Source organism: Vibrio sp. 1457 (assembly GCF_033340195.1).
In the GTDB taxonomy this organism is placed as follows: domain Bacteria; phylum Pseudomonadota; class Gammaproteobacteria; order Enterobacterales; family Vibrionaceae; genus Vibrio; species Vibrio alginolyticus.
Genome location: NZ_JAWOWA010000008.1, coordinates 115,344 through 173,014 on the forward strand (window position 1 = coordinate 115,344; position 57,671 = coordinate 173,014).

General features: G+C 44.8%; 45 protein-coding genes and 1 riboswitch (2 of these 46 cut by a window edge). Of the genes, 25 read left to right on the forward strand and 20 right to left on the reverse strand.

The window, feature by feature from the left end:
- Both argA and R7Z41_RS10850 read left to right on the forward strand, forming a co-directional pair.
- Positions 1-1,243: the 3' portion of an amino-acid N-acetyltransferase gene (gene argA, locus R7Z41_RS10845; protein ID WP_005391719.1), read on the forward strand. It extends 95 nt beyond the left edge of the window; 1,243 of the gene's 1,338 nt are visible here — the last part of the coding sequence; its start codon lies beyond the left edge, outside the window; it ends in the stop codon at positions 1,241-1,243.
- Positions 1,244-1,658: 415 nt separating this feature from the next.
- Complete coding sequence (locus R7Z41_RS10850) at positions 1,659-1,847, forward strand: hypothetical protein (RefSeq protein ID WP_005380230.1); 189 nt, start codon at positions 1,659-1,661, stop codon at positions 1,845-1,847.
- Between the two features lie 34 nt (positions 1,848-1,881).
- Here the strand turns inward: R7Z41_RS10850 and recD are convergent, their stop codons facing one another.
- The 3 genes from recD to recC form a co-directional block, all read right to left on the reverse strand.
- Positions 1,882-4,029 carry an exodeoxyribonuclease V subunit alpha gene (recD, locus tag R7Z41_RS10855; RefSeq protein WP_005391718.1) on the reverse strand — a complete coding sequence of 716 codons (2,148 nt, stop codon included), beginning with the start codon at positions 4,027-4,029 and terminating at the stop codon, positions 1,882-1,884.
- A complete protein-coding gene (gene recB, locus R7Z41_RS10860; protein WP_005391717.1) occupies positions 4,029-7,703 on the reverse strand; it encodes an exodeoxyribonuclease V subunit beta in 3,675 nt (1,224 codons plus the stop codon). Before recB ends, recD begins: the two co-directional genes overlap by 1 nt.
- Positions 7,704-8,030: 327 nt before the next feature.
- Positions 8,031-11,522, reverse strand: coding sequence for an exodeoxyribonuclease V subunit gamma (gene recC, locus R7Z41_RS10865; protein WP_206970644.1), 3,492 nt, complete (start codon positions 11,520-11,522; stop codon positions 8,031-8,033).
- A gap of 252 nt (positions 11,523-11,774) precedes the next feature.
- Between recC and R7Z41_RS10870 the strand changes: the two genes are divergently transcribed.
- Positions 11,775-13,598 (forward strand): DUF3413 domain-containing protein, encoded by a 1,824-nt coding sequence (locus tag R7Z41_RS10870; RefSeq protein WP_031780218.1) that lies wholly within the window; start codon positions 11,775-11,777, stop codon positions 13,596-13,598.
- 75 nt (positions 13,599-13,673) lie between these two features.
- Here the strand turns inward: R7Z41_RS10870 and R7Z41_RS10875 are convergent, their stop codons facing one another.
- Entirely contained in the window at positions 13,674-14,648 is a 975-nt protein-coding gene (locus R7Z41_RS10875) for a TDT family transporter (protein WP_005391714.1), read from the reverse strand.
- Positions 14,649-14,757: 109 nt separating this feature from the next.
- Here R7Z41_RS10875 and R7Z41_RS10880 point away from each other — a divergent pair, with 109 nt between their 5' ends.
- The 5 genes from R7Z41_RS10880 (at position 14,758) to dapD (ending at position 19,660) form a co-directional block, all read left to right on the forward strand.
- Positions 14,758-15,684, forward strand: coding sequence for a LysR substrate-binding domain-containing protein (locus R7Z41_RS10880; protein WP_005391712.1), 927 nt, complete (start codon positions 14,758-14,760; stop codon positions 15,682-15,684).
- A 128-nt stretch (positions 15,685-15,812) separates the two neighbouring features.
- Positions 15,813-16,112 carry a YebG family protein gene (locus tag R7Z41_RS10885; RefSeq protein WP_005380208.1) on the forward strand — a complete coding sequence of 100 codons (300 nt, stop codon included), beginning with the start codon at positions 15,813-15,815 and terminating at the stop codon, positions 16,110-16,112.
- 156 nt (positions 16,113-16,268) lie between these two features.
- A riboswitch (Fluoride riboswitch) is annotated at positions 16,269-16,344 on the forward strand.
- A gap of 259 nt (positions 16,345-16,603) precedes the next feature.
- Positions 16,604-17,296 carry an iron-sulfur cluster assembly scaffold protein gene (locus tag R7Z41_RS10890; protein ID WP_005391710.1) on the forward strand — a complete coding sequence of 231 codons (693 nt, stop codon included), beginning with the start codon at positions 16,604-16,606 and terminating at the stop codon, positions 17,294-17,296.
- 23 nt (positions 17,297-17,319) lie between these two features.
- Complete coding sequence (locus R7Z41_RS10895) at positions 17,320-18,303, forward strand: GGGtGRT protein (RefSeq protein WP_005391709.1); 984 nt, start codon at positions 17,320-17,322, stop codon at positions 18,301-18,303.
- A gap of 325 nt (positions 18,304-18,628) precedes the next feature.
- A complete protein-coding gene (gene dapD / locus R7Z41_RS10900) occupies positions 18,629-19,660 on the forward strand; it encodes a 2,3,4,5-tetrahydropyridine-2,6-dicarboxylate N-succinyltransferase (RefSeq protein ID WP_005391708.1) in 1,032 nt (343 codons plus the stop codon).
- An 81-nt stretch (positions 19,661-19,741) separates the two neighbouring features.
- Here dapD and glpQ read toward each other — a convergent pair whose 3' ends face one another.
- The gene (gene glpQ, locus R7Z41_RS10905; RefSeq protein WP_005380201.1) at positions 19,742-20,797 is read right to left on the reverse strand and encodes a glycerophosphodiester phosphodiesterase; all 1,056 of its coding nucleotides are present in this window, start codon (positions 20,795-20,797) and stop codon (positions 19,742-19,744) included.
- A 56-nt stretch (positions 20,798-20,853) separates the two neighbouring features.
- Positions 20,854-22,218, reverse strand: coding sequence for a glycerol-3-phosphate transporter (gene glpT, locus R7Z41_RS10910; RefSeq protein WP_005380199.1), 1,365 nt, complete (start codon positions 22,216-22,218; stop codon positions 20,854-20,856).
- A gap of 897 nt (positions 22,219-23,115) precedes the next feature.
- Here glpT and R7Z41_RS10915 point away from each other — a divergent pair.
- The 5 genes from R7Z41_RS10915 (at position 23,116) to R7Z41_RS10935 (ending at position 29,465) form a co-directional block, all read left to right on the forward strand.
- Positions 23,116-23,970, forward strand: coding sequence for an MIP/aquaporin family protein (locus R7Z41_RS10915; RefSeq protein WP_005380195.1), 855 nt, complete (start codon positions 23,116-23,118; stop codon positions 23,968-23,970).
- A gap of 59 nt (positions 23,971-24,029) precedes the next feature.
- Complete coding sequence (gene glpK, locus R7Z41_RS10920) at positions 24,030-25,547, forward strand: glycerol kinase GlpK (protein WP_005380193.1); 1,518 nt, start codon at positions 24,030-24,032, stop codon at positions 25,545-25,547.
- Positions 25,548-25,706: 159 nt separating this feature from the next.
- The gene (locus tag R7Z41_RS10925) at positions 25,707-26,498 is read left to right on the forward strand and encodes a DeoR/GlpR family transcriptional regulator (RefSeq protein WP_005380192.1); all 792 of its coding nucleotides are present in this window, start codon (positions 25,707-25,709) and stop codon (positions 26,496-26,498) included.
- Between the two features lie 177 nt (positions 26,499-26,675).
- The gene (gene glpD / locus R7Z41_RS10930; protein ID WP_005391703.1) at positions 26,676-28,235 is read left to right on the forward strand and encodes a glycerol-3-phosphate dehydrogenase; all 1,560 of its coding nucleotides are present in this window, start codon (positions 26,676-26,678) and stop codon (positions 28,233-28,235) included.
- 276 nt (positions 28,236-28,511) lie between these two features.
- Positions 28,512-29,465, forward strand: coding sequence for a CorA family divalent cation transporter (locus tag R7Z41_RS10935; RefSeq protein WP_005391702.1), 954 nt, complete (start codon positions 28,512-28,514; stop codon positions 29,463-29,465).
- Between the two features lie 73 nt (positions 29,466-29,538).
- On the opposite strand, the gene R7Z41_RS10940 is transcribed toward R7Z41_RS10935, so the two are convergent.
- Positions 29,539-30,723 (reverse strand): NnrS family protein, encoded by a 1,185-nt coding sequence (locus R7Z41_RS10940; RefSeq protein ID WP_005391701.1) that lies wholly within the window; start codon positions 30,721-30,723, stop codon positions 29,539-29,541.
- 183 nt (positions 30,724-30,906) lie between these two features.
- Between R7Z41_RS10940 and R7Z41_RS10945 the strand changes: the two genes are divergently transcribed.
- Entirely contained in the window at positions 30,907-31,458 is a 552-nt protein-coding gene (locus tag R7Z41_RS10945; RefSeq protein ID WP_025768214.1) for a gamma-glutamylcyclotransferase family protein, read from the forward strand.
- A 38-nt stretch (positions 31,459-31,496) separates the two neighbouring features.
- On the opposite strand, the gene R7Z41_RS10950 is transcribed toward R7Z41_RS10945, so the two are convergent.
- On the reverse strand, positions 31,497-32,084 hold the full coding sequence (locus R7Z41_RS10950; protein ID WP_017820436.1) for an outer membrane beta-barrel protein: 588 nt from the start codon (positions 32,082-32,084) through the stop codon (positions 31,497-31,499).
- Between the two features lie 420 nt (positions 32,085-32,504).
- Between R7Z41_RS10950 and ebgR the strand changes: the two genes are divergently transcribed.
- Positions 32,505-33,491, forward strand: a complete 987-nt coding sequence (ebgR, locus tag R7Z41_RS10955; protein WP_225477695.1) for a transcriptional regulator EbgR — start codon at positions 32,505-32,507, stop codon at positions 33,489-33,491.
- A 169-nt stretch (positions 33,492-33,660) separates the two neighbouring features.
- Here ebgR and R7Z41_RS10960 read toward each other — a convergent pair whose 3' ends face one another.
- Complete coding sequence (locus R7Z41_RS10960; RefSeq protein ID WP_115386440.1) at positions 33,661-34,578, reverse strand: LysR family transcriptional regulator; 918 nt, start codon at positions 34,576-34,578, stop codon at positions 33,661-33,663.
- 112 nt (positions 34,579-34,690) lie between these two features.
- On the opposite strand from R7Z41_RS10960, the gene chrA reads away from it, so the two are divergent.
- Positions 34,691-35,830, forward strand: coding sequence for a chromate efflux transporter (gene chrA, locus R7Z41_RS10965; RefSeq protein ID WP_225477697.1), 1,140 nt, complete (start codon positions 34,691-34,693; stop codon positions 35,828-35,830).
- Positions 35,831-35,958: 128 nt separating this feature from the next.
- Here the strand turns inward: chrA and R7Z41_RS10970 are convergent, their stop codons facing one another.
- Positions 35,959-36,603 carry a helix-turn-helix transcriptional regulator gene (locus R7Z41_RS10970; RefSeq protein ID WP_005380169.1) on the reverse strand — a complete coding sequence of 215 codons (645 nt, stop codon included), beginning with the start codon at positions 36,601-36,603 and terminating at the stop codon, positions 35,959-35,961.
- A 568-nt stretch (positions 36,604-37,171) separates the two neighbouring features.
- On the opposite strand from R7Z41_RS10970, the gene R7Z41_RS10975 reads away from it, so the two are divergent.
- Genes R7Z41_RS10975 through R7Z41_RS10990 form a run of 4 tightly spaced genes read left to right on the forward strand, consistent with a single transcriptional unit; the run spans position 37,172 to position 39,749 of the window.
- Complete coding sequence (locus R7Z41_RS10975) at positions 37,172-38,101, forward strand: hypothetical protein (protein ID WP_005391691.1); 930 nt, start codon at positions 37,172-37,174, stop codon at positions 38,099-38,101.
- A 20-nt stretch (positions 38,102-38,121) separates the two neighbouring features.
- Positions 38,122-38,445, forward strand: a complete 324-nt coding sequence (locus tag R7Z41_RS10980) for a hypothetical protein (protein ID WP_005380167.1) — start codon at positions 38,122-38,124, stop codon at positions 38,443-38,445.
- A gap of 5 nt (positions 38,446-38,450) precedes the next feature.
- On the forward strand, positions 38,451-39,128 hold the full coding sequence (locus R7Z41_RS10985) for a C39 family peptidase (protein ID WP_005380165.1): 678 nt from the start codon (positions 38,451-38,453) through the stop codon (positions 39,126-39,128).
- Between the two features lie 54 nt (positions 39,129-39,182).
- The gene (locus tag R7Z41_RS10990; RefSeq protein WP_005391689.1) at positions 39,183-39,749 is read left to right on the forward strand and encodes a hypothetical protein; all 567 of its coding nucleotides are present in this window, start codon (positions 39,183-39,185) and stop codon (positions 39,747-39,749) included.
- A gap of 224 nt (positions 39,750-39,973) precedes the next feature.
- On the opposite strand, the gene R7Z41_RS10995 is transcribed toward R7Z41_RS10990, so the two are convergent.
- Entirely contained in the window at positions 39,974-40,969 is a 996-nt protein-coding gene (locus R7Z41_RS10995) for a transporter (protein ID WP_005380160.1), read from the reverse strand.
- A gap of 476 nt (positions 40,970-41,445) precedes the next feature.
- On the opposite strand from R7Z41_RS10995, the gene R7Z41_RS11000 reads away from it, so the two are divergent.
- Positions 41,446-43,137, forward strand: a complete 1,692-nt coding sequence (locus R7Z41_RS11000; protein ID WP_005391687.1) for an AMP-binding protein — start codon at positions 41,446-41,448, stop codon at positions 43,135-43,137.
- A 68-nt stretch (positions 43,138-43,205) separates the two neighbouring features.
- Here the strand turns inward: R7Z41_RS11000 and R7Z41_RS11005 are convergent, their stop codons facing one another.
- Positions 43,206-43,415: a DUF1127 domain-containing protein gene (locus R7Z41_RS11005; RefSeq protein WP_005380156.1), complete on the reverse strand. Its 210-nt coding sequence runs from the start codon at positions 43,413-43,415 to the stop codon at positions 43,206-43,208.
- A 97-nt stretch (positions 43,416-43,512) separates the two neighbouring features.
- Between R7Z41_RS11005 and R7Z41_RS11010 the strand changes: the two genes are divergently transcribed.
- Complete coding sequence (locus R7Z41_RS11010; RefSeq protein WP_005391685.1) at positions 43,513-44,460, forward strand: LysR substrate-binding domain-containing protein; 948 nt, start codon at positions 43,513-43,515, stop codon at positions 44,458-44,460.
- Positions 44,461-44,578: 118 nt separating this feature from the next.
- Here the strand turns inward: R7Z41_RS11010 and fusA are convergent, their stop codons facing one another.
- Positions 44,579-46,669: an elongation factor G gene (gene fusA / locus R7Z41_RS11015; RefSeq protein ID WP_005386444.1), complete on the reverse strand. Its 2,091-nt coding sequence runs from the start codon at positions 46,667-46,669 to the stop codon at positions 44,579-44,581.
- A gap of 215 nt (positions 46,670-46,884) precedes the next feature.
- Positions 46,885-48,264 carry a DNA repair protein RadA gene (radA, locus tag R7Z41_RS11020; RefSeq protein ID WP_005386443.1) on the reverse strand — a complete coding sequence of 460 codons (1,380 nt, stop codon included), beginning with the start codon at positions 48,262-48,264 and terminating at the stop codon, positions 46,885-46,887.
- Positions 48,265-48,400: 136 nt separating this feature from the next.
- Between radA and R7Z41_RS11025 the strand changes: the two genes are divergently transcribed.
- Positions 48,401-50,749: a PilZ domain-containing protein gene (locus R7Z41_RS11025; protein ID WP_005380143.1), complete on the forward strand. Its 2,349-nt coding sequence runs from the start codon at positions 48,401-48,403 to the stop codon at positions 50,747-50,749.
- Between the two features lie 63 nt (positions 50,750-50,812).
- On the opposite strand, the gene serB is transcribed toward R7Z41_RS11025, so the two are convergent.
- Positions 50,813-51,793: a phosphoserine phosphatase gene (serB, locus tag R7Z41_RS11030; RefSeq protein WP_005391681.1), complete on the reverse strand. Its 981-nt coding sequence runs from the start codon at positions 51,791-51,793 to the stop codon at positions 50,813-50,815.
- Between the two features lie 91 nt (positions 51,794-51,884).
- Between serB and R7Z41_RS11035 the strand changes: the two genes are divergently transcribed.
- The gene (locus R7Z41_RS11035; RefSeq protein ID WP_005391677.1) at positions 51,885-52,490 is read left to right on the forward strand and encodes a YtjB family periplasmic protein; all 606 of its coding nucleotides are present in this window, start codon (positions 51,885-51,887) and stop codon (positions 52,488-52,490) included.
- A 94-nt stretch (positions 52,491-52,584) separates the two neighbouring features.
- Here the strand turns inward: R7Z41_RS11035 and deoD are convergent, their stop codons facing one another.
- The 4 genes from deoD to deoC form a co-directional block, all read right to left on the reverse strand.
- Positions 52,585-53,304: a purine-nucleoside phosphorylase gene (gene deoD, locus R7Z41_RS11040; protein WP_005380140.1), complete on the reverse strand. Its 720-nt coding sequence runs from the start codon at positions 53,302-53,304 to the stop codon at positions 52,585-52,587.
- A gap of 143 nt (positions 53,305-53,447) precedes the next feature.
- Positions 53,448-54,668 (reverse strand): phosphopentomutase, encoded by a 1,221-nt coding sequence (locus R7Z41_RS11045; RefSeq protein ID WP_005380135.1) that lies wholly within the window; start codon positions 54,666-54,668, stop codon positions 53,448-53,450.
- A gap of 68 nt (positions 54,669-54,736) precedes the next feature.
- The gene (gene deoA, locus R7Z41_RS11050) at positions 54,737-56,065 is read right to left on the reverse strand and encodes a thymidine phosphorylase (protein ID WP_005380134.1); all 1,329 of its coding nucleotides are present in this window, start codon (positions 56,063-56,065) and stop codon (positions 54,737-54,739) included.
- Positions 56,066-56,162: 97 nt separating this feature from the next.
- On the reverse strand, positions 56,163-56,939 hold the full coding sequence (gene deoC / locus R7Z41_RS11055; RefSeq protein WP_005380133.1) for a deoxyribose-phosphate aldolase: 777 nt from the start codon (positions 56,937-56,939) through the stop codon (positions 56,163-56,165).
- A gap of 90 nt (positions 56,940-57,029) precedes the next feature.
- Between deoC and R7Z41_RS11060 the strand changes: the two genes are divergently transcribed.
- A complete protein-coding gene (locus R7Z41_RS11060) occupies positions 57,030-57,164 on the forward strand; it encodes a hypothetical protein (protein ID WP_005391675.1) in 135 nt (44 codons plus the stop codon).
- A 358-nt stretch (positions 57,165-57,522) separates the two neighbouring features.
- Here R7Z41_RS11060 and R7Z41_RS11065 read toward each other — a convergent pair whose 3' ends face one another.
- Positions 57,523-57,671, reverse strand: the 3' end of a protein-coding gene (locus R7Z41_RS11065; protein WP_005380131.1) for a NupC/NupG family nucleoside CNT transporter. Its footprint extends 1,135 nt past the window's final position; 149 of the gene's 1,284 nt are visible here — the last part of the coding sequence; its start codon lies off the right edge, out of view; the stop codon is at positions 57,523-57,525.

Consider the following 57,671-nt stretch of genomic DNA (forward strand, 5'->3'; position numbering starts at 1 on the left):
CGGAGAAGCCGTCGCACACAAAAATTTTGGCAATATTATTAATGATATCGCACTCATGCACAGCCTCGGAATCAAAGTAGTGGTGGTGTATGGTGCACGTCCTCAAATTAATCAGCTGCTAGAAAAACAAGACCTCACTACGCCTTACCACAAAAATATCCGCATTACGGATGAATCAGCTTTATCTGTTGTTATGCAAGCTGCCGGACAACTTCAGCTTGCGATTACTGCGCGCCTATCAATGAGCCTCAACAACACTCCGATGGCAGGTACCCAGCTCAATGTTGTTAGCGGAAACTACATCATTGCTCAACCACTCGGCGTTGATGATGGTGTGGACTATTGCCATAGTGGACGCATTCGCCGCATTGACACCGATGCTATCAACCGCACTCTTGATCAAGGTTCAATTGTTCTGCTAGGTCCCATTGCTAGCTCTGTGACTGGCGAGTGCTTCAATTTATTATCGGAAGAAGTCGCCACCCAACTAGCGATAAAGCTGGGTGCGGATAAGCTGATTGGTTTTTGCTCCGAACAAGGTGTCATTGATGACAACGGCAATGCTGTCGCCGAGTTACTACCAATTGAGGCGGAGCATGTCATCAAAACGCTTTCTGAAAATACGTATCCTGACCTAGATTGCAACACTGGGACACTGCGCTTTCTTAAAGGCTCTATTGCCGCTTGCCGTGCCGGAGTACCTCGTAGCCACTTGATCAGTTATAAAGTAGATGGCGCCTTAATTCAGGAGTTGTTCTCTTTCGATGGCATCGGAACCCAAGTTGTTATGGCGAGTGCTGAACAAGTGAGGCAAGCTAATATTGACGATATTGGCGGTATCTTAGACCTCATTCGTCCTTTAGAAGAACAAGGTGTACTCGTTAGGCGCTCTCGAGAGCAGCTAGAGCAAGAGATTGGAAAATTTACCATCATCGAAAAAGACGGCTTGATTATTGGCTGTGCTGCCCTTTATCCATACCCAGAAGAGCGCAAAGCTGAGATGGCTTGCGTAGCGATTCACCCTGACTATCGTGATGGAAACCGAGGTTTGTTACTGCTCAACTACATGAAACATCGTTCTAAATCCGAAACCATTGATCAGATTTTTGTCCTCACGACACATAGTTTGCATTGGTTTAGAGAGCAAGGTTTTTACGAAGTCAGTGTCGACTATTTGCCTGGAGCCAAACAAGGGTTATATAACTTCCAGCGTAAGTCAAAAATCTTAGCGTTAGATTTATAGCTTAACCTTAAATCAGGGAGCGAAACTTAACGTTCCGCTATACCAAAACCTCAAGGTGCGGGATTCAGCTCATTAACGCTCAACCCTGCACATCGAGCTTGTTTAGGAACGAGTTTGTTTAGGAGTAAGGCCACACATAAACCCTACTCCGGACTAGCGGGTCATCATGTAAACCCAACTTAGAAATGCGCAAACCATTGCTTGATTTTTGTTCCAATTTTATCTTTTAAATATACATTTGGTTGGCTATACTCTGCTCGCTAGTGATTGGTTTTTAACCAATACGAATGGATCTAGGTGATGTAATGTAGCCTTCACCCTAAAATACTGGGCAATTGAAAAACTAGTTAGCTCCGTATTGCACACCAAGGACAGTTGTTAATCTGACTTTAAATAAGCCGAGACGAGCACTGTTATGAGAACAATCATTTGTAATTCGCTTCAAAGCTTCTGGGATATGGCTGACAATCAGTTTTTAGAAGGCCTAGACGTCCACTGTGTTTTCCCCGTAAATGACGCTATCCGAGATTTTATTCTTGCTTATCAACAGCAATACAAAATACGCAGCGTGTCTTTTACCAACGCGTTTGCAAAACATGCATAAAAGAAGACCGAGCCATAAGCTCGGTCTTCTTGTTTTAGTTAGTAAGCCGCTGTACTAACCCACTCGCACGAGTGGTTTTCACCTTAATGCCTCGCTTCAGAACATTAAGTTCGGCGTAAAGAGCTAAACGCTTTTTCGCGCGGGTAATGCCTGTGTAAATCAACTCACGGGTTAATATCGTGCTAAAGTCTGGTGGCAAAATCATCAGGGTGTAATCAAATTCACTGCCTTGCGATTTATGGATGGTCATAGCGTAAGCCGTTTCATGTTCAGGTACTCGGCTTGGCAAGACCGATTTCACACTGCCGTCAGGTAACTCGAAAAAGACTTTCAAACGCGGTTCTTCTTCACTGTCATCTCGCATGCAAATACCAATATCACCGTTATACAAACCTAAACCGTGATCATTACGCGTAACCATGACGGGTCTGCCGTGATACCAAATTTCATCCTGAACTTGAATGAACTTGCGCGCCGCGAGCGCTTTCTCGATGCGTTGGTTTAGCCCAGCCACACCGAAGTCACCTTCACGGATCGCGCACAGCAATCGGCATTGGTTGAAGGTATCTAACACTGCTTTGGCTTTGTGCGTTAGCGACTCTAGCTCTCCGGTTTTAGGATCGGTTTCCTGTTGTCCAATGCGTTTGAGGTAACGACCGTATTCCTGCACCAACGTCTGCATCATTTGGTTGTAATGTTGACTACTTAGCGCGAAATGTTCGATGTCAGAAAAGTCACGCGCCCAGACGTTATCTACGCTCGCAGCAGAACCTGAGTTAACCGCTTTTGCCAACTGACCAATGCCTGAGCGAGCGTCAAATCGGTAGCTCTTTTGCAGCATACATAAACTATCGGCAATGCTAGATGCACTGTTACCCGTATGGGCTAAAGTATCGAAACCCGTCAGTTTTGCGATGGCTGACGCCTGCTCTTTGCCATAACCCAATGCATGGAACGAACAGATATCACCCAACACAGCCCCAGCTTCAACTGAGGCAAGTTGATCTTTATCACCTAACAAAATCAGCCGCGCATGTTTCGGTAAGGCATCGACCACTTTGTACATCATTGGTAAATCGACCATCGACGCTTCGTCGATAACTAAAATATCCAAATGCAGTGGATTTTGCTTGTTGTGACGAAATTCTGCACTATTAGGAATCGCGCCCAGCAACCGATGTAAAGTGCTCGATTCAGTCGGAATTTTGGCTTTTAGCTCCGGAGAAACTGGCAGTTCTTGCACCGCTTTACCAATGGACTCGGTTAATCGCGCCGCCGCTTTCCCCGTCGGGGCCACCAGCTTGATGGTTAGATTTTTCTCTTGCGTCGCCTGTTCAATCAAAGCAGCAAGCAATTTGGTTACTGTCGTCGTTTTACCCGTACCAGGGCCACCAGAAATCACAGCAAATCGACGAGTTAACGCAACCGCCGCCGCGACTTTTTGCCAGTTCACACAAGCTGAGAGTGGCACGAGTTCATCCAGTGTTTGCAAATCTTGAACCTTGCGCGCATTGCTAAGCACGGAATCAATCGCGTGCCAATCCAACGATTCGCTTGCGACCACATCAAGGTGATCACACACCAATTGTTGACGCAACACTTGGTTGCTGCTTCCCGCTTCTACTGCTTTGCCCAACGCGTTAAACAGAAAATGGTATTGGCGTGCGAACAGATGGTTGAGCAACTCCGATAATCGCGCAAACTCTTGTGGTTGCAAGTTAACTGCGGCGCCCAGCTGATTGAGCTTTTCCGCCAGTGTCACTTCATAATGCCAATAGCGATGCAGATACAGACGCTCACCATCGAACATTAAAGGCAAGGCTTCTCCTTGCGCGCCGACCACGCTGGAATTTTGTAATACTTGAATCCAGTCTATGCCTTGCAACTGTGTGTTAAGCGCCAATGCCGACTCACCAAACAGCCCTAGCTTACTGGCTAAATCCGTAGTTTGCCCTTGTGCATCGCACAGAGACAGACAGATATGTCCTTTACCAAGCTCACTACTGACAACACCAGCGATAAACGCCAGTGCTTGGCTGTCCGACTGTTCATCATGCGTTTGAGAATCAATAAAACAGGCGAATTGGTAGTCGAGCTGACGAATAGCACCTTTGTGCGCCAAGCGTTCCAACACTACCAATAGGCTATCTTGGTCAGAATGAAGATTGTGATTTGTCGTCATTAAAGTAGCTCCATCTGCCCGGCTTGAGTTGAGCGCGTTTCGAGTGCTTGACCATCAATCAAACGATCCATCTCTTGTAAGAACTCGAAAGTTGGTTTCGCGGCAAAAATGCCGTGGTCACTCTGCCCATCCATGCCGCGCAAGAACAAGTAATACACGCCACCGAAGTGCTGCTCATATTGATAATTCGCCAATCGGCTGCGTAGGAAACGATGCAGTGCTAACGCATAAATCTGGTACTGCAAATCGTAGCGGTGATCCGCCATCGCCGATTTCAGAGCCTCACCATGGTATCTCGTCACATCGTCGCCAAGATGATTCGATTTCCAGTCAAGCACGTAGTATTTACCTTGATGTTCAAACACCAAGTCGATAAAACCTTTGAGCATGCCTTGCACGGTTTGGAAACCTAAATCCCCCGCTTTCGCCGACAACGGATCGTGACGTTGAATGACTCGGTTTAACGCCGGTGCAGACAAAACTTCAATCGGCAGCAAAAACTCCATCTCCACCAAACGTTGCGACGGTGCTTTTTGATTCAGCAGCAAAGACTTACCATCCAACGGCGTTGCGAGTACGGTATCAATCAATTGCTGTAAAATGGGCAACCACTCTTCATCGAGCTGTTCGCTTTCCATCAAGCCAAGGATGATTTGTGTATTCTCTTCCGTCGTGGCTGGCTGAGTAAATTCAATTTCCTCAAACAGGCTGTGCAGGAACGTACCCGGACGCGCACCACGAGGGAAGGTAAAAATCGAACGCTCTGGCTCCACCAAATCCGCTTCGTCTTGTTCTTCAGATGAGTCGATATCAAAACCTGTAATCTCAATCGTGGCATCATGCTCGGCGTGATGAGAGCCTTGCTTGACCAAGCCAGAATAACTGGTGATGCGCCAGTTTCTGTCGATAGGGTTTTGCAGTTCTTTCGCACTAAGATCGTGTATTTCTTCTTGTGGCGCTACGTACTTATCTTCGAGTTGCTGCGGCGGATCGGCCACAACGACACAATCAAGCTCGTCTTGTTGCTTTGTTAAACCTTGGTGCAAATCGTTAATGCCACCTTCTTGACCATTTTGAATCAAATAGCCAATCGCACTGCGGTGTACACCAGTTGGCTCTTTGGTCGAACGGCCATTGCGCAACGGTGAGGCACCGATAAAACACGCATAAACAGCACGCGTTAGTGCCACGTATATCAAGCGTAAGTCTTCCGCCAAACGCTCTTTGTCCGCTTGCTTCATGGACGCATCGTTGCCAGTGATATCCAGTACCGTGCGGTCATTGGCTGCATCGTAATATTTGGCTTCACTGGCTTCTCGATAGCTGAACACAAACGGCAGAAATACGAGGTCATACTCCAAGCCTTTTGATTTGTGAATAGTTACGATCTGCACTAAGTTACGTTCCGATTCTAAACGTTGGATTTGGTCATCACTGCCACCCAAACCGTTTTCCGCATCACTGATAGACTGAGCGAGCCAACGCAGCAGACCGTGGTCGCTATCCAGTTCATTACTGGCTTGTTGAAGCAGTTCACCGATGTGCATTAAATCGGTAAGCACTCGCTCACCATTCTCACCTTGTGAACTCGCACCTTCTTCTAGTAATCGCTCGGCAATATGGCGTTTGCTGATCACCGCGCGTAACATCGGCAGCACACCACGCTGAACCCAAAGTTTGCGATATTCTTTGAATTCGTTTACGACATTTTCCCACACTACTTCATCGTTATTAAGCGCATCCAAACTTGCTGCATCGAGGGCAAATAGCTCAGAGGCAAGACTTGCACGCAGCGCACGATCATTTTCTGGAGTCAGCACCGCTTGCAGCAAACGCTGTAAATCCTGCGCCACTGAACTGGTAAACACACTGTCTCGGTTAGACAGGTACACGCTGGCAATGCCTTGATCAGCCAACGCTTGTTTGATCATGCGACCTTCGCTACCTGTTCGAACCAACACCGCAATATCGCCCGCTTGAACCGCTTTCTGTTTTTCGCCATTCACCAGACACGCTTGCCCCTGTTGAGCCTGCGTCAAAATAGTTTGGATTTGGCTTGCGGTCGCCTCTGCCATTCGAGTCAAATACTCGCCTTTTGGTAGCGGTTTATCGTCCGCTTCTTGCAACCAATAAGTCAGCGCCGGTTGCTTTTGGCCACCCATAGTCCAAATGCGTTTTTCGGCATTGGGACTGTACCTAACGGGTAAGAACGGAATATCCGAATCATAGATAAATGGACTGTCTGGCAAAGCAAATACTTGGTTTACCGCCTGCACCATATCTGCGCTAGAACGCCAGTTGGTTCCTAACGTGTAGTGGGCACTTACTTGGTTACGCGCTTTGATATAAGTGAAAATGTCTGCGCCACGAAAGCCATAAATCGCCTGCTTGGGGTCCCCGATCATAAACAAACCACATTCCGGGTTGTTCAGATAAATACGGCTGAAAATACTGTATTGAAGCGGGTCGGTATCTTGGAATTCGTCAATCATTGCGACGGGATACAAAGTACGAATACGCGCCGCTAAAAGCTCGCTTTCGTCCGTATCGATAGAAGCAGAAAGTTGCGTCAGCAAATCATCGAAAGAGAGCCACTGTTTTTGATTTTTCGCGTTAGCCAGCATCACTCGACAATGTTCAATTGCATGAGCAAGCAGTGGCGCTTTTAAGCTGATTGGGTTGGCAAGAAATGTTTCAATGACTTCAAATACTGCATGCTGCGGCGCACTGCCTTTCGGTGTTTTTTCCAACAAGACGTTTTGCGCGAATTTCTCCAGCTTGTCTGGATAATCGTAACCTGTAGTTTCCGTTGCCGCCCAAGCGTTTACCGCCTCCAACCACGTCGGCAGAGACTTTTTGGTATAGCTACGTTTGTTAATATCTGAATCTGAAATTAGCGTTAAGAAGTCATCTTGGCTTTCTCGCCACTGTGCTTTTAATCCATCAATTTTTTTCAGATTTTCAGTATGAAGATCAGCCAAACTGCCTTTCATTGCTGGAACAGAAAGGCTTAACGGCGCACCGGTTAAGTAATTGCTGATGTCAGACAACAACGCAGATGGAGAGCCCCATAGCTGGCGGATTTCTCCCGCCAAAGTAAATGGCAATGGGTAGAAATTGCGGCGCCAGTAATCGGCTACAACTTGCGCTTTTAGGTGGCTTTCATCGGTCACAAACTCGTTATTAAATCGGCTGCCAGATTCAAACGCATTTTGCGTTAGCATACGTTGGCAAAAACCGTGAATGGTGTAGACCGCCGCCTCGTCCATCTGACGCTCTGCCTGCAATAAAATTTCTGCGGCTTGCTTGTGATCGTCAAACTCATTAAGCAAAGGTTGGATCACCGGATCGGAACTCTGTCCACGCGCAAACGCGATTCGCGCATCATGGATTCTTGCCCTGATACGATCGCGTAATTCCGCAGTTGCCGCTTCGGTAAAGGTTACGACCAGAATTTGGTCGACCGTAAGCGGTACGCGATGTCGAGTTTCCGCGCTGCCATGACCAAGCAAAAGACGCAGATATAAACCTGCAATAGTGAAGGTTTTACCTGTACCTGCTGATGCCTCGATTAACCTCGCACCATGCAGAGGAAACGTCATCGGTTCTAGTGGCGTTGGTTGAGGCTGCTCTGTACGGTCTAACGTATGTAGAGGGCACTCTACACCTGACATTTGATCCATAACGCTGAATCTCTCCGGATTATTTACTAGGACGTATCACCTAATAAATGTGATCTATAGTTAAAAATTCTATTAATATGTTTAACAAGTTGGATAATTTAGAGCTTTGTGAGATCTTTCTCACGGTTATCCATAAGACGTACCGTTAGTATGCGCCCCACGAGATAAGCCAAACCCTTTTGGCGGCACAACTCAAATGAATTAAACAAAAGTATCATGGTCCCTCTGACCTTGTGGCCGTACAGCGAACGCCCTACAAAAAATAATGATTTTCTGGCGGCCACCCTACTCTTCCTTCTCTTTATCCAACTGTCTTTATTACGCTTTTACGTCATCAGCGTCTTGAACCGCTAAGCGCGCACCTTGCAGAACTAATGCTGTCAGCAAACGAACTTCTGAGGCCAACTCATCATTCCAAGCAGGCCAAATTCGAGAGATGTACGCATTACTGCCTTCGCCCGGGCTCATGAAGCCATCATTGAATGCGTCAGCCATTTTCTTCAAAGATTTCTCTTCGTCATCTACCCACTGACCGCGGCTAAAGCCCGCTTCAACACAAGCCAACGCCGTTTTCGGGAAATAAGGCAAAGGCTTAGTCATGCCTTCGAAGAACAAGCGAACCAATTCAGTCAGTAGCTGTTTGGCATACTGCACATCGGCAATTTCTGGGTAGATCAAATGCAGCGCGCCTTCTTTACGATCGTAACCAATGATGTGAGTTTTCTTAGCATGACCCGACGCCGACATGGCAAGGTGATCGATCCACGCTGCAAGGTAATCCTGCGATCGAATCTTACCGCTTCGATAGCGAATCAAACCGGATTGGTAGCATTGAGTTAGCCAACCTGTTAGGCGAACGTTTTTCTCTTCGCCTTCATTTCGCTCAAACAAGGAATCAAACGTCAGGTCGATTTCCAAATCGTCTTGAGGCGCACCAGATAAAAACGCCAGTTTATCCACCAGCTCTTCCGCCTGAACTCGGTTGGTTTCAAATTCGATATCACCAAACGCCCCCACCGGCAGTTTGCCTTGCGCGCGCTGTTGACTCATAAAGTGTTTAAGCACCTCTGTTTTTTTCTCTGGCTGCATCAATGTCGCTTCAAGCAAGGTTTCTAACAGCTCATCACGCATTTGATAGCTTTCCAAACCACCTAAAACAAAGGGTTCGTCGTCTTCCATCACCGGTAGTGGCGGTTCAAAGGTTACTTTTAAACGACGATTGAAAAAATACTGCACAGGTAAGCGCCAGAAACGTTGCAACTCGACTAAGTCGAGCTCAAGTGGGAACGTCGCTCCTAACAGATAGTCGTCTAATGCCCGATTAAAATCACGACGAACATAGCCTTGCGATTGACTACTTTGAGTCAATGCCGCTGGAATCCACTCTTTCGCGTAGCTGGCGTGCATGCCTTGGAACGCACTTGGGCTAAACGGCACCATGGCGTGGGTATTCACCAACGCATTTAATAAGTTGTCGCCAGACTCATCAACGGGCAACGCTTCATCACCACTTAAACAATAGTTTTGGTGGCAGTATTCCATCAGCTCAGAAACCAGAACCGAAGGCACTCGCTCGGTATTGTCTTGGATTGAACGGCCAACATAACTGATGTAGAGCGTTTGTTGTGCAGACAACATCGCTTCGAGGAATAGGTAACGGTCATCATCTCGGCGCGAACGGTCGCCCGGTTTGGTTCTTCCTGTCATCAAGTCAAAGCCTTCTGGCGGCATGGAGCGTGGGTACACGCCGTCATTCATCCCCAGTAGACAAACGGTTCTAAACGGAATAGAGCGCATCGGCATCAGGGTACAAAAGTTCACTTGACCAGCAAGGAAGCGCTGGCTGACTCGTGTGCCAGATAATTTGTTTTGAAGGTATTGGCTGATGATCGACGGCGATAACGCATCATCAAATGCGGCATCAGCTAATTGCTCTTTGAGTTGGCTGAGCGTATCGCGAATGGACTTGAGCGCCATTTCGCCTTCTAACTCAACTGAGAAGAAGTCATCCAGCAGTGAAACCAAAGTCTCTCGCCAACCATCGATAGTTTGAACATGAGAAAGTTTGCTTCGATAAGTGCTAATTTGTTGGATAAAGTGTGCCAACTTGCCCGCCAGCTCTGCGCCCATGCCTTGCACTTCGTTGTACGGAGACAAACTGCCTTGCTCGGTTTCAAACAAACCTGCGGATTCTGGCATCGCGTAGCCAAGCAACATGCGTTGAATACCAAATTGCCATGTGTTTTGACGGGTTTCCGGCAGTTCAAATTCGCGTCCGGTATTGGCATCCAATCCCCAGCGAATCCCCGATTCCTCAACCCATTGTTTGGCTTGTAAAAAATCATCTTCGCTGAGTTCAAAACGCTTTAATATCGCCGGAGTTTCCAGAAGTTCGAGTAGTTCTGATGCCAAACAGCGCGTATTGGGTAAGTTCACCAACTGCATAAATGCGGCCAGAATTGGGCTCTCTTGATCGGCGGTTCGGTCAGAAATCGAATATGGAATAAAACGCTCACCCGGCGCGTTACCAAAGACCGCCTGAATCGCAGGGCTGTAAGCGTTGATGTCCGCGACCATCACGATAATATCGCGCGGTTTTAACGTTGGGTCAGCATCGAACATCGCCAATAGTTGATCATGCAGCACTTCTACTTCGCGCATCGGGCTGTGACAAGCGTGTAGGCTCAGTGATTTATCACCCAAGCTAACCACTTGTTTGTGATGACTGTTTTCAATCTGTTGGTCATCTTGATGTTCTTCAAGATTGAGAATATCCGCTTGCAATTGATGGAGCAGACTGTCGCGCTCAACATCAACAAAGGCTTCGATTTCATGAGATTCCAGCTGAGACAACAGATACATATTGTCGCGCCCGAGTTTACCCATGGACGCCAACAGACTGTTTCCGACCACATCGGTGTGCAGCTCATCGATCACATTATCTTCCAATGAACCTTTCAGTTGCTCAGTTTCACCTTGCACTTCCGAGTGATCGTCCTGCCACACAACGTGCTGACGATGTTTCGCCGCCAAACGAGCCAGATATTTGCGATCTCGAACTTCACCCCAATAATAACGACAAGGGTTAGTGAACATCAGATGCACGTCGATGTGTTCACCAATTGCTTTTAGCGCATCCATATAGCGAGGCGGCAACGAAGAAATGCCAAAAACAAACAAACGCTTGGGTAAATGGTCAAAATTGCAGCTAAAACTCTCTAACGTGTCGATAAAGTGCTCATAAAGGTTGGCACGGTGATAAGGAGACTGCCCTAATGACACAGTGTGATCATACAACGCTTGCCATAAGATCGGCTGCCACGGATGCTCATCTTCCAGCTCTGGCACACTCTGCCCAGCTTCCCAACTTGCGATCCATTCCGGACGATACACCAAGTAACCATCGAAAATATCGGCAATTTTCTCAGCCAGCTGATACAGCTTAGAGTGGTCAATGTCATCTTTGAGGTACTGCGCTAACGGCGAAAACACCTCTTGGTTGAGAAACCCCGGCAGCAGATGCATCAACTTCCACGTCATCGCTTCTTTGTTAAACGCACTGCGTTTTGGCACGTCTGGCAACACCTGCGTAAACATTTCCCAAATGAAAGTAGCAGGGAGCGGAAAATCAATGTTCGCGGCAACACCAAACTCTTTGGCCAATTCCATTTTTAGCCACTGGGACATGCCCGGACTTTGAACCAGAATTTGTTCTTTTTCGAACGGGTTTTCCAGCGGACTGATTCGAATCAGTTCGACAAGGAGTGATTTAAGAACGTCAACTTGGTTGGAGTGATAAACAGTAAACAAATTGGGAATACCGAGCGCCGATTGAAACTGTTAGCTAGCTTAGCACAGCCCTATTTAAACCCGCAGTGATCTCGCGTTCGGAAAAAACAAAAGGTTATATATCACTCAAATAGAGTATGAATCTTCTGAATTTTCACATGTCAATCAAGTCTGACACTTCCATACAAAATGTGACATTCGTCGCAACTATTCCATAATAAAAAACACTGTTTTATACTCTTGCTACCTATAATTTATAAATATATAAAAAGTATGTTTCGCAAACTGTCTTCCAACAGCGCTTGGCTGATTGCTTTTTTTGCTTGCTTTACAGTGTACCTGTCGATCGCTTGTTATCCTTTTGTGTTGTCTAACAATCAGAATGAACCACTAACCTTGTTGCAAGGTTACTATTTGGTTTCGACTCAATATGGCTGGCTGGGCTTGATCGCTCTTCCATTTATGTTGTTGAGTTTATTGCTCTCTTTTCTACCGACTCGAGCATTCAAAGGCATCGTGATCGCTATCGCGATCTGTCTATTGATTATGTTTAAAGTCGATATCCTCGTTTTTCAGCAATACAAACTTCACATCAACGCTCTATTAATCCGTATGTTTTTCGAAGGTGGTGATGATGTCTTCGATATTTCGTGGATGAGTTGGCTAATCTTCATCAGTGAAATTGCCGTTCTGGTGATCGGGCTCGCTTGTACCGTTTGGGTAAGTAATCAACTGGCACAAAGCCGAGCTAAGTTCGTTTTGATCAGCGTCTGGTTTGCTGTATTGCTTAGCACGCAGATGATTCATGCGTACAAAAACGCACTTTACGACGATGAAGTCAGTCAGTTTTCGAATAACTGGCCACTTTACTACCCGCTGACGGCTCGTAAATTTATTTACAAACACGACCTAGTGGATGAGAACATTGCATCGAAGAACCGCGTAGAGTTAACCAACATTGAACGTAGCTCACTCAACTACCCGCTTGCGCCGATTCAAGTGCAAAGCAAAGAGAAACAGCCCAATGTTTTGTTTATCTTGGTTGACGCGTGGCGCTACAGTGATGCGACGCCGGAAGTCATGCCAAATGTCAGCAAGTTCGCCGAAAAAACGGTGAATTTCACACAACATATGAGCGGCGGCAACTCAACTCAAGCGGGTATTTTCAGCCTGTTTTACAGCTTGCCAGCGACCTACTGGGAAAGCTTTTACGCAAGTCAACGCTCTCCTGTGTTTATGGATACGCTGCAAGCAGAAGGCTACCGCATGGGCATTTTTGGCTCAGCACCGCTCACCAGCCCGCCACTTTCTCGCACGGTATTCAAAAAAGTGTCGGACTTGACCCTGAAACAAACTGGAGAAACAGCTGTCGAGCGCGATCAGCAGATAACAGACAAGTTCATCGAGTTCCAAAAGCAGGACAGCGACAAGCCGTACTTTGGTTTTCTGTTCTACGATGCCGCCCACGGCACGGTGTTTCCTGAACCTGAATTTGCGAAATTCAAACCATACTGGGAACGCGTTGACCACATTTTGCTCAACAACGATTTTGACGCTTCGCTTTACCACAATCGATACAAGAACTCGTTGTACTACATCGACAGCTTGATTGGTGATGTGCTGAAAAATGTCGACTTAGACAACACCATTGTGGTGATTTCATCAGATCATGGTGAAGAGTTTAACGACCATAAGATGAACTATTGGGGCCACACGGGTAACTACAGTGACGTTCAAGTACATGTGCCTCTTTACGTGTACATGCCAAATCGTCAGCCAGAGCAAGTTGATTACCGCACGACCCATTTTGACGTCGTGCCAACCATGATGAATACGCTGTTTGACGTTCAAGGCACAACGAGTTCATACAGCGTTGGTCATAACTTGTTTGATAGCTCTGCCTCTCGCGATTGGTATATTGCAGGCAGCTACTACAACTATGCATTGGTCGGCAAAGAACTGATGCTTGTGGTCAACCCTGGCGGGCACTCTCAGCAACTGAATCGCCAGTTAAAAGTCGAGAAAGAACAGAAAATTCCTGTCGATATCATTCGTCATTCTCTGGATGAGATGTCGCGATTTTACAAAAAAGGCTAGTGTCCAACATCGACGCCGATTGAAATAAAAAAGCCTCTTGGTTGTAAGACCAAGAGGCTTTTTCCTATCTGCTATTTAAGCGTGATGAGCGTGCATCAAGCGTGGCTGAATCAACAAGTTGTTGATGTATTGTAAGGCCACATAAGAGACAACAAATGTTGCCACAATCAACTCAAGACTAGCTAAGCCTCGCACTTGTTGAACATAGTGCGCAGCCAATCCTTGCAACTCCATCCAATTCGCCATTTTAAACAGCGCCGTCGCACCGATCACCATCGGGAAAGTGAACGCCGCATAGCCTGGGCTAAATGGCAGTCTAAGCAATTTAAAGAATGCGAGGTAAATGATGGCTGTCATCAATACCGCGATACCAAATAGCATAGCGATGATCACTGGTGATGGTGTCGCAGTGACCGTTAAGTACCCTGCCAATGATAGACTTGCTGGTGCCGCCATAATTGCCATTGTTGGTTTCGCTGCATCCGGAATTTCATGGGTAAACATGAAACGGTAAATCATCATCGGCAACATGATCGCGTACGCCACCATACCAAACATCAATGCACCTTGTGCCACTGGTGCTAACATCGGGTTGCCAGAGAAAGACACATCCGCAACGATGATACCCACAGGCGGTACAAACCAACTAGGAACCATGTGGTGCAATTCAAAATCTTTGGCGCGATGGTAAACAAAGCTCACCAAGAATACGATGTGCAAAACCACCGCAATCAGCCAAAGCGCATCGCCAGCTAATGGGTAAAAATGACCGAGAGAGTTCGATACCACCATAGTGCCCATCGCAAATGTCGGAACCACGCTGCCCACAACCGGATGAGCAAGATCTTGTCTCAATAGATGATTATGTAGCAAAAACTTGGTTGCCAATATAGCCAACAATATGCTCGCGATACCCGCACTAATCCACTGTCCGTAGCCATGTAATTCGGCGAAGTTCTCCCAACTCCAGCCCAAGCTTGCAATACCAAGAGCCAAACCCGCCATTGGAGTTGGTGCTCCCATTACTTTTGCTTTTGTTCTTTGAATCATGATGACCTCAACCAGACTCACTCTTGATGGGACGTATAATACGCTTGCACTTCGTTCCGATATATCTAATTATTTAAAACAAACGTTCAGAATTACTTAACGGTGGGGTATGGCAAGTCACATTTCTCTTAAACAACTGAAAGTGTTTACGACGATCACGCAGCACAAAACGCTCACAGCGGCTTCTGATAGTCTCTTTTTATCGAAAGCCGCAGTGAGCATGGCACTCTCAGAATTAGAAAAGCAGATCGGCCATCACTTATTTGATCGTGTTAATAACCGACTGATTTTGAACCAAGAAGGTCAAAAACTACTGCCACTGGCGGATGAATTACTCAACCGAGCCAAGGACATCGAGAGCATTTTCGATGGTGACCAAGCGCTATCGGGCCAACTTCGCATTGGTGCCAGCGACACCATTGGCAACCAAGTCGCGCCCTATTTGCTTAGCGAATTTCGTCAGCAAACGAACCATCGTTCTCAAAGTCTGTTCATTTCTAACTCCGCACAAATCTGCGACATGCTGACCGATTACGAGTTAGACATAGCCCTCATTGAAGGCAAAACACTTCACCCTGAATTGCAGTCTACCCAGTTTAGCGAAGATGAAATGTGCGTGATTTGCGCGCCCAATTCCCCAGCCGCGCACGAAGGGCCAGTAAACTTAACCGAGCTAGAAAACAGTGAATGGATATTGCGAGAGGCAGGATCTGGTTCACGCGAATTTTTTATGCGCGTTGTCGCGCCGCGCTTGGAACATTGGCATGAAGCTTTTCAGCTCAATACCACCGAAGCGTTGATCAACTCAGTATCGGCAGGGTTAGGCTTGGGCTGTTTGTCACGTTTGTCTGCAGAACCTGCTATTCGTGACGGCCGCGTAAAACTGCTCGACATGCCTTTAGATATGAAACGTCGCTTCTGGTTACTGGTTCATAAAGAGAAATATCAAAGCCCATTGCTCAGAACGTTTATCGAATTTTGCCAAGATTGGGAGCGACCAACAAACCTTCCTTTGGCGGACAAATCCGCAAAGTGAAACCAAGATAGTTTAAATGCTAGTCAGTTAGTTGTACGTGTCTCTCATTCTGAGGCTTGTCGCTAGACTTGATTGGTCAAAAACTGTATAAAAAGCCAGTATCAATACACCAAATTAGGGGACCAACCATGGCTGTAATCGTCAAGTACGTGGTAGAACGCAATGGAGAAGAGAAAATGACTTTTACCTCTAAAGCGGAAGCTGACGCATACGACAAAATGCTGGATATGGCAGACGAGTTATTCTCACTGCTGGGTAAAAGTGAACTTCTAGAAGACGAAGGTAAGCAAGAAGATCTTGCAATGTTCCTTGCGCAAAACAAAGAAGAAGTGCTTTACGCTCTTGGTGCAAAACGTAAACCTGCACCAAAAAAAGCAAAGAAGCTTGAAGCTGTTGAAGAAGATAGCGAGCAAGAAGACGCTGCATAAGCCTCTTATTTGTTTAGAAAAAACGTCGCATTATGCGGCGTTTTTTTATTCCTTCCGTTTATCTCCATATATCTCTGAGAATATAAAGAACCGATTTAATATCCCAAATTGCTCTAAATTTCATGTTGCGGATTAGTGTGACTTAGATCTAGTCTAAATGGGTCCGGTGATGGGGCGCCACCGGAATCGAAAGATTCGAACCGCTGTTAAAGCTAATGACTCCTACAGAAACGAAAACAGGTCAGCCCTGTTGGAAGTGCTTTCGCTTATGTTGTGAAAGCAAGAGTTCTGTAGTGAGCAATTCAACTCTTCTCCAACCCCGCTCCTGTTTTCTCAAAAATTAAAAAGATATCCAAAATAGTTGTTAACTCAACAAGGCGACAAACGCATGAACCTCCTGAACATAGTTTTCTATTTGATGGAGCGAATAAGAGCAGTCAACGCCGTTGAGACTGACAAATAGGCTGGATATCGTACACTGGGAAAACATTATGCAATATTCACACGAAATCCAATCAATGTGCCCGATTCAACGCGGCGAGCTTCATGCATCTGCACCGATCCCTGTTGAAGGCGCAATGATCAATCCAAAAGACGTTATCGCGATTTCTGGTCTTAGCCACGGAGTTGGCGCTTGTGCTCCTCAACAAGGCGCAGCAAAACTGACCCTTAACGTCAAAAACGGCATCATCGAAGAAGCTTTGATCGAAACGATCGGCTGTTCAGGCATGACTCAATCAGCAGCGATGGCCGCAGAAATCCTAACAGGCAAAACCATTCTTGAAGCACTGAATACCGACTTGGTATGTGATGCTATTAACGTCGCGATGCGCGAAATCTTCCTTCAATTTGTTTACGGTCGTACGCAATCTGCTTTCTCTGAAGGCGGCTTAGAAATTGGTGCGGCATTGGAAGATCTTGGTCAAACTCAACGCAGCCAAGTGGGTACTAGCTACTCAACCAAAGCAAAAGGCGTGCGTTACATGGAGTTGGCTGAAGGCTATGTAACAAAACTCGCGCTAGACGAAAACAAAGAAGTGATTGGTTACCAATATCTCAACCTCGGCAAGATGATGAAAGCCATCAACGAAGGCGTATCTGCTGCAGAAGCCGCAGACAAAGCGACGGGGACTTACGGTCGTTTTGACGAAGCCGTAACTACCATCAACCCACGCCAACAATAATTGCCACCAAGAGGAAAGAGATTATGAACACTCCAATTACTGAATCTGTACGTCGCACATTAGACGAAATGCAACTTTCTTCTCTGGAAGAGGCTTACCAATACTGTATGGATCGTGGTATCGACCCTAAAGCACTAGTGATGGACACTCAACCTATCGCGTTTGAAAGCGCTGCCGATGCCTACACGCTAGGCACTGCTTTGGCGATTTTCCGCGTAGCAAAAACAGCTGAAGAAGCTGCAAACATCATCGGTGAAGGCCTTCAAGCCTGCACAAAACCAGGCAGCGTCGCAGAACAACGCCGAGTGGGTATCGGTCACGGTGCATTGGCGGCTCGTCTATTGAATGAAGAAAGTGGCTGTTTCGCTTTCCTTGCGGGCCATGAGTCATTCGCAGCGGCAGAAGGCGCTATCAAAATCGCATTGAACGTGAACAAGTCACGAAAAAATCCGTTGAAAGTTATCCTAAATGGCTTGGGTAAAGACGCCGCTTACCTAATCTCACGCATCAATGGTTTCACTTACGTACGCACTCAGTACAACTACCAAACTGGTGAGTTAGTGGAAGTAGAACGTCGCCGTTTCTCCCAAGGTCCACGTGGTGAGATCCTTTGCTACGGTGCAGACGATGTGCGTGAAGGCGTGGCTATCATGCATAAAGAACAAGTGGATGTGAGCATCACTGGTAACTCAACCAACCCGACTCGCTTCCAACACCCTGTAGCAGGCATCTACAAAGCAGAACGTAACCGTGAAGGCATGCCTTACTTCTCTGTGGCATCAGGTGGTGGTACTGGTCGTACTCTACACCCAGACAACGTGGCGGCAGGTCCTGCCTCTTACGGCATGACAGATACCTTGGGTCGCATGCACGCCGATGCGCAATTCGCGGGTAGCTCTTCAGTACCAGCACACGTAGCGATGATGGGCTTCATCGGTATGGGCAACAATCCAATGGTAGGGGCAACGGTTGCACTTGCAGTAGAGGTCGGTGAGCTAAGCCTCTAAGTCGATTTATCGCTTTACTATCCAAAGTCAGTAAATCCAACAAACCCAGTGTAGGGGGAGTGACTTCGGTCCTCCCCTTATTTTTTTGCGATGCTCCCTTCTCCCACTTCACTGTGTCTCTGCCCAAAATCGGCCTGATAAGGCTTTTGCGACACATTTCTCATCAGACAAACATATCTCTAAACAGACAAAAGGTATCCATCTACGGACTTTCTCCATTTCCCCTCTTTAAACTCCCCAACACTCTCTTTATGATGACCGACAACTTAATTATTTCTTGTCAGTGAACAGACGAGACACAAGACTCAACACATGGAGATCAACTATGGCTTTCTTCTCTCTAGCCTTTGGTACGGCAACTAAAAACCGCGACGGCAAAATCATCGAAGCGTTTTTCCCAAACCCAGTTCTTAACCCAAGCGAAGCGCTTGTTAACGCACTAGCAGCAGTAGCAGGTTATGAGCAAGGCAACCAAGCTATCGAGATCTCTGCAGCACAAAGCGCAGAACTGGCAGCAGCATTTGAAGCAAACGGCGATGCGGCAAACGCTTCTTTCGCAGCAAAAGCAGCAGAATCAGCACAACCACTTGTACTGGTTATCCTTGCAACTGACGAGCAGCCACAAAGCGTTGCTGAAGGTTTCCTAAAACTTCAACTTATCTCTAATCGCCTAGTTCAACCACACGGTACGGTACTAGACGGTATCTTCGGTCTACTACACAACATCGCATGGACTAATGAAGGTCCAATCGACCTACCTGAACTAGCAGAGCGTCAAATCGAAGCTCGCCTAGCGGGTCGTGCACTAAGCGTAGATTGCGTAGACAAGTTCCCTAAAATGGTGGACTACGTGGTACCAACTGGCGTTCGTATCGCTGACACTTCTCGCGTACGTCTTGGCGCACACGTTGGCGAAGGCACAACGGTAATGCACGAAGGCTTCATCAACTTCAACGCGGGTACAACAGGCGTGAGCATGGTTGAAGGTCGTATCTCTGCTGGCGTAGTGGTTGGTAACGGCTCTGACATCGGCGGCGGCGCATCTATCATGGGTACGCTATCTGGCGGCGGTAAAGTTGTGGTTTCTATCGGTGAAAACTCTCTACTAGGCGCGAACGCAGGTCTTGGCTTCCCAATGGGTGACCGTTGTACTATCGAATCAGGTCTGTACGTAACTGCTGGTTCTAAAGTGCGCATGCTAGATTCTGCAGGCCAAGAAGTAGAAGTTGTGAAAGCCCGCGATCTTGCTGGTGTTTCTGACCTACTGTTCCGTCGTAACTCTGTAACAGGTCAAATCGAGTGTCTTGCAAACAAGAGCGCGGTTGAACTGAACAGCGAACTGCATAAAAACAACTAATTCATTCGTGAATTAGCCCTACGAAAAATCCCCCAGCAGGAAACTGTTGGGGGATTTTTTAGCTTACAGCAAAATGCGTGATTACTGATTTAAAAAGCTGACCGCTTTATCTGGGAAATCAGTAAACAAACCATCCACTTTTACTTGGTTGTAGTACACATCCATCATGCCTTCAAAGCTGTCAGTGTACGCTGGAATGCGTCCTGGATCGGCGCGGAACGTGTATGGATGCACTTGCAAGCCAGCGTCTTTTGCAGCCTTCATCAACGGCTTGATGATGATATTGTCTTTGGTTGACTTATCATCCACCAGCATCGGCTTCCAAGGTCCAATTCCTTCCGCGTAACTCGCTACTTTCTTCATTCCGTCGGCTTCGAACATCCAGTCATAACTGTATGGTGTTGCCTTGTCGCCTTTGTACACCATAGTTTCGTTCCAGTCCGTGTAAGCCATAAGCTGAACGAGCTTTAAGTCCATGTCCATTGCAGGCATGAGTTCACTGTTGATGCGTTGAAGTTCATTCGCATCAAAACACTGAAGGTAGACTTTGTCGTCTTGAGAGCCGTAACCGTACTGCTTCAAGACTTTAAGTACTGCTTTAGAAATGTCCTTACCTTCATGACGATGGAACCAAGGCGCTTTAATTTCTGGGTAAATACCGATGTCATAACCCAGCGTTTTGTTTAAGCCTTGGATCAGCTCAATCTCTTCAGCAAACGTCGGCACGGTGAAGTCAGATTTCCACATAGGGAATCGGGTTGGATAGCCCGCTACTTTGTTGCCTTTCTCATCGATGTTGAACCCTTCGGTAACTCGCAAGGATTTGATTTCCGCCAGAGTGAAATCAATCGCGTAATAACGACCATCTTTACGTGCACGATCAGGAAAACGCTCCGCAACATCCGTTACGCGATCGAGATAATGGTCATGCAACACGACCAACTGGTCGTCTTTCGTCATTACCACATCTTGCTCTATGTAGTCAGGTTTCATTGCGTAAGCAAGTGCTTTGGCTTCTAGCGTGTGCTCAGGCAAGTAGCCCGATGCGCCACGGTGCGCAATGACAAGCGGCTTCGCAATCGCACCAGCAGAGAGGCTAAGTGCTAAAAAAGTAAGACATACTGACTTTGTTTTCATTGTTATTTCCTTGATAAAGCGAAGAGGCAGTATTCCACTGCCTCTTTAAATAAATATTACGCTAGCGCTTCCTTCTCGCGCTCTTTTTGCTCGTGGTGCGCACGTTCACCTAAGAAGGCGTACATCAAACACACGATAGAAGTAATACAAGAACCCACTAAGATGATAAAGCCACCATCCCAGCCAAAGTGGTCTACGGTGTAGCCCAAAATCGCGTTTGCGGCAACTGCCCCACCCAGGTATCCAAACAAACCAGTAAGACCAGCGGCAGTACCTGCGGCTTTCTTCGGAGCGAGTTCAAGTGCGTACAAACCGATCAGCATAACCGGACCATAGATTAGGAAGCCTATTGCAATAAGCGCCATCATATCTACTGTTGGGTTGCCCGCAGGGTTAAACCAATAAACCATCACTGCAACTGTCACTAGCACCATAAATAAGATACCAGCAGGTGCACGACGACCTTTGAACAATTTGTCAGAGATCCAACCACACAATAGTGTTCCTGGAATGCCAGCCCATTCGTATAAGAAATAAGCCCATGACGATTTATCTACCGAGAAATCCTTCGCTTCTTTTAGGTAAACAGGTGCCCAGTCCAGTACGCCGTAACGAATTAGATAAACAAATGCGTTTGCAATTGCAATCGACCAAAGAAGTTTGTTGTTGAAGACGTATTTGAAGAAGATTTCCTTCGCTGTCATTTCTTGTTCATGGGACTTGTCATAGTCATCTGGGTAATCGTCTTTGTATTCTTCAATAGGAGGCAGACCACAAGACTGAGGGGTATCGCGAACCGTCATCCAAACAAACACAGCAACCAACGTGGCGAAAAATGCAGGAACATAAAATGCAGTGCGCCAATCATCGTTAAATGCCCACAGGCCAAGAATAAATAGTGGACCAATCAAGCCGCCACCCACGTTGTGCGCCACGTTCCAAACCGAAACGATCTCACCACGCTCTTTACGTGACCACCAGTGCACCATGGTTCGGCCACAAGCAGGCCACCCCATCCCTTGGAACCAACCGTTCAAGAAAAGCAAAATGAACATCGCAGTGACGCTACCAGTCGCCCATGGCATAAAGCCAAAGCAAAACATCACTAATGCAGACATCAATAGGCCGCCACTAAGGAAATAGCGAGGGTTAGAGCGGTCTGAAACGCTGCCCATTAGAAACTTAGAGAGACCATATGCAATGGAAACAGCTGCCAAGGCGACACCTAAGTCTCCGCGGCTAAAGCCTTGCTCGATAAGATAAGGCATCGCCAAACTGAAGTTTTTACGAACTAGATAGTAACCGGCGTAGCCAACAAAGATACCGATAAAGAGTTGCCAACGGAGGCGAGAGTAGGTGCTATCGATGCTGCCTGGGGACAGACGATCAATGTGCGCCTTAGGTTTGAATATTCCAAACATAGGAACCTCATTATTTTGTATGCGATGGTAAAAACACAAAAGGAGCGAACGAAACAAAATAAATCTTCGTTCGAAGGTTCATGAATTGTATGGAGTTAGGATTTTATTTCTGTGACAAATGTTGCACATGGATTAAATATAAGTAAATACAGTAAATTATATGAGCATTAATTAGATCATCGTTCAACTTTACTCAAGATTCGTTAATATTAAACTGATGTTCAAACCTCTCACTTGAGCATTCCAATTCGAAACCTTTGAAACAAAGGCTCGAATTAGAACATAAACTAACCGTAAAAAGGGCGATTTACGCCTGCCCTACTCGCTCCGAACCAACTAATAACTAAAAAGCTGAATAACGATCACGTTTAGCATCAAACGAAATAAAAAAAACAATTTTTATTTGAATACAAGCCGAAGCAATGATTCACAAACACAAGACATTAACAGCGTTTATTCTCTTCTCAACTCATCCTATTGGTATCAATGGGATGACGATTTTTTCTAAAAGTCCAAACATGACAGCGTATTTTTTTATATCACTGCTAGCCCTTGATACATTTGACATTCCCCTACTCCTTTAGGGTTAACTGCTGCACAAGTTCTGTGTAATAAATCTCCAAGCACGTAGCAGCTTCACAAAACTCCTCTTACCAGTTGTGCATTCTTTTTCACATCGCTAATTTGAGCGCTCTCAACACTGGCCTCGTGACAAATAAATTATTTTCGTTGTGTTCTTTTCCGGTTAAAAGATGCGCCATTTAACAAAAACGAAGACTTTGATTAACAAATTTATGCTCAAACGCTCACTTTTAACGCTCGTTTGTTTTCGTAAACGTTTATATATGCACAATAGTATCGTGCTAGACAGGCAAAAATGATCAAAGGACTTTTAACATGACAACGAACAAACACCCCTCTCTGCTTGGAGAATGTTTGGCTGAGTTTATCGGTACAGGACTACTTATTTTCTTCGGCGTAGGCTGTGTTGCAGCCTTAGTTCTAACAGGCGCATCATTTGGACAATGGGAAATCAGTATTGTATGGGGCTTCGGTGTCGCCATCGCTATTTACTGTACGGCTGGCGTCTCTGGTGCACACATCAACCCTGCCGTTACCATCGCACTTGCTATGTTCCATGGTTTTGATAAGGCGAAAGTGGTGCCATACATTATCGCTCAAATGCTTGGGGCATTCTGTTCTGCTGCATTGGTATACAGCTTATACAGCAACCTTTTCACCGACTACGAAATCGCTCATAACTTCGTTCGCAGCAGCCAAGATGCACTAGCAACTGCTGGTATCTTCTCAACCTATCCGCATGCCTCCCTCTCTTTCTTTGGTGCTTTTGCTGTGGAATTCGTTATCACTGCTGTGCTGATGTTTGCGATTCTGGCTCTGGGCGATGAAAATAACGGCGCGGCACGTGGCGCAATGAACCCTCTATTGATCGGTATTTTGATTGCCGTCATCGGTGGTTCACTTGGCCCACTAACAGGCTTTGCGATGAACCCTGCTCGTGACTTTGGACCAAAGCTGTTCGCTTACTTCGCTGGTTGGGATTACGCTCTGACAGGTGCTAAAGACATTCCTTACTTTATCGTGCCTTTACTTGCTCCGATTGCAGGTGCGTGTTTTGGTGGTTGGTTGTATCCAAAAGCGATTGCCGCTTACCTTCCACAACAAGGTCACGGTTGCACGATTCCAAACCAATGTGAGACGGAAGAAGAAACAGAAGAAGCTAGAGCTTAAAACTGACGTAACTCGAACATTTACTAAAATATAAATAACGAAACAAAAGGATTCTTACCATGACTGAGCAAAAATACATTGTTGCCCTAGACCAAGGTACAACAAGCTCTCGCGCAGTGATTCTTGATCATGATGCGAACATCGTAAGCGTCGCGCAACGCGAATTTACTCAGATTTATCCAGAAGCTGGTTGGGTTGAACATGATCCAATGGAGATCTGGGCAACACAAAGCTCTACCTTAGTAGAAGCTCTAGCTAAGTCTGGCATCCGTAGCGACCAATTAGCGGCTATCGGTATTACTAACCAGCGTGAAACGACTATCGTCTGGAACAAAGAAACAGGTAAACCCGTTTACAATGCGATTGTATGGCAATGTCGCCGTACTGCTGATATCTGTGAAGATTTAAAAGCACGCGGTCTCGAAAACTATGTACGTGACAACACTGGTTTGGTGCTTGACCCTTACTTCTCCGGTACCAAAGTTAAATGGATTCTGGACAATGTTGAAGGCGCACGAGAAGACGCAGAAGCAGGTAAGCTGTTGTTTGGTACTGTCGATACTTGGTTAGTTTGGAAGATGACTCAAGGTCGCGTTCACGTAACCGACTACACTAACGCATCGCGTACCATGCTGTTTAACATCAACGATCTATGTTGGGATCAAAAAATGTTAGATGAGCTTGGCATCCCAGCATCTATGATGCCAGAAGTGAAGCGCTCATCGGAAATTTACGGTAAAACCAACATCGGTGGTAAAGGCGGTACTCGTATTCCTATTTCTGGAATCGCAGGTGACCAACAAGCGGCGCTTTACGGCCAAATGTGTGTTGAAGCGGGTCAAGCGAAAAACACTTACGGTACGGGTTGTTTCTTGCTAATGAATACTGGCCAAGAAAAAGTCACTTCGACACATGGCCTTCTAACTACTTTGGCTTGTGGTCCTGCAGGCGAACCAGCTTATGCACTTGAAGGCGCCGTATTCATGGGTGGAGCTTCTATCCAATGGCTACGCGATGAATTGAAAATCCTAAACGGTGCAGAAGACTCTGAATACTTCGCGACAAAAGTGGATACATCAAACGGCGTTTATGTCGTGCCTGCATTTACTGGTTTAGGCGCTCCATACTGGGATGCCTACGCACGTGGCACGATTGTCGGCCTTACTCGCGGTGTGAATTCAAACCATATCATCCGTGCAACATTGGAAGGCATCGCTTATCAAACTCGTGACGTACTGGATGCGATGCAAGCTGACTCAGGCATTAAGCTTGCGAACCTTCGCGTCGATGGTGGTGCAGTAGCGAACAACTTCCTAATGCAATTCCAATCCGATGTATTGAACACAGAAGTACACCGCCCTCAAGTAACTGAGGTTACCGCTCTTGGTGCAGCCTACCTTGCCGGCCTTGCAGTTGGTTACTGGGATAGCATTGATGAGTTGCAGAATAAAGCGGTACTTGATCGCACCTTTGAGCCACACGATGATGAAGAAAAACGCAATCGTCGTTACAAGGGCTGGAAACGTGCAGTGAAATGTGCACAAACCTGGTCTGAACTTCACGACGAAGAAGATTAATCTCATCTCCATAAGAAAAAAAGAGCGCCATTTGTGCGCTCTTTTTGCGCTTTATCCCCGATTCCTGAACTCGCTTACTTCTCACAACGAGCAAATTCGAGCACAATAGAGCTTCGAATTTGAAGCATTGGCCGTTACCAATGCACAAGGGAGTGGTAAGTGAAGCAAATACCTCGACACCAGCAGATTGTTGAGCTGGTGAAAAAACAAGGCTATGTCAGCACGGATGAGTTAGTAGAAAGATTCAATGTCAGCCCACAAACCATCCGACGCGATCTCAATGAACTCGCCGATGACAACAAAATTCGTCGTTATCACGGTGGAGCCACTATTCCTCTCAGTTCTGAAAACACATCTTACAACACGCGTAAAGCGCTCAACTTCAATGAAAAAGATGTCATTGCAGACGAGGTAGTCAAACACATTCCAGATGGTGCCACACTATTCATCGATATCGGCACCACACCAGAAGCAGTTGCGCGAGCGCTCAATAAAAACCATAAACAGTTGCGTGTTGTCACCAACAACATCAATGTTGCGACCATTCTTTTCCCTAACCCTGAAATCAAAGTCATCTTAGCGGGTGGAGAAGTCCGCAGCAGAGACGGCGGTATTGTTGGCGAGGCTACCCTCGATTTCGTTAAACAGTTCCGTCTCGACTTTGGTATTCTCGGCATTAGCGGTATCGACTTCGATGGCTCGCTATTAGACTTTGATTACCACGAAGTCCGGGTCAAACAAGCGATCATTGACAATAGCCGTAGTGTATTTCTTGCCGTAGACCACACCAAGTTCGGGCGCAATGCTATGGTGAAACTAGGCAATATTGCACAGCTCAACATGATCTTTACCAATAAGCAGCCACCAGAAGAAATCTTGTCAATTTTGAAGGAAGCTTCTATCCCACTTGAAGTGGTTGAAGCTAACGAATCAAACTCCGAAAACGAGTAACGTCAATCGTATAACTCCCCCTCAAATGACCTCTGTCTTAATTAGACAGAGGTTTTTTTTGTGTCTAAATCACACAAAACGCTCACAAACGAAAATAATAGATGATCACAAACGAAACCTGAGCTAGGATTACATTATGTTCTAAAATGCTCGTTCGCTCACCAAGAGGTCAAATTTATGAGTATACAAAATAATGCTTCCACTACTAGCTCATCCACTACCTTAGACTTGATCGTAATCGGTGGCGGCATTAACGGAGCTGGTATTGCAGCAGACGCAGCTGGCCGAGGTTTGAGTGTTGGCTTATATGAAGCACATGACTTCGCATCTGCGACTTCTTCAGCAAGTTCTAAACTGATACACGGCGGTTTACGCTACCTTGAACACTACGAGTTTCGTTTAGTTTCGGAAGCGCTCGCAGAGCGTGAGGTTATTCTTCGTAAAGCACCACACGTCGCATTACCAATGCGTTTCCGTTTACCGCATCGCCCATTCCTACGCCCAGCTTGGATGATTCGTTGTGGCCTTTTCCTTTACGATAACTTGGGTAAACGTACGACGCTGCAAGGCAGTAAAACCGTCAACCTTGCGAAATCTGGCTTGCTAAAACCAGAGATGAAAACGGGTTTCGAATACTCTGACTGTTGGGTTGATGATGCACGTTTAGTATTACTGAACGTTCTTGCGGCTCGCGAAAACCATGCTGAAGTGCGTAACTACTGCCGCGTGGAAAAAGCACACCGTGAAGGTGGTATCTGGCATGTTACTATTCACGATGTGATGACAGACCAACGTTTCGAACGTAAAGCGAAAGCGTTAGTCAATGCTGCGGGGCCTTGGGTAAAACAGTTCTTTGATGATGGATTAGAGCAAGCCTCTCCTCGTAACATTCGCTTAATCAAAGGCTCGCACATCGTTGTTCCTCGTATCCACAACGAACCGCAAGCCTACATTCTTCAAAACAAAGACAATCGCATCGTATTTATGATTCCTTACTTAGATAAGTTCTCAATCATTGGTACAACAGATGTGGAATACAAAGGTGACCCACGTGAAGTGTCGATCTCAGATGACGAAGTCGATTACCTCATTGATATCGTAAACCAACACTTTGTCCACCAGTTGACTCGCGAAGATGTAGTTTGGACATACAGCGGTGTTCGTCCTTTATGTGACGATGAATCTGACTCTCCGCAAGCAATCACACGAGACTACACGCTAGAGCTCGATGCGGAATACGACCATGCACCTCTGCTTTCTGTTTTTGGTGGTAAGTTAACGACCTACCGTAAGTTAGGTGAAGCAGCAATGAAGAAACTTGCTCCGTTCCTACCTGAAATGGGTAAAGACTGGACGGCCAACCAAACCCTTCCTGGTGGTAACTTCAGCTGTAGTCGTGAACAATTAGCGAAACAAATTCATGCTAAATACACTTGGGCGCCAGAAGCATTGATTCTTCGTTATGTCACTCAGTTTGGTACCCAAACGTGGAACTTAATGGAAGGTACAACAAGTGAAGCTGACTTAGGACAAACGTTCTCGACACAAGCCGGTGGTGTTTACCAACGTGAGATCGATTACTTAATGAACCATGAAATGGCAATGACCGATGAAGACATTTTATGGCGCCGTACTAAGCTTGGTCTTTACATGAACGAGGAAGAAAAACAGGCCTTAACGGACTATTTAAAGAAAAAGCTACAACAGAAAGTGGTTAATCTTTCTCAAGTTGGCTAACAGCTCCCCTCCCTCCCCCCACAATAAAGCCTGCTTAGTTGCAGGCTTTTTGTTTTGTTGTTTAAGCACAACACCTTGGTGCGCTCCACTCGATTGCAAATAAGAACAACTATTCATAGACATTTGGCATTAAATACAATCATACTCATTTGAAAAATAATGCATCAATGACTTCAGAGTACCGTACTCAGAGCATTGCCTCTGTATGGCAATGCAATTCTCGCGAAAGAAGTATCTTGAGGTTATTTTGGTATCGGCTCAAACAAGGAAAAGAAAATGGGTTTTATGATTGAACATTGGGACTTCTCAACCCCAGAAGCAACTCAACAATCCACCACGGCAGAGCAAATTCAAGCTAAGCATTGGTACCATTGCGAACGGCTGCATCCTGATATTCGTGGTTGGCTGGAGCAAAACCAAGTACCTCGAGCTACGGTTGATCATCTATTAGCCGACGAAAGTCGACCATCTTTCCATCCTTTGGATGACGAGAACTTCATGTTGATTTTACGAGGCGTCAATATGAACGGCAATGCATCACCAGAAGATATGCTTAGTATTCGAATTCTCTACTTTCAAGGCGCACTCATTTCAACTCGTAAAATTCCATCACGCGCGATCATGGAGATTCGCCAAGCATTAGCGGAACACAAAGGCCCAAAAAGTCTTGCCAGTTTACTTCATCAGATCATTGAAGGATTAAACAGTAAAATAGACATTTACCTTGATACGATTGAAGAAACACTAAACCAGTTCGACGTGAATGATGAGTCGACGTACAAACATATGGCGACTCAAAAAGCACTGATTTCTATCAAGCGTTTTATTCGCCCTCAGCAGTACGCTATCCGTGATCTTGTGGAGTCAGAATCAGAATTGATTGCTTTGAGACCTCATCAATATCGCTTCGCACACAATAATATTACGCGCATAAATGAAACACTTGAGTTTTATCTTGGAGAAGTGGCGCTTTTCCAAGAAGAGATCAAACATCATCGTGATGAGAAAACCAATAAAAACAGTTACCTGTTTACTTTGGTAGCAACGATTTTTCTACCAACCAGCTTCTTAACAGGTTTACTCGGTATCAATGTTGGTGGAATGCCAGGCGTGGAATCCACCATGGCATTCACCTGGTTCTGCATCGCCTTAATTGTCATTTTTGGTCTAGAGTGGTGGCTATTTAAACGCTTGGGGCTCACGAATAAAGCGGACGACGAAGACGAATAAACACTAAACCTATAAAGAACAAAAACCAAAAGAGGAGCACGCGGCTCCTCTTTTCTCTACTCACATTAGAATCTTATCCGGGGTGACCATCCACACGAGGGGTCACAAGCATCACACCAAAGCGCCACACAAATAGCCCAAACGCAACAATCCATAATCCGCCGCTGATATCAATCCACAGTATCATGTTCGCTGGATCAAAGATCACGGCGAAACTGCGAACCAAAGCTGCCGCGGTAATTGCTGCAAACGCAAGGCTCATGTTTGGCCCTTTGTAGATCATGCGACCAGTATGTCCCATCGTCACCCGTGTAATCATCGCTAAAATCAAACCGCCTAACGCACCTATCGCAAACAGGTGAATGAGGTTATGGCTGGCAAATGCATCTCCCCAGACGCCTCGCAAAATTAAGCTTAGTGGTAAACACAAATACGCAGCATGCAGCGACCACACTAAAGGCTCGCTCAGGGTTAACCAAGGTTTCCAGCGAACAAAACGCACCAACTGAGCAACACCTGCAAATAGCATCAAAGGACTACCTAGTTCTGCAAACGTCACAGGGAAAAAGCTCAGCACAAATAGCATTACCAATGGCAAGTTCGCGAACCACTCTAACCAAGCCAATGGTTGCGCTTTTTCGAAATTAAATCGACGCGCAGTAAAAAATGGAATCACACGTCCGCCCATCACTGACAACAGCAAGGTAAACCACCACAGCATTGCTTGCCACACCGCTGAAGAGCTAAAGGGCGGCATACCTTTTATCGTTGCGTAGCTTGCAAAGTTCGCAAAGATGGCTAAAAGAAACAGTGGAACGAAAAACAAATTACGCCAACCTTTGGCTCGATACACACGAATGCCCACCTCATAGGCGACAAACAGTAAAAATACCGCTTCGATACTGCTGGTTAACCATAACGGTGCTGGTGTCCAAAGCAATATGCGGGGCACTAACCACAAGCCAAATAAAGCCAGAAGCATGTAATGCTTGGTACCATTAATGCCAGTCCAGTTTTGTACCGCGGTCAGTACAAAGCCAACTACAATGGCCATCGAAAAACCGAACAACATTTCATGTACGTGCCACCACAATGCAGGCACGGCTAATGCGTTTGGCTGTCCGCCTTGGAACATCCACACCCACAACGCAATCGCAACAATGGCGTAAATCGACCCAAACAGAAAAAACGGCCGAAAGCCTAATCGCAGCCATGCGGGGATTTTTTCTTCTACTTTTTTATCGGTGATATTCAGCATTATCTTGCCCTCAAGCGTCTCTCGATGCTGGTTAACTCAACTACATATTGATGCTACCATAAACATGTATAAAAAATACATGTTTATAATTAAGATTATACTTAAGAGGTAAAGTTGTGCTTCAGATGCGGGTTAGGTATAAACGGTGAGAGACACAACCATCAGTTAAGGGATGCAACGACAATGTACATATTTGGCTATGGCAGTTTGATTAATTCTGCGTCGCGTAAGTTAACCGGACAAACGGGAGAAGCCATTCCCGTCATAGCACATGGGTTGGTTCGCTACTGGGGGAAGATTGACGACAGCTACAGCCTCTCTCCATTAGTGGTGAACCAAGGCGATGGACAGGTTAATGGCGTTTTACTCGAAGTAAATGAAGAAGCGCTCGCAGAATTCGACCGCCGTGAGCGAGGTTATCATCGTATTCAACTTCAGCCAGATCAAATCGAAACAGATGCGAGTTTTAACCAAGAACATGACATTTGGGTTTACGTAAAAGACGAGCCACTACCACCATGCGAAAAGAGCCCAATCATGCAAAGTTATGTTGATACCGTACTGGCAGGTTGCTTGGAAGTTTCCCACGCGTTTGCAGAGCATTTTGTGCGTCACACCATTGGCTGGCAACACGCGAAAGAAAATGACCGCCACCAACCCAAATATGGCAACCTTGCAGGCGTACAAGATCACCATTATGAGTTGATTGATAATCTAATAAAAAAAGGAGCCTAACGGCTCCTTTTTAGTATCTATGTTTTGCTTACGCGAGCTTAAAACTTGTAATCAACACCAACGTACAGGCTGTCAAAATCAAAATCTTCGCTGCCACCGTTTTCGGCATCAATACTTACCGAAGAAGCACGGTAGCCACCAGATACAACCAAACCTGAAGCGAACTCATAACCAGCCTCAACACCGTAGTTAAAGCCTACATCACGACCATCATCGGTAACAGTGCTAGATGATTTCACTTCATAAGAAACACTCATTACACCAAGGCCAGCAATCGCACCAACATAGAAGCCTGTACCTGCAAATTGGTATTTAGGCTTCGCATTGAAATTGAACGCAGAAGCATCAACACTAAATTTAACCGGCCACCCCATGTAAGAAAATGTTTCTTCAAAGTCGCCAAAGTATATGTACTCACCTTCAAAAGCTAGTTTGAAGTTTTCTGAATATTGAAGCTCTTTACCTACAGCAAGGCTAAGACCTGTCGCAGAAAGATCTTTTGACAAGCTTTTAACTTTAAGATCTGAATTTACCAAATCAGCACCAACATACCAGTTACCTTTTGCTTGAACTGATGCTGAAGCAACCACTGCACCTAAAGCCAATAATGGCAATACTTTTTTCATTATAATTTCCTAATTTTTCATACTGTTAGACAGCTTTTAAAAGCGCGGAGATTATAAATAGAGTTGAATACTTTCCTATTGATTTGTTTATAAAATGAGACACAAAACATAAACATGAACAATAAAACGTTTGCTTGATTAAACTCTAAACAGCTCGAGTCCTATTAAGTACTAGAGTTACCACAAGTAGCAAGTTTCCAAACCAGTCGCGTTTTTCAGTATTTTTACAGCAATATAATCCTTACGTTTACGGCTTTATTTATTACTCAATAGAGTCTATTTCATGAAAACAATTTGGCTTGATATGATGATTTAAAGTGTTTAGGACTGTCTTACTAAAGGTTTGTGCATATCTAAGTAGCTGTTTAAAATAGTCAGATTATTGAGCTCACACTTGGGCAGTGCCAACGGGAAATTTACATGGCAAAGCTAAAAGATATCGCCATTGAAGCAGGCGTCTCACTTGCAACCGTATCGCGGGTTTTGAACAACGACCCAACGTTGAGCGTTAAAGAAGAAACCAAATACCGCATTTTGGAAATTGCAGAAAAACTGGAGTACCGCACCAGTAGCTCGAAGAAAGGCATCAAAGAAGTTAAGCAAAAACATCACTTTTTAGCCTTATATAACTACAAACAAGAAACAGAGGTGAATGACCCTTACTACTTATCAATTCGTCATGGGATTGAAACGCAATGCGACAAATTAGGTATTACGCTAACCAATTGCTATAACAGTGAAATTGATGTTGAAACGAAAAAGATAACAGGTGTCCTTTTAGTCGGAAATGTCGACCAAAAGGTAGTAGATAAATTACCTAAACGTCTAGCCGATAGCATCTGCTACATAAACTTTTCAGATCCTACCTGCCCTTATGATTGCGTTGATGTCGACCTTATTCGAATCAGTAGGCAAGTAGTTGATTTCTTTGTACAACGAGGCTACCGCCGCATCGGTTATATTGGCGGTCAAGACAAGCACGACGCAGCTGACACTCGTGAAAATGTGTTTTTGGACTATGGCTATCTAAAAGGCGTGGTCGCAGAACAAGATATACACTATTGTGCCTGCTCTAGTTTGTCCGGTTATAACTTAGCGAAAGAGATGCTAGCCAAAGGTGACTTCCCGAAAGCAGTATTCATTGATTCAGACTCCATCGCGATTGGCATAGTACGTGCAATCCATGAATTTGGCTTAAAGATACCAGAGGATATTACGTTGATTAGTATGAATGATATTCCTACTGCTCGCTTTACCTTTCCGCCGTTGTCTACAATTCGTATTCACTCTGAGTTGATGGGAACTCAGGGAGTGAACTTACTGGTGGAAAAATACCGAGATGGACGCTTACAACCTCTTCATGTATACGTGCAAACAGAGCTTAAACTACGTGGTACAACTCAATGATACCTTTTCCATTAATCTCTTTTATGAGTTAAATCTGGAACATCCCCCCCAACCAAAGACATTCATTTTGCACAATCAGTACTGTTTCGGTATAACGCCGATAACTCAGCAGGTAGTAAGAAGTTCAACAACAAATAACTCTAAGCACCATGAGTGCCCCAAATGTTTATCATTTAGAGGTGATGGTCGAAGAAACCAACTCGCGTAGCCAAATGCCTTTGTCTTCATTGTTTCGGCTGGAATGCCACAGCATGGCAATATCAAAATCCGCAACGGCGATCGGCGGCTTAACAGTAATGAGATCGTCCGAAAAGCCCTCCGCCAACGCCATTTTTTCTGGCACGATGGCAATGAGATCGCGCTTTTTCAATAGATGCCGAATAGTGAGAAAGTTGCGCGACGCCACGGTGACTTTGCGGCTCAAGCCATGTTCTGCGAGCTTTTGGTCTACTTGTGTCTTTAAGCTCCCATCGGGACTTACCAGAGCTTGCTCGATGTTCGCGAACGCTTCCAGAGACAGCTGTGTTTCCCCTTTCAACACCTGTTTATCACACATGCACACGTGTTTTTCGGTGTACAAGTACAAGCTCTCAAAGTTGTCATCCAACACCGGCATGCTGCCAATAATGACATCGAGCTTTTCGTGCTCAGTTAATGCCACGTAGTTGCTACGATTGACGTTAATAAAACTGATCTGCGCCTCTGGGGCGCGCTGGCGTATTTCGTCATAAAGCCGAGGAGCAAAGATAAACTCGGCATAATCCGTTAACCCGATGCGACATACACCCGCGTAATTTTCAGGTTGGAAGGCAGACTTAGTGAGCAAGTCTTTGGCGATAGAATCCAACAAGTGATGCACAGTTGGCGCGATGTGGTGAGCGTGCTCGGTGGGCTCCATCTTGTGCCCTTTTCGCTCAAAAAGCGGGTCGTCAAACAACAACCTTAAACGAGACAAACTATGACTCATCGCCGACTGGCTAACGTAACTTTTCTCTGCCGCGACGCTAACGCTTCGATAGCGATACAAGTAGGAAAACGTCACCAATAAGTTCAAGTCAATGTTGCGCCACTGAATGTCCTCTTTCACTCCAACATCCTCATCCCATTTCATTCATAGATGAAATTAAAATCATCAATTTGAGTCATTTTAGAGCATTCGATAAATTAGCAACAATGCTTTTTAGATAAACAGGCTCGACATGTTCACCATATTCAAAACTTTTTTCTGGCTGGGTTGGTTCAGCTTCGGCGGCCCGGCGGCTCATATTGGTTATTTTCGCCAAACCTTTGTTGAGAAACTGAAATGGCTTGATGACAGCGAGTACGCGCAAATTGTCGCGCTCAGTCAGTTTTTGCCGGGACCGGGCTCAAGCCAAGTTGGCTTTGCTTTAGGCTATAAACGTGGCGGTTTAGATGGCGCATGCGCAGCATTTGTCGGATTCACGCTTCCTTCAGTGGTCATCATGTTGGCGCTGGCGATGGTGAGCAGCCAAATCACCGACACCGCAGTGTTCCAAAACATCGTTCACGGCCTAAAACTGCTCGCAGTCGTCGTCGTGGCGGATGCGACTTGGGGCATGTACAAAAACTTCTGCCAAAGTAAACTGACCGCGGGTTTGTGCGTCGCGACTGCGATTGCGTTGCTGGTGGCACCAAGCATCATGACGCAAATGTTCGTGTTGATCGCAGCAGGTTTTGTCGGAATGCGATATCTGAAGAAAGACTCCGCGCCATCAGCCGAGTCGTTTAAACCGTCTATCGCGCCATTAGCTCTATTTGCGATGCTTTTACTCGGCTTACCGTTAGTGGCTCATACGTTACCTTTGCTTGGGCTGTTTAGTGATTTTTTCCAAGCTGGTAGCTTAGTGTTTGGTGGCGGTCATGTGGTTCTGCCGCTTCTGCAAAACATTGTTGGCGACCAGCTCAGCCAAGATGCATTTTTAACAGGCTACGCCGCTGCACAAGCTGTACCGGGGCCAATGTTCACCTTTGCTACTTTTATCGGTTATGAGCTTTCGGATACGCCAATTTTAGGCGCTCTGATCGCAACGCTTGGCGTATTCCTCCCTGGGTTTCTTTTACTACTTGGCGTTCTTAAGAACTGGCAAGCACTGGCAGGCAAACCGCTGGTCTCCGGCGCCATCAACGGTGTAAATGCCTCGGTAGTAGGGTTACTACTCGCGGCACTTTACCAGCCAGTATTTAGCAGCGCAGTTGTTGCTCCCATCGACATGGCGTTAGTGATTGCGGGTTTCTATCTACACAAAAAGCTCAACCTTTCGGTACTATGGATGATCGTGTTTTTTGTGGCAGCAGGCCTTGTCACGGGCATGATGTAGCCTGCTGATACGCCAACTATTGAATCTAGATAAACCACGGGCACTCAAATACGAGTGCCCTTGCTTAGATTAGATTAGATAGTGAAAACGGAACAGACCCCGATAAAAAGAGCATCACAAATTATGACTTAACTTCTCTCGGTTAAGCCATTGTTCATTCTTACCAACTTAACTGCATCATGACGAGAATGGACATCGAGTTTTTTGTACAACTTGTATATATGGCTTTTCACTGTACTTTCAGATAAAAAAAGTCTTGAAGCAATTTGTTGATTTGAAATGCCGTACACAAGTAGCTCTAGAATCTGTTTTTCTCTGCATGTTAACTCATCATGCTGCTGTTCTTCGGACAAATTTGCATGCCGATAATTGAGGACTAACTTCTCTAGGTACATTCTTGGTAGCCACAACCCACCTTTCAGTACGTATTCCGCGCCATCACATATATGTGTCACTGATGCACTTCGGAGCAAAATTCCTTTTAACAACTTCCAATGCAGTAAGTCCGTTTGTACTTTTTCACAAGGGACGTTGTGAAGCATAAAGGACCACCCAAATAGATCAAAATCTGGTAACTTTCCTTGTACTTCAAGCTGACGCATAAAATCGTAATCAATAAACATCAAATCGATACTGAGTGAGTGACTTCTGAACACCACTTCATCTGGTTGCATTATCTTTACATCGACATCATGAATGGAAGACAGCTGTTTTTTTATTAAGTTACTTTGTAAATTACTCTCAGCTAGCAGTATCAAGTGCTTCTTTTCCATAGTCCCACCACATTAACTTACCTGTTTCACCAACCCCCGTTAGAAAATTAATTGGAGGCAGCAAAGAGAATTTATCTTCATTTTAAGTAGAAAATATAGCACTTCAGAATGATATCGCATTGCTTTTCAGCACCGAAAAAGACTTAAAAAGTATGAACCTGTTGTGTTTTTATCCATACTTTTCAACCTGTGTTAGCATAAGGATATGATTTATAATATTAAATAATAAAGATAATAATTGGATAAAATGCCATTTATAAAAAATGGATGACTGCTCCGCTCAGTGCAATAGAACAAATTACTTCTTTATATTGGCTTCATTTCATACTTGATGAGTACTTAAAGTAAATACAAAAAATAACATTATGATTATGTTATTTTTTTCTTTAATACTTTAAATAGACGTACCTAAATACTCCCTTCCAGCCTGAATCATTCTCAATAATGAGAACAGCTTTCACTGATCCTTTCTTATAATTTCATCGCTTCCCACAACATTTGAAGGAAGCAGCAAGAAGTTAAGTGCAGTCATTTTTAATCAGGAATAACAGGAAATGGAGTAATCGTTATGACTCTAAACAAAACAGGGCTTGCTTTAGCAATGTCAGCAATTTTATTTAGTGGCTCTCTAATCGCGAATGAGATCGATGATGGAGACGACAACATGCAATGGACTGACAGCGCTAATACCGATATCGGTTTATCTGGCAGCTTCAATGATAACAGTGACAATAGCGCATCTCTCGGTGTTGGTGATAGCTTCAACGACAACAGCGATAATAGTGCGTCACTAGGTATTGGTCATAGCTTCAACGACAACAGCGACACTGACAACAGTGCAACTCTTGGTGTTGATGACAGCTTTAATAACAACAGCGACAACTCAAACTCGAGCACTAACACAGCTCAAAGCCACAACGACAATAGTACGTCTAACGCTAACGACAACAGTACCAGTGCTGATCTTGATGTGAGCCTAAATAGTGATAGTAGTGATTCAAGTACTAACACAAATAGAAGCCACAACGACAACAGCGACTCTAGTACTACTGTAAGACGTAGCAACAACGACAACAGTGACTCTAGTATCAACAGTAGCTTTAACGATAACAGCGATAATCGTAATCAAAGCGACAACCGTAACCAGAGTGATAACCGTAGCTACGCTGATTCAAGCACAACAAACTCGAACAGCTTTAACGACAATAGTAACTATCAAAGTGACTCGAGCTCAACAAATGTTGATAGCTTCAATCAAGTCCATATGGATACAGATATGGTTGTTGCGAGCTCAAGCCTAATGGGTGGTGTTACAGGTGCATCAGTTATTTATGCAACTAACGCGGATGATACTCGAGTTCGAGTTGAAAACATGAACACCCTTGGTGGTCTTGGTGGTGCAGCTGGTATTACTACCGTTGGTCAGAATGCTGGTTCAAATTCACTTGTACAACAATCTGTTACAACTAATGCAAGTGTGTTTACTGGGGGTGAGTAACCGACTAGTAGGAGAAAGCGATGCGTTTGGCAATCTGTACTTTGAGTATGATAGTTGCCTGCACTGCACTCGCTGATGACATTGCATTATCTGGCGGAGAAGTTAGCTTGGATATCATGAATGAATCAAGAGGTGGACAAAATGTTGAACTCGACTTGGTTTATGCAGAATCAGATATCAATGGTATTTCGTCAGATAATGTCGCGTCAAACACCGTGAGTGGTAACAATATACTATCAAGTGGAGCGTTCGCAGACAGTTCGGGTATATCCAACGTAATTCAGAACAGCGGAAACAACGTTTTAATCCAGAACTCTACCGTCGTTAACCTGACACTCAAGTAAACAATATGAAAGTATTAAATAACTTAATTTGGCTGATGCTCGTTTATTCAGCATCAGCCATTTCATTAGAACTGCTACCTTACCGAGCACATTACTCTGTTCCTGTTAAAAGCTACAAAGAAATAGTGTTCGGTGATGTTTTTCGCCAACAGTATGACTTCAGCTGTGGCTCTGCCGCCCTGGCTTCTCTTCTCACTTTTCATTATGCAACAGAGTCATCTGAACAAGATATCTTCAAAAGCATGTTTGAAAAAGGTGATAAAGAAAAAATCAAAGAGAAAGGTTTTTCTTTGTTGGATATGAAGTTTTACTTGGATTCCATAGGGTTACGTTCTGACGGCTTTCAAGTAGGACTGGAGAAAATTAAAGAAGTCGGCGTCCCTGGGATTACTCTCGTTAATTTCGACGGGTATATGCATTTTGTTGTCATCAGAGGTATAAACAATCACTCAGTTATTCTAGGAGACCCTTCTAGAGGAACCATGATAATGAAACTGGATGAGTTTGAAAAATATTACCAAGGAATTGTGTTACTGGTCCGTAACGAAGCGGAAATGGGACGGTCTAGCTTTATAACCAATGATAATTTCACCGTATATCAAAGATCACCATTAAAAACAGGAGTGTCTAGAGATTCCTTAGGGGTATTTAGCATTACTCTCCCAGTTTCCGGTGAAAATTAATATAACATTGTTTTAAATAACTTTAAGAACTTAACAACCTGAAAGGCCTACATTATGAACTACAATAAATTTTTGTTAGTGCTTTGTATGCTAATACCTCATTTTAATGTGAATGCTAAAGATGTTGGCCTGAAAGAACTTACTCCTCTTTCAAATTTATCTTTAGAAGAATATCGAGGTGGTTTCCAAATTACGGACGAGTATATTATTAATATTGGATTAAGCATTACTACGACTATAAATGGCGATGATATTTTGAACACAAATATTGCCAACTTAGTAATTGAAAATGGTAATTTAAAAAACATTAGCGCAAATAGTGAAAATCAAAGTGGAGATGTTTTCAACCAGGGTATTGTTAACATCATACAATTTGGTGAAGGCAATATTATTGGAGATGATTCTATAGATTCACCCAAAATGCCTTCGTCTCAAAATCCTAATATAATAAGTTCAGACTTTATAAATTCAAGTATTATCAATATTATTCAAAACACGAAAGATAACAGTATTATTGGACTTAGCACGCTCGTAGACATTGATGCTCAAGTAAATGGGGTAATACGGGAAATCAAAGCAAACCAACAATTAGAAGACGCCTTATTGAACCACCTTCAATGAGCATTTCCATTTTTATCTGAAAAATTGTCACGTTAAGCTTCTTTGATATTAGAAACGACTGATATCTATGATTACATACCAAAAGAAAGTTCGATATATCAATCGGCCACCATCATTTTAAGAATATATACCTACTTTATCCAATATAATCCAATCAATTTATAATGCGAACACTAGGCGCTAACGATAAATTAGGCCCAAGACTCAAGGGCCTAATATCCATTTTACAAATTAAAAGGTACTCGTACTGTTAATTGAAAGTCGGGAGTATCTTCTGTAAGACCAGCTTGAGCACTAACATTGATAGATGAGCGTTCACTAAAGGCATAGTTTATACCAAAAGTTAATGCATCTAATTGAAGCAACTTAGCATCATCTGCCGATCTGCCATTTACTTTGCTTTTTAAAATAGTTTTATGGCTAAGTCCTAAAGAGAATGAAAGATCAGGATTCACCGCAAACCCCATTCCCCCTGAAAGAGAAATAGTGTCTCCAAGTTCAACATCAGCTTTTGTGTCGCCAACTGTAACAGTATCCTCTAAGTTATAAATATAACTTAGACTAGCGAACAAGACCGCAGGATCAACAGGGTGAATAAGAGATAAATTAGGCTCAAAACTCCAAAAACCCGAACCTGTAGGGACATCACTAAATGAGTTGCTTCCATCTTCAATAGAAACATCATAAGGCGATCGTCCTGTATCCGACTTTACTCTAAGGCCACCTACCCAGTATGGCGCAGACTCAAAGTTAAACTGGTGCCTCAATGCGAACTCTACATCACCAAGCCCTCCGCCATCCACCGTTGTGTTTACTACTTCACTGTTTGAACCATCTTGAATGGGGCGCGTAGAAACTTGGTCATTACGATACACATACGGCACTCTAACTTCTAACTCTGTGGCGTTTGTTAAACCGTACCGAGCAGTTAATCCAACGGTTACTGTAGTCCTATCCGAATCACTCACTTCAATTCGCCCAACAATCAGAGTTGGTAAGACTGTATACCCAACAACAGATACTTTGTTTGAAGAGTTTTGTGTATAGCTTAAAGACGAATCAAATGACCATTTACCTTTAGGTGTGAGAACGCCTGGGCGCTCAATAACATCACCAACCGTTTGGGCACGCTGAGGAATATCATCTCCTTCAGCACCATATGCATTCCCCGCAATGAATAAACTACAAAGATAGGTACCCAGTAAAGTCTTCCGTAACATCACATCTTTCCTTTTGCTGATGATCGTACCCAAGTAATCTCAGGCAATAGCTTGAGGTGAAGCTCCTAACTTTCCAAAGTAAGATTAGTATAGCTACTTCAAAACCACGACATACCTTTAAGTTTGGCGCTTTGAAGAAATTAGGAGACATTTATACTTATCTTCAACACTAAGCCACTAGTTAATAAATAATTAGGATAGATTCTATGTTTTCGCAATATTATTAATAAAATAAATTGCTTACCTGTGCTCTTAGTATGAAGTCGGTATGACATAACAGCTGAAAAGCCTGTTCTCTTTTGCGTAGCATCAATCACATTGCTTTTTAGATCGAGTCGCTCCGACTTCAACCATAACTAACGCTATCTTCCCCACATATTTCATCAAAATGCATTCCCGTGTCGCGATTTAACATGCTAAAGTTAACAATGCGTTAACAATTATAAATACAATGAGAAGACATGGAGTCACTTAAAATGAATCAGCCGAATCTAAATAGCGCTGCTGGTTGCGCTCTCCCACCACCAAATGAAATGATCCTCAAATGGGCTCAAGAGCGTCCAAATGAGGTCTACCTAAAACAAATTATTAACCGACAGTTTGTTGAGTACACATTCTCTGATGTTGCAGATCAAGCCTTAAAACTTGTCAGCGCACTACGCTCGCTTGGTGTAAAGCCTGGCGACAAAGTTGCGTTAGTATCTAAAAACTGTGCAGAATGGTTTATTTGCGATCTTGCTATGATGCTTGGTGACTATGTCAGTGTGCCAATCTTTCCTACCGCCGGTGCAGATACCATCGAATACTGTGTGACTCATAGTGAAAGTAAAGCGATCATTGGCGGAAAACTCGATGATCCCAAAGCAACTCAGCAAGTCATTGATGCTATGCCTGAACTCATTAGCATCGCTCTACCTTATGACACGGCACCAAAGTGTAAGCACGAATACCAAGCGCTCATTGCAGATGCAATGCCAAGTGAAGAGCGTCCGCAGCATTACGATGACAAGCTAATGTCGTTGGTGTATACCTCAGGCACATCAGGGTTACCGAAAGGCGCGATGCTAACTTACGGCGCATTCAGTTGGTCTGTTCAGCAACTGATCAATCATATTGGTATCCAAGAAAACGACCGATTGTTCTCTTATTTACCGCTCGCTCATATTACAGAGCGTGTTTATATCTTCGGTTCATCGATTATGGGTGGCGTGCCAACAGCATTTCCAGAGTCACTGGACACTTTTATCGAAGATGTGAAGATGCACCGACCAACTCTGTTTATCTCCGTCCCACGATTATGGACGCTATTCCAGCAACGTATTCAAGACAAACTTCCACAGAAGAAGCTCAATATTCTGTTGAAAATCCCATTCGTCAATTCTTTGATCAAGAAAAAGCTAGCAGATGGTCTAGGTTTAGATCAGGCTCGAGTATTAGGCTGTGGCTCTGCACCTGTCTCGCCAGCGCTGTTGGAATGGTACCACTCAGTGGGCCTTGATATCACAGAGGCTTGGGGGATGACGGAATCATTTGCCTACAGCACGCTCAACTACCCATTTAGAGCTGACAAAATTGGTAGTGTCGGTAATGCAGGGCCAGGCATTGAGTTAAAAATCGCAGCCGATGATGAAATCATGGTGCGTGGCAAAGGGCTATTTTCTGGCTACTACAAAAATGATATTGCCACCCAAGAGTCTTTTGATTCAGAGGGCTGGCTACACACAGGCGATATCGGCGCTATCGACTCAGATGGTTATCTAACGATTCAAGGCCGTAAAAAAGATAACTTCAAAACCGCCAAAGGTAAATTTGTCTCTCCGGTTCCTATCGAGAAAAAGCTTTTCGAGTACAGTCGCGTAGAGATGATGTGTCTCATCGGTTTAGGGCTACCCGCTCCGATTCTTTTGGTTGTGCCACATGACTTCCCTAACTTTGATCGAGAGCGATACGCACGTACCACACGTAAAGTTATTGCCAGGATGAATCAAGAACTCGCCTCTCATGAGCAAATCAAAGGTGTGTTAATGATTAAAGAACCTTGGAGTATAGAAAATGGCGTACTGACGCCAACGCTTAAAATTAAACGTCATGTGCTCGAACAAAAGTATCATGAGATAGGCCACAATTGGCCAAAAGATGAATTGGTCGTGTGGGAAGAAGACTTGTAATTTTGCTTGCACTCCTCAACACCATTGGGGAGTGCAACTTAACTTTGAGCTTGAATCAAACTCATAGACTACTCTCTCCAGAATGGCTTACTCACTTCACAACTAATCTCCCTTTCACCTAATCCAATATCGTCCCAAAGGTGCTTTGGTAACTCTCTCAAGTGACGACGTGTCTTATAGTTCCTTCTCCAAGCCGCCAGTTTAGAATAAATTAACTGTAACCCGCTCTGATGGGCAGTAGGTATAGTACGCTCACAAGTGTGTGTCATGTTTTCCATTTCAAAGATCCCTATACAATGTTGACCACTTAATAATCAGCGACTACGCTGATAACCTCAAGCGATAGAATCTGCCATAGAGTTAAGGAAAACTAATGTGAAAGATCGAATGCCTCCCTTACAAAGCTTGTATTACTTTTTCGTTGCAGCAAAGGAAGGAAGCTTTAAAACGGCAGCAAAAGAACTGTTTGTTACGCCAGCGGCCATTAGTCAGCAAATTCGTCATTTAGAAGAGTTCTTAGGCACGGACCTATTTGTTCGTCAGCACAGAAAAATCGTGCTCACACCAGAGGGAGAGCTACTGTTTAGTCAGGCAGAAAGAGGGTTTGCTCATTTGCAGCAAGGGGTAAGATTAGTCAATCAAGATCCAAACCCGAACCACCTTTCGATATCAACACTCCCCTCTTTCGCTCATCATTGGTTAGTCCCGAAAATTACGGCTTTTCGTCAGCGTCACCCTGATATCGCCTTGCTATTAGAACCAACCAATGATTTGGTGTCTTTTCAAGATAGCCAGATAGATTTATGTGTTCGTTACGGTTTAGGAAAGTACCCCAATTTAGAATCACAATGGCTAATGGACGAAGCTTTTTATCCAGCTTGTCATCCGGTGTACCAGAAAGAGCACGGGATCTATAACATCGAGGATTTAAGCAAAGCTGAGCTGATTGAAGATGTTTGGCCTGATCTTGATTGGAATATGTGGTTAGCAACCTTGGGTCACTGCGCAGCAAAGCCTACCTTAAAATACAGTGGATCACATCTCGTGCTTGAGGCTGCACTATCACTTCAAGGCGTGGCATTAGTAAAACACAGTTTAGCTCATCAATATTTTCGTTCTGGCAAATTGGTCCGAATTGGAGATATCGCTATCAAGCCCAACTTTGCGTATTACTTGTGTGCGCCAAAAGGCTACTTAAAAAGACCTAAAGCTCAATTGTTTGCGCAATGGTTGAAGGAAGAAATAGAAATATTTGAAAAGTCAGTGGTACCAGACTTTAGGACCATTGACCTAAAAGGCAACAGTACTAGAACGGCATCATAACAATCGTCAAAACAAACGCTAAATAGGAATAAAACAAACACACTCTGCGTATAAGACTGCTAAATACAAAAAGCCCCGCACTAAGCGGGGCTTTCAAGTTATAGAGTTAACTTAAGAATTACTTCTTAGCGTTACGCTCTTTAACGTCAGCAATTACTTGCTCTGCAACGTTTGTTGGACATGGTGCGTAGTGTGAGAACTCCATAGAGAACTGACCACGACCAGAAGTCATAGTACGTAGAGTACCGATGTAACCAAACATTTCTGATAGAGGTACATCACCCTTGATACGTACGCCAGTAGACGCTGCTTGTTGGTCTTTGATCATACCACGACGACGGTTAAGGTCACCGATTACGTCACCAACGTGATCTTCTGGAGTGAACACGTCAACTTTCATGATTGGCTCAAGAAGTTGCGCGCCAGCTTTAGGCATAGACTGACGGAATGCACCTTTCGCTGCGATTTCGTAAGCGATAGCTGAAGAGTCAACTGCGTGGAAACCACCGTCGAATAGTTCAACTTCAACGTCTAGAGTAGGGAAGCCAGCTAGAACACCGTGCTCCATCATTGACGCAAAGCCTTTCTCAACTGCAGGCCAGAATTCTTTAGGTACGTTACCACCAACAACTGTTGATTTGAACGTGAAGCCAGAGTTTGGCTCACCTGGTTTGATGCGGTAGTCGATCTTACCGAACTGACCAGAACCACCAGACTGTTTCTTGTGCGTGTAGCTATCTTCGATTGCTTGAGTGATAGTTTCACGGTAAGCAACCTGTGGAGCACCAACTTCTAGCTCAACGCCGTAAGTACGCTTAAGGATATCTACCTTGATGTCTAGGTGAAGTTCACCCATACCTTTCAGGATAGTTTCGCCTGAATCTTCATCAGTCTCAACTTGGAATGATGGATCTTCTGCAACCATTTTACCGATCGCGATGCCCATCTTCTCAGAACCGCCTTTATCTTTAGGCTTAACTGCGATAGAGATTACTGGATCTGGGAAGATCATTGGCTCAAGAGTACATTCGTGCTTAGGATCACATAGAGTGTGACCAGTTTGAACGTTCTTCATACCAACTACAGCGATGATGTCACCAGCTTGTGCTGAATCGATCTCGTTACGCTCGTCCGCGTGCATCTCAACCATACGGCCGATACGCTCTGTTTTACCAGTTGCAGAGTTAAGGATTGTGTCACCTTTCTTCATCTTACCAGAGTAGATGCGGATAAAGGTTAGAGCACCGAAGCGGTCATCCATAATCTTAAATGCAAGAGCACGTAGTGGCTCGTCTGCAGATACAGTCGCAACTTCACCAGTTGGCTCACCAGTCTCTGAATCAGTTAGAGGCTGTGGATCAACTTCTGTTGGAGATGGTAGGTAATCAATTACCGCGTCAAGAATAAGTTGGATACCTTTGTTCTTGTACGCTGAACCACAGTAAGTTGGGAAGAATGCTAGATCACGAGTACCTTTACGGATACAACGTTTGATGTCTTCTAGAGATGGCTCTTCACCTTCTTCTAGGTAAGCCATCATTAGATCTTCGTCTTGCTCTAGAGCAGTTTCGATTAGCATTTCACGGTATTCAGCAGCTTTTTCTACCATGTCTGCTGGAATATCTTGAACTTCGTAGTTCTCTGGTTGGCCAGACTCATCCCATACGTAAGCTTGTTGGCTTAGTACGTCTACAACACCTACGAAATCTTCTTCGATACCGATAGGTAGAGTCATAACTAGAGGTGTAGCACCTAGTACGTTCTGTACTTGATCTACAACTTTGTAGAAATCTGCGCCCATACGGTCTAGTTTGTTAACGAAGATCAGACGTGATACGTGTGATTCGTCAGCGTAACGCCAGTTAGTTTCTGACTGAGGCTCAACACCACCAGAACCACAGAATACACCGATACCACCGTCAAGTACTTTTAGAGAACGGTAAACTTCGATAGTGAAGTCAACGTGTCCAGGAGTATCGATGATGTTTAGACGGTGATCGTTCCAGAAACAAGTTGTTGCTGCAGACTGGATTGTGATACCACGCTCAGCTTCCTGCTCCATGAAGTCAGTAGTAGTTGAACCGTCGTGAGTGTCACCGATCTTATGGATCTTACCAGTTAGCTTTAGGATACGCTCTGTAGAGGTAGTTTTACCCGCGTCTACGTGAGCAAAAATACCAATGTTTCTGTATTTTGATAAATCAGTCATTGTCTTACTCTGTTAATAAGGTATAAAGTGCGCGCAGAGTATATCACATTCTGTCAATACTGATACCCTTGCGTGCGGATGGAAGAAAAAAAATTTTAACGTGAAATTTCCGTCCCCAAAGCATAGTCAAACACAGCAATTTATGTACTTTATTCGCATTTTATTGAGGACGGATAGAACAGTTTGTGATTGCACAAATACCATTCTTATGAGCATTACAGCTCGTCAAAAGCCTCTATAGCTTCCGACAATTTCTTAACGCCGTGAATTTGCATGCCAGGGATGCCACCTTTCGGCATGTTGGCTGCTGGCACGATGGCTTTCTTGAAACCATGTTTGAACGCTTCATTCAAACGCTCTTGCCCACTTGGCACTGGACGGATTTCGCCCGCAAGCCCTACCTCACCAAAAATCACCACATCTTTAGGGAGTGGACGGTCACGAAAACTCGATAAAAGCGCCATAACTAAAGCAAGATCAGCGCTTGTCTCCGTCACCTTAACACCGCCAACCACATTAACAAAGACATCTTGGTCTGCCATTTGTAAGCCACCATGCTTATGCAACACAGCGAGCAAAAGTGATAGGCGGTTCTGCTCCAAGCCGACCGCAACACGACGAGGGTTGGCTAACTGCGAGTAATCCACCAGCGCTTGAATCTCTACTAGTAGAGGGCGCGTGCCTTCCCAAACCACCATGACTGAAGAGCCTGATGTTTCTTCTTCACCACGAGAAAGGAAGATTGCTGATGGGTTACTCACTTCCTTCAACCCTTGGCCTGTCATTGCAAAGACACCAAGCTCATTCACAGCGCCAAAACGGTTTTTATGACTACGCAAAGTGCGGAATCGGCTATCCGTTCCACCATCGAGTAGTACCGAACAGTCGATAATGTGTTCAAGAACTTTGGGGCCCGCAAGGGTACCATCTTTTGTTACATGACCAACAATAAATACCGCAACATTATTCTGTTTTGCGTATCGTGTCAGAGCCGTCGCAGATTCACGTACCTGAGCAACACTGCCAGGCGACGATTGAACATCAGAAACGTGCATCACCTGAATCGAGTCTATTACCATTATACGAGGCTGCTCTTTTTCGGCGATTTGGCAAATTTTGTCGACGTTCGTTTCCGATAGCATTTTTAAATGATCTTTCGGCAAGCCTAATCGGGAAGCACGCATTGCCACCTGCTGTAACGACTCTTCACCGGTTACGTAAAGCGTTGGCATTTGCGCAGATAAACTACACATGGTTTGCAACAGAAGGGTTGATTTACCAGCGCCAGGGTTACCACCAATCAAAATTGCGGCACCTGGCACAACACCACCACCCAATACGCGGTCAAGCTCTTTAAACCCACTGGTGAAGCGAGGTACTTCTTGCAGATCAATTTCGGATAGCGTTTGAACCGTTGCTTCTGTTGCGGAACCAGCGTAGCCACTTAAGCGTTCGTTGCGAGCAACGGTTGGCGATGCAGCGATACGTACTTCTGTTATCGTATTCCATGCACCACATGCGTTACACTGCCCCTGCCAACGGGGAAAGTCCGCGCCACAATCATTACAAACATACGCTCGTTTTGCTTTCGCCATGATGCCTCAATTTTTTCTACAAATGTGACTAAGCACAGCCAAGTCAGACCTGAACTGAAATGAACTATTGATATACTTAAGTATTACTTCGCTTAGCCGATACAATTTAAAGTAACGACATACTCTAACAGAAATAATGCAGCAATCTGAAATTCTCTCGCTCGCAGAACGACTCATTCCCGTTTACGGTACGAATGACTTTGACTTTGTCCTTGGCCAACTGACCGAGGAAGAGCCGCCTTCGGCCAAAATTTTGGTTAAAATGGAACTTAACCGCTTAATGGCTCCATGCAAAAAAAGTATTGATTTGCGAGGTCGCGTTCAAGGCGAATGTCGCGAGTATATTTTGGATGGTATTCCACATTGGTTGGATGATGTTGCTTTCAACGCTTACCATAAAAACATCAAAAAGTTTGGCTGCTACACGGAAGGAATGTGGGAAGCATTGGTCAACACGCGAAATAACTTTCGCGTAATGAGCAAGCGCCTTACTCAGCAAAAAACGCAATCGTTAACGGATCCTAAAAGCCCGTTCTTAGCAGAACCCGTTCACCTAGGCTACGATTTAAAGCGCCAAGAAAAACGCTTGAAAGTCCAATCTCAAGTTGAAATTTGCCGTTCTAAAGGACAGCTTCTTCATGGATTAAGTATTGATTTATCTAGCTCTGGCGCAAAGTTCAAAGTCCCTAGCGCATTTAAATATAACCTTGGGGAAATTATTCAGGTCACGTTTACTGAATTTGCCAGCAAATCTAACGTTGCAGGTATAGAGAAACCGCTTGCATACCGCATACTCGCGGTTGATGACTGTTACGAAAATGACTCAGTTCGATACCTCAGAACCATACGCTTAACTGATACCAATGTCGTCACCAGAGTGATAGATGAAGCGCTCAACAGTGCTGCTAAAAGGGCTCGTCACGACAATCAAGACAAGATTATTCGAGCTCGAACTCGCGGTTATGAGCACATCGCACTAAAGCACACCAGCAGCTTGCCTCTATTCTTTGATGGTAGTGACCTAAAATTAGCAATGTTAACGCCAAACAATCAAAAGCTTTGGCAATACTGGCACGATGAGAGAAACCAGCAAATGTTTGGTTCCTTATTCAACGAGCAACGCATCGCGTCACTCATTAAGCCTGGTGTGAAAGGAACAACCAATGTCCTTTATTCATTTACTCACGAGCACGAGAATCGAACCTATTTCTATTCGATGTTTCGCCCTGAAGCAACTCGCGAACAGCGCCAGCTATTTTGGCATTTAGGTGGCAAACGAGAGAGTTGGCGCGCCTTTAGAATTTCAATCTTTGAACTATCAGAGCAAGAACAGGAAGACCTAGCAGCATTCTCTCCAGAGTTGGCAGAAACGTCTCAATCACTGACTCATATTGGTATTTTGCAAGAAATTGCTGACGAAAAGTCAGGGCAGGATTACCTGCTAACTGAAAAGCCGCGCTTACCCGCTAATACGTTAAACGCGTTTCGCCATCCGAGAAGAGTTATTGGCAATCCAAAGGGCATTTATTTTGATGCAAAGTCTCGTCGTAAAGAGCCTCGTTATCGTTTTAAAACACCTTTAGAGTTGTACTCAGGACAAACTAAAACAGGCGGCTGTACTGTTGACCTTTCCAAACGAGGACTCGGAATTAGGCTAAGTGAGCCCACGATGTTACGTTCTGGGCAAGAGGTAAGAATCAACTTTCGAGAATTACAACTCTACGATAAAAAATTGCCGTTAATGTCGGTACCATACCGAGTAATTCGTGTAAGCCCAGATGGTTGTAGCGTGCAGTTAGTTATTGATGAAAGCAGCCAAACCATGAAGGTAATCGCTTTTTTCAACAGCATTATCGAGCACAATCAAGACAAGCTAATCCCGCAAAAAGAGACGCTACCAAGTAATGCTCTACTTGAAAGGCTGCACTGCATGTTGCTCTCGCGTACGCTGAGCACGCCCATTTTTATCAGTAAGAGTACGTCATCTTCAATAAAAACCCCCGTTATCGGGGTGAACTTGCCGCTACCTAAACACATTGAACTTTTTGCCCGTCTTGGGCATGACCAACTGTTGTCACTTGAACCTATCTTTAAAGGCCGGACAAGCACATTAATCGCAGAGCCAATAAAACGTGTAGAAGGTGCTCAAGCCAGACATCAGGATATCTACATAAGCGCCGCAAAAGTAGGCAATAAAATTACAGGCATTGAGTCAAAGCTTCATCAAGAGTTCAACAGCGTAAAAGAGCGGATTCAATTTATAAAGAAAGCGCGAATGATGGGTGACTTTTACGTGATTCGCCTTTCTACTGCGCCAATTTTCGATCCGATGACATCATTACTGCAACAAGATTTAAGTGACTTAACCCAATTTGGTGTACATCAAGCAAGCAAGTTAGAAAAAGAGTTGACGGCGCTCGTTGGTTACAGTGAATTTGAAGACATTACTGAAGAGGTAGTAATTAGATTGGAGTTAACCGAGTAAATTCAAAGTCATACCAAATTGAAAAAAAACACCGCCTTTCTGGCGGTGTTTTTGAATGGATGGTTAAGGTTTAGCTTTCCAGCTGACCTTTTGCTGCTTCACCAATGCGCCAGATAAAATACAGAGCACACCGCCCAACCCTGCAAAGCGAATCGCTGATTGCGCTTGAGCTTCCACTTTTGGTTTTGCGTGATACGCAATCCCTAATCCTGCCACCGACATCATCACAAGATCATTAGCGCCATCACCGACAGCAACCGTGTTGTGCTGCTCAATTTCATATTCATCCGCCAGTTCCACTAGAATGTCAGACTTCATCTGCGCCGTTACCACATCGCCAAGTACTTTACCCGTGAGTTTGCCGTCAATAATTTCTAATTGATTGGAGCGAGCAAAGTCTAAGTCGACTTTATCTTTGATGTAATCAGAGAAGTAAGTAAAACCACCGGAGGCAATCGCTGTTTTCCAGCCCAAGGCTTTCAACGTCGCAATTAGCGCTTCAAAGTCCGGCATGAATGGTAACTGGGCACGAACTTGTTCAAGAATTGATTCATCGGCACCTTTGAGCTTACCAACTCGCTGACGTAAACTTTGCTCAAAATCCAGCTCACCTTGCATGGCACGTTCAGTGACTTCAGCGACCTCATCCCCTACTCCTGCCAGTTTCGCGATTTCATCAATACACTCTATCTGGATCGCCGTTGAATCCATATCAAATACAATCAACCCTTGGGTTGATAGATCGGGCACTTCATTAAGCGAGGCGTAATCTAGGTTGAGACTTTGTAAGATCGTTTCATGTTGAGGAGTCAACTCTCCGGCCATCAGGGCTACTTCATATTGGCCAACTTTCCACGTTTCTAGTATTGGGTTGTAAAAGCCGGTGAAGAAATCAATGTCTTCGAAGTGACTTGGCGAAAGGTACTCAGCAAATACGATCCAGTTTGCTTTTGCTTTATCTAATTGGGAGGCAAATCGAGTCTCGGGTAATCGTTTTAAAAGTGTCGTATGTTTTCTGATAGGCAAGCTTTTTGACGCGTCCATGTATATAATCCCTTATGACTTTGCTAAAACGTTACCTCAACAAACTAAAAAGGCAAGTCTTTGTTTTATTTTAAATGGATGAGTAAAGAGCATGAGTGAATCTTTGTTCTCAGTAAGGAATGCCCTAAGAATTCTGGCACTAATCCTACTGTGTGTGATGTTGTTTATCACAATAAAAAACAGTGTTGTGATCAGTAAGGGTAATGAGAAAATTCAAGCACAACAGCTTGAAACGCTCACCAAAGTTTTGATTTCACAGGCGTCTCTTTCTGCCAGTGAGATGATTTTAACTAAAGATCAAGAACGATTACTTCAGCTAACAAACCAGCTAGCACAAGACCGTTTAGTGTTTGATGCAACAATCTACGATGCACAGGGTGTACGTTTAGCGTCTAGTGAAGAGGCATTATCGGTACGCGAAGTTCTTGGCCTGGATACGCCTTTGGCAACAGCTTCCATTGGTCGCCAGCAGTTGGTTGAACCAGTTTTTGCAGATGGTGCGCTTATCGGTTTTGTTCGCGTGACCTTTGAGACGGGCCGGGTGACGGCTATTTCTGACCACCACTATCGCAAGAGCGATCGTTATATGTACATGATGGTCTTAATGAGCTTTGTCTGTGGTATGTTGTTCATCTTGATTTTACGTCGACAACCGATACGTCGTAAAAAAGCGCCAAACCTGCTGCTAACCAAGTAACTAGGTAGCGCTAACAACTCATATAAAAACAGCCCGCAATGTGTGGGCTGTTTTTTAGCTCTTGAGAGCGAAAAATAGAATGACTCTTCGTCGCTTACTCTTCGTCACCAAGCAATACTGAATCTAGTGCGATTAGCATCATGTCGTTGAATGTCGTTTGACGCTCGTCAGATGTAGTCTGTTCGCCAGTCTTGATATGATCAGAAACCGTACAGATTGTCAGAGCTTTTGCACCGTATTCTGCCGCAACACCGTAAATACCAGCCGCTTCCATTTCAACACCAACAATGCCGTACTTGTCCATTACATCGAACATTTCTGGATCTGGCGTGTAGAAAAGCTCTGCTGAGAATAGGTTACCAACTTTAACGTCAATACCGCGAGCTTTTGCAGCGTCTTCTGCCGCACGAACCATGTTGTAGTCTGCGATTGCCGCGAAGTCATGACCTTTAAAGCGGATACGGTTCACTTTAGAGTCAGTACATGCACCCATGCCGATCACAACATCACGCACTTTGATGTCTTCATTCACTGCGCCACAGCTGCCAACACGGATGATTTTCTTCACGCCGAAGTCTTTGATTAGTTCAGTCGCGTAAATCGAGCATGATGGGATACCCATACCGTGGCCCATTACTGAGATCTTACGGCCTTTGTATGTGCCTGTGTAACCAAACATATTACGAACGTCACACACTTGAACGACATCTTCAAGGAAAGTCTCTGCGATGTATTTTGCACGTAGTGGATCACCAGGCATCAGTACGACGTCTGCAAATGCACCCATTTCAGCATTGATATGTGGAGTTGCCATTTTCTTTTCCTTAACCTTTCTCTAGCGCTCCGCGCTTAAGGCGATATAAGCCAGAGTATTCTCATTTCCGACAAGCAGCATTTACATACTGCAAACATAAAACTAGGAGCAATCAAGCTCCTAGTTTTCAAAAACCTAACTAATTATAGGAAGTTCTTACCGTAATCCATTGGAGAAGTACCGAAGTAACTTGCCAATGTTTGACCGATATCTGCGAATGTTTCGCGGCGGCCAAGAGAACCAGCTGGTACTTTTTGACCATAAACCAATACTGGGATGTGCTCACGAGTATGGTCAGTACCTGGCCATGTTGGGTCACAGCCGTGGTCTGCCGTTAGGATAAGCACATCGTCTTCTTCCATAATCTCTAGCACTTCGTTGATACGACCATCGAAGTACTCAAGTGCCGCTGCGTAACCCGCTACGTCACGACGGTGACCGTAAGCTGAGTCGAAGTCTACAAAGTTAGTGAATACGATCGTGTTGTCGCCCGCTTCTTTGATTTGCTCTAGCGTTGCTTCGAACAATGCAGGGATACCTGTCGCTTTCACTTTCTTAGTGATGCCGCAGTTTGCGTAGATATCAGCAATCTTACCAATAGAAACCACGTTGCCTTGCTTCTCTTCAACAAGTTTCTGTAGAACCGTTGCTGATGGTGGCTCAACAGAAAGGTCACGACGGTTACCGGTACGCTCAAATTGACCTTTACCAGCACCAACAAATGGACGCGCGATAACACGACCAATGTTGTAATCTTCTAGCTCTTCACGTGCGATTTGGCAAAGCTCTAGTAGACGGTCTAGACCGAAAGTCTCTTCGTGACATGCGATTTGGAATACAGAGTCCGCAGAGGTGTAGAAGATTGGTTTGCCAGTCTTCATGTGCTCTTCACCAAGATCGTCAAGAACTTGAGTACCAGATGCGTGGCAGTTACCTAGGAAACCGTCAAGACCTGCACGCTCAAGAATGCGGTCAGTCAATTCTTTCGGGAAGCTGTTTGCTTTGTCAGTGAAGTAACCCCAGTCAAACAGAACAGGCACACCTGCGATTTCCCAGTGACCAGACGGCGTGTCTTTACCTGAAGAAAGCTCTGCTGCATGACCGTATGCACCAATGATTTCAGCGTCTGCGTCTAGTCCAGGTGCGAAGCGACCTGTCGATTCTTTATGCGCCATTGCCAAACCAAGTTTCGATAGATTTGGAAGGCGAAGTACACCTTGGCGATTGTCGTTATCTGCTAAGCCTTTTTCACATTGGTCAGCGATGTGACCTAGTGTGTCTGAACCTACATCACCAAATTCTTTAGCGTCGGCAGTTGCACCGATACCGAATGAGTCTAGTACTAAAATAAATGCTCTTTTCATTGCTCGTTCCTTAGGCCCACTCGGCTTTTTATTATGGTTGAGTAGGCCTTGTGTAATTACTTGTTCTATTAGATATCTTCTGCACGAATTTGGCGGTAAACCTCTGGAGTTGGTGTGTATTCACCACCTACTTTGATTGCACTGCGCAGTGCTTTTGCCGCTTCTTCCCATTGCTCTTCAGTGCGAGCGTGGATGACCGCAAGAGGTTTATCACTGTCTGCGACCTCACCTAGGCGGATGAACTCGTCGAAACCAACTGCGTAGTCGATTTCATCAGTAGCAACACGACGACCACCACCCATAGCAACCACAGCCATGCCGATAGCACGTGTATCCATTGCAGAGACAATGCCCGTTTCTGTTGCGTAAACTGGCTTGATGATTTCTGCTTTTTCTAAGTAGTTGTCGTAGTTTTCTACGAAGTCAGCAGGGCCGCCTAAGCCAGCAACCATCTTGCCGAAGCACTCAGCCGCTTTGCCGTTATCCAGCACTTCCATCAGTTTTGCGCGTGCGTCTTCTGTGTTCTCAGCAAGCTTGCCAAGTACTAACATTTCAGCACATGAAGCCATGGTCACTTCAAGTAGACGAGGATTACGGTATTCACCCGTTAAGAAACGAACCGCTTCACGAACTTCCACTGCGTTACCCGCTGAAGACGCCAATACTTGGTTCATGTCCGTAAGAATTGCCGTAGTTTTAGTGCCAGCACCGTTTGCTACCGCAACGATTGATTTTGCTAGCTCTTCAGACGCTTCGTAAGTTGGCATAAATGCACCTGAACCCACTTTTACGTCCATCACTAGCGATTCCAGACCCGCCGCCAGTTTCTTAGAAAGGATCGACGCCGTAATCAGGGAGATATTGTCTACCGTTGCGGTAATATCACGAGTCGCGTAAACACGCTTATCCGCAGGAGCAAGGTCACCAGTTTGACCGATGATCGCCACACCAGCGTCTTTGGTTACTTGACCAAAAACATCGTTGCTCGGCGTAATGTTGTAACCAGGGATAGATTCAAGTTTATCCAGCGTACCGCCTGTATGACCAAGACCGCGGCCAGAGATCATAGGTACGAAACCGCCACACGCTGCCACCATTGGGCCAAGCATTAAAGAAGTTACGTCACCCACACCACCGGTTGAGTGTTTGTCGACAATTGGACCACCGAAGTTCATGTGGCTCCAGTCGATAACCATGCCCGAATCACGCATTGCACACGTTAAGGCGATGCGCTCATCCATGGTCATTTCATTAAAGAAAATCGTCATAGCAAACGCCGCAATCTGACCTTCAGATACCGTGTTGTTCGCTACGCCTTGAATAAAGAAGTTGATTTCGTCTGCGGTAAGTACTTCACCGTCACGTTTTTTACGAATGATTTCTTGTGGTAAATACATTAGTGCCTCCCAAGCTCTTTTGAGCCATGGTTGTAGTAGGATAGAAGAGGTTTGGTAGCACCCGTTTAGGTGCTACCGTTCAGACGTATTATTGGAATTAGTACGCTGTTGGATCAGCGACGTCGTCCGATACTTCTAATGTATTTAGTAGGTTGGTTAGCAGGCTAGACGCACCAAAACGGTAGTGACGAGCATCAACCCAGTTGTCACCTAGGATTTCGTCAGCCATTGCTAGGTATGCTGCTGCGTCTTCAGCAGTGCGCACACCACCTGCTGGTTTGAAACCAACAGTTTCTGCAACACCCATGTCGCGAATAACTTCAAGCATCATGCGAGCGTATTCTGGTGTTGCGTTTACTGGCACTTTACCAGTTGAAGTTTTAATGAAGTCAGCACCTGCTTCAATACAGATTTGAGATGCTTTCTTGATTAGTGCTTCTTCTTTTAGTTCACCTGTTTCGATGATCACTTTAAGAAGAATGTCACCACAAGCTTCTTTACATTGCTTAACTAGTTCGAAGCCTACTTTCTCATCACCCGCCATTAGCGCGCGGTAAGGAAAAACTACGTCAACTTCGTCTGCACCGTAAGCAACCGCCGCTTTTGTTTCAGCGACTGCGATTTCAATGTCGTCGTTACCATGTGGGAAGTTCGTTACTGTTGCAATACGAACCTCTGGCGTACCTTGCTCACGAAGTGTCTTCTTAGCAATAGGAATAAAGCGAGGGTAAATACAAATTGCAGCTGTGTTGCCTACTGCTGTTTTCGCGTCATGACATAGTGAGATCACTTTTGCATCAGTGTCATCGTCATTCAACGTAGTTAGGTCCATAAGTTTAAGTGCACGTAGCGCTGCTGCTTTTAAATCGCTCATTTCTATCTCCGATCAATATTCAAAAAATTCACTACTCAGCCTTACATCACGTCTTTAACTATAATCAACAAGTCGAGACAATGTGAGTAAATGGCTAAACAGTCTATTAATGAACGGACTTGGTTCCCTGAAGACTCGGCATATACAGCGAAAATTTATCATATGCCAATTGCTATCCTTGTCACCGCACAGTACCAGTTTGGCCTATGGCACAACAATCTATGATTGCGGTGTCTTTAATATCACATCACAAAGCAAAACGCCTATTAGATCTGATATTGCAGGGCAATTCATTTGCCCATCGATTATGTAATATTCATTACGTGATTAAGAATCAAGCTTAACCACTATCCTGTGATTAATACATTATAGAGTTTCACCGCAAAACTGTAGCACCAAATAGAGCGCAAACGGTTTGTATCTCAAAATTTCCTAGCCCCTATTCCATTGACTGCGTAATACCTCGACTAAGGCAAACACCCGATGAAATTTTGGAGCCCGAAAAACGAAAAATGCCCCGCAGCAATCTCTTGCTACAGGGCATGATGTAAAACGGCGTCTATATATTAAGAACCGATTCTAATTATAGTGCTGCAAGGCTTAAGCAGAAGCCTGCAATTGTCGCTGCCATAAGGTTAGACAACGTACCTGCAAGAACTGCTTTAACACCCATGCGAGCGATGTCACTACGACGGTTTGGTGCAAGGCTACCTAGACCACCAAGTAGAATCG

What these genes read in the sequence shown, in the direction of transcription:
- R7Z41_RS11005 (WP_005380156.1), bottom strand. Translation starts at nt 43,415, where the DNA reads ATGGAAAACATGACACACACTTGTGAGCGTACTATACCTACTGCCCAT.
- R7Z41_RS10880 (WP_005391712.1), top strand. Translation starts at nt 14,758, where the DNA reads ATGGCAAGTCACATTTCTCTTAAACAACTGAAAGTGTTTACGACGATC.
- R7Z41_RS11060 (WP_005391675.1), top strand. Translation starts at nt 57,030, where the DNA reads ATGGCTAAACAGTCTATTAATGAACGGACTTGGTTCCCTGAAGACTCG.
- R7Z41_RS10885 (WP_005380208.1), top strand. Translation starts at nt 15,813, where the DNA reads ATGGCTGTAATCGTCAAGTACGTGGTAGAACGCAATGGAGAAGAGAAA.
- R7Z41_RS10945 (WP_025768214.1), top strand. Translation starts at nt 30,907, where the DNA reads ATGTACATATTTGGCTATGGCAGTTTGATTAATTCTGCGTCGCGTAAG.
- R7Z41_RS11045 (WP_005380135.1), bottom strand. Translation starts at nt 54,668, where the DNA reads ATGAAAAGAGCATTTATTTTAGTACTAGACTCATTCGGTATCGGTGCA.
- deoD (WP_005380140.1), bottom strand. Translation starts at nt 53,304, where the DNA reads ATGGCAACTCCACATATCAATGCTGAAATGGGTGCATTTGCAGACGTC.
- R7Z41_RS10940 (WP_005391701.1), bottom strand. Translation starts at nt 30,723, where the DNA reads ATGCTGAATATCACCGATAAAAAAGTAGAAGAAAAAATCCCCGCATGG.
- ebgR (WP_225477695.1), top strand. Translation starts at nt 32,505, where the DNA reads ATGGCAAAGCTAAAAGATATCGCCATTGAAGCAGGCGTCTCACTTGCA.
- R7Z41_RS10950 (WP_017820436.1), bottom strand. Translation starts at nt 32,084, where the DNA reads ATGAAAAAAGTATTGCCATTATTGGCTTTAGGTGCAGTGGTTGCTTCA.
- serB (WP_005391681.1), bottom strand. Translation starts at nt 51,793, where the DNA reads ATGGACGCGTCAAAAAGCTTGCCTATCAGAAAACATACGACACTTTTA.
- R7Z41_RS11025 (WP_005380143.1), top strand. Translation starts at nt 48,401, where the DNA reads ATGCAGCAATCTGAAATTCTCTCGCTCGCAGAACGACTCATTCCCGTT.
- R7Z41_RS11000 (WP_005391687.1), top strand. Translation starts at nt 41,446, where the DNA reads ATGAATCAGCCGAATCTAAATAGCGCTGCTGGTTGCGCTCTCCCACCA.
- R7Z41_RS10915 (WP_005380195.1), top strand. Translation starts at nt 23,116, where the DNA reads ATGACAACGAACAAACACCCCTCTCTGCTTGGAGAATGTTTGGCTGAG.
- recB (WP_005391717.1), bottom strand. Translation starts at nt 7,703, where the DNA reads ATGTCAGGTGTAGAGTGCCCTCTACATACGTTAGACCGTACAGAGCAG.
- R7Z41_RS10935 (WP_005391702.1), top strand. Translation starts at nt 28,512, where the DNA reads ATGGGTTTTATGATTGAACATTGGGACTTCTCAACCCCAGAAGCAACT.
- R7Z41_RS10895 (WP_005391709.1), top strand. Translation starts at nt 17,320, where the DNA reads ATGAACACTCCAATTACTGAATCTGTACGTCGCACATTAGACGAAATG.
- glpK (WP_005380193.1), top strand. Translation starts at nt 24,030, where the DNA reads ATGACTGAGCAAAAATACATTGTTGCCCTAGACCAAGGTACAACAAGC.
- R7Z41_RS10980 (WP_005380167.1), top strand. Translation starts at nt 38,122, where the DNA reads ATGCGTTTGGCAATCTGTACTTTGAGTATGATAGTTGCCTGCACTGCA.
- chrA (WP_225477697.1), top strand. Translation starts at nt 34,691, where the DNA reads ATGTTCACCATATTCAAAACTTTTTTCTGGCTGGGTTGGTTCAGCTTC.
- R7Z41_RS11035 (WP_005391677.1), top strand. Translation starts at nt 51,885, where the DNA reads ATGAGTGAATCTTTGTTCTCAGTAAGGAATGCCCTAAGAATTCTGGCA.
- R7Z41_RS10870 (WP_031780218.1), top strand. Translation starts at nt 11,775, where the DNA reads ATGTTTCGCAAACTGTCTTCCAACAGCGCTTGGCTGATTGCTTTTTTT.
- glpD (WP_005391703.1), top strand. Translation starts at nt 26,676, where the DNA reads ATGAGTATACAAAATAATGCTTCCACTACTAGCTCATCCACTACCTTA.
- dapD (WP_005391708.1), top strand. Translation starts at nt 18,629, where the DNA reads ATGGCTTTCTTCTCTCTAGCCTTTGGTACGGCAACTAAAAACCGCGAC.
- R7Z41_RS10890 (WP_005391710.1), top strand. Translation starts at nt 16,604, where the DNA reads ATGCAATATTCACACGAAATCCAATCAATGTGCCCGATTCAACGCGGC.
- radA (WP_005386443.1), bottom strand. Translation starts at nt 48,264, where the DNA reads ATGGCGAAAGCAAAACGAGCGTATGTTTGTAATGATTGTGGCGCGGAC.
- R7Z41_RS10875 (WP_005391714.1), bottom strand. Translation starts at nt 14,648, where the DNA reads ATGATTCAAAGAACAAAAGCAAAAGTAATGGGAGCACCAACTCCAATG.
- R7Z41_RS10990 (WP_005391689.1), top strand. Translation starts at nt 39,183, where the DNA reads ATGAACTACAATAAATTTTTGTTAGTGCTTTGTATGCTAATACCTCAT.
- R7Z41_RS10975 (WP_005391691.1), top strand. Translation starts at nt 37,172, where the DNA reads ATGACTCTAAACAAAACAGGGCTTGCTTTAGCAATGTCAGCAATTTTA.
- R7Z41_RS10970 (WP_005380169.1), bottom strand. Translation starts at nt 36,603, where the DNA reads ATGGAAAAGAAGCACTTGATACTGCTAGCTGAGAGTAATTTACAAAGT.
- R7Z41_RS10985 (WP_005380165.1), top strand. Translation starts at nt 38,451, where the DNA reads ATGAAAGTATTAAATAACTTAATTTGGCTGATGCTCGTTTATTCAGCA.
- glpQ (WP_005380201.1), bottom strand. Translation starts at nt 20,797, where the DNA reads ATGAAAACAAAGTCAGTATGTCTTACTTTTTTAGCACTTAGCCTCTCT.
- deoA (WP_005380134.1), bottom strand. Translation starts at nt 56,065, where the DNA reads ATGTATTTACCACAAGAAATCATTCGTAAAAAACGTGACGGTGAAGTA.
- deoC (WP_005380133.1), bottom strand. Translation starts at nt 56,939, where the DNA reads ATGAGCGATTTAAAAGCAGCAGCGCTACGTGCACTTAAACTTATGGAC.
- fusA (WP_005386444.1), bottom strand. Translation starts at nt 46,669, where the DNA reads ATGACTGATTTATCAAAATACAGAAACATTGGTATTTTTGCTCACGTA.
- R7Z41_RS10995 (WP_005380160.1), bottom strand. Translation starts at nt 40,969, where the DNA reads ATGTTACGGAAGACTTTACTGGGTACCTATCTTTGTAGTTTATTCATT.
- R7Z41_RS10850 (WP_005380230.1), top strand. Translation starts at nt 1,659, where the DNA reads ATGAGAACAATCATTTGTAATTCGCTTCAAAGCTTCTGGGATATGGCT.
- recD (WP_005391718.1), bottom strand. Translation starts at nt 4,029, where the DNA reads ATGACGACAAATCACAATCTTCATTCTGACCAAGATAGCCTATTGGTA.
- glpT (WP_005380199.1), bottom strand. Translation starts at nt 22,218, where the DNA reads ATGTTTGGAATATTCAAACCTAAGGCGCACATTGATCGTCTGTCCCCA.